This window comes from Streptomyces sp. NPDC092952 (assembly GCF_044754785.1).
Classification (GTDB): Bacteria; Actinomycetota; Actinomycetes; order Streptomycetales; family Streptomycetaceae; genus Streptomyces.
In genome coordinates this window covers 339726-396466 of sequence record NZ_JBIVPT010000006.1, presented here as the reverse complement: position 1 = coordinate 396466, position 56741 = coordinate 339726, and the positions used below count along the sequence as shown (strand labels likewise).

The window sequence follows — 56741 nt, the reverse complement described above, 5'->3', positions numbered from 1 at the left end:
GCCTTCCTCGTATCGGCAGACACGTACGACGGTGCGCGGGGCGCGGTGGACCCGTACGCCCGAACGAACTTACCGGAGGGTAACGACTGGGGTGCGCTCCGCTCAACCGTTCGGAGGAAAGTGCCCGCGGCGGGTGGGGAGGCGCTCGCGGGGACTGTCAGTGGGCCTTGCTACGTTCGGTGACGGAAGACGGTCAGGGGACGTACGACGGGGAGGGTCCGTGGAAGCGGAGTTCGAGGGCGAGTTCGAGACGCATCTGACGGTGCGCCCCGAACCCGTCGCCGATGGCGGGGCGGGGTCCGGTCGGGGGCTCGACCGGCTGGAGCGCTGGGCGCGGGAGCGCGGTCTCGGGCTCACGCACATCGTGCTGGACGGCGGCGCCACCCCCGACCAGCCGATGCTGACCGAGCGTGGCCGGGGTTCGCTCTCCGGGAGACGGGCCGCCGCCACTCGGTGGGCGGCCGAGCTGGGCGCGGCGGGTTTCCCGGTCGTGCGGGTGAAGATAGAGGCCGCTCCGTGGAACGCGGACGTACCGGGCAGCTCCGCCGAGGCCGCCGCGCTCCCGCCCGGTCTCCACTTCGAGCATCACGTCAAGCTGCTGCTCTCCGGTGAGCCGGAGGTGGCCGTCGCCCGGGAGGTGGCCGAGCGGCACGGTGCGCGTCTGTCGCGCAACGCCCGCCGCCTCACCGGCCCCCGCTGCCACGAGCGGTTCGTCACGCAGCGCTGCCACGGAGTGGGCCGCCCCCGGGCCCGGGCCGAACTCGACGCCCTGCTCGGCGCGTTGCGCGGGGCCGGGCTCGATGTGCTGGAGGTGGAGGAGGAGTTCGTCGTGCACGACGACCGCCCCTCGGTGGACGCGGGCTGGCTGGACGCACCGGTCGGGGCCGCGCGGTGAGCGGCTGGGACCGGCCGGTTCCCGGCGAGCCGGAGTTCTCGGACGCGGCGCTCGCCCCGCGCTGGCGGGCCGCCCGGCGCGCGGTCCTGGACCATCTGCTCCAGGTGGTCGCGGGCTCGCCCCTGGGCGAGGGCCTGGTCCTGCGGGGCAGTGTGCCGCTCCGGGCGTGGGTGGGCGCCGCGGCCCGGGAGCCGGGCGATCTGGACTGGATCGTGCCGCGGCCGGGGGCGGATCTTCCCGATCCGCTCGATCCGTATCCGTACGTGGCGGGCATCGAGGCGGTGCAGCAGTGGCCGGAGGCGGCGCACGGGGCGGCCGCCCCGGAGCTGCTGACGGACGGCGAGTGCCATGCCACGGGCGGCGCCCGGCCGGTCCTCGCGCCGGAGGGGCTGCGCCGGGCGGGCCCCGACGACCTGGGTGTGTCGCCCGACCTCGACGAGGAGGTGGCCGCCGCGCTGCGGGCCGGTCCGCCGCTGCCGGAGGGGATACGCGTCGATCCGCTCCGGGTGTCCCTGGACGAGGAGTGGCTGTACCGGGAGTACGAGACGCCCGGGATACGGGTCGTGGTGCCCTGGGAGGCCGACGGGCTGCCGCCGGGCGAGGTGCGGATGGACTTCGCCCGGGACGAGCGGCTGCCCGAGGCCCCGGTGTGGACGGCCTGCCCCCGGGGTGACGGCGGGCCGCCGACGCCGGTCCGCACCGCGGGTCCGGGGCTCTCGCTCGCCTGGAAGCTGCTGTGGCTCGCCGAGGACCAGGAGGCGGAGGGCAGATCCGGCGCCAAGGACCTGTACGACGCGGTGCTGCTCGCCGAGTACGGGCGGACGGTGCTGCCGCCCCGGCTGCTGCGCACGGTGCTGGGGGCGCACGCGCGGGGGTTCACGCCCGCGCCGGTGCGGGACTGGCTGGTGGACTGGTCCGTCTTCCACGCCGCGCACCCGTGGGTGGCGGGCGGTCCGGACGGACTGCGGGAGCGGCTGGCCGTCGCGCTGCCGCCGCTGCTGGAGCGGAGCGCGCGGCGGGCCTGAGGCGGCCCGTGCCGGACGGGACCAGGAGATCCGGTCCGGCAAGGGCCCCTGGGCTGGGCGTCCTACGGCTGGACGCTGATCTCGCCGATTCCGGTGCCGATGTCGGCGCAGTGGGCGGTGGACTGGCCGGACTGGCCGGGGGCGAGGGTCACGTGCTCCCCGTCCACGTCCGGGGCCCAGCCGCAGACCAGGTGCACCCAGAAGGTCTGCGTCGCACCCCCGTCGTTGCTGCACAGCGCGTAGCCGGTGTAGTCGTCGACCGCGTGCTTCCCGGTGTCGCAGGACAGGCCCGGCGGTGTCGCCGCGGCCGTCGTGGCCGTGACGACGGACACCGGCAGCGCGAGCGCGGCGGCCGCTCCCGCCGTGACGGCACCCCGGAGCACGGTCCTGGACAGACTCCCCCTCGACAGCTTCATATGTGCGTGTTCCCCTTCGCTGGTGACGGACTCGGTGCGCCGACGACCTCCCCGGCCCCCAATGGCCCAAAACACGGCAAAACATCACTCTGTGTGCGCACCGTGCCGGGGCGCCCGTCGCGCGTCCGCACCGGCCCGGACGTACGCTCGAACCGTCGGAGGGCACCGGACCGGACCCGACGAGCCTCCGGCAGCGGGCTTCAGGGAGGCGACGTGACCGCTGGACACCACGCCACCCGCCGTACCGCCCGGACCGCGGCCGTCGTGCTGGGTCTCACCGGCGGCCTCCTCGGCGGCAACGGCCTCCTCGGCAGTGGTGCGGCCCGGGCGGACAACGGGATCGACACGCTCTCCGCACGCCGGATCGCGGAGCGTTCCCGCGATGCCCTGCTGAGCGTCGACTCCCTGCGCGTCACCGCCCGCGGCGACCTCGGCGACGGGCGGCCGGCGAAGTCGCTGGACGTCGTCCTGGACCGGTCGGGAAACTGCGTGGGGTCGGTACGGCTCGGCGGCGGCCAGGGCTCGGCACGGATCGTGAAGCACGGCGACGAGGTCTGGGTGAAGCCGGACTCGGACTTCTGGAAGAGCCAGGTCCCCGACGGCGGCGCGGCCTTCGCCGCGATCCTGAACGGGCGCTACCTGAGGGCCCCGGCCTCCGACCCCCGGCTGCGCCCCCTGACCGAGGGCTGCGACCCCGTCGTCTTCGGGCAGCTGGCGGGCGATGTCGCGCACCAGGACCCGGCGGGGCTGCGCAAGGCCCCGCGCACCACGCTGGACGGCGCCCCGGTGATCCCGCTGACCAGCACCCGGGAGGGCAGGACGTGGACGACGTACGTCGCGGCCACGGGGCGGCCGTACCCGGTGCGGATCACGGTCCACGGCGGCGGGGCGGACGCGGTGGTGGACCTCTCCGGCTTCGGGAAGCCGGTGCCCTCGGCCACGCCGCCGCCGGACCGGACGTACGACATCAACGCGCTGCTGGACCGTTCGTCGGTCCCGACGTGACGGCGGACCGGCCGCTGAGCACCACGTACAGCACCAGCGAGGAGACCAGGCCGACCGCCCAGCCGTAGTCGGAGAGCGGTTCGAGGGCCGGGATCAGCCCGTCGGCCGGGAAGGGCCCCTCCCCCGGCGCGGAGTGCGAGCCGCCGACCGCGAGGACACCGCCGACGGCGAAGGCGACGACGGCCCGCCAGTTCCAGCCGTTGACGTACCAGTAGCGGCCGCCGGGGCGGTAGAGGTCCGGGAGGTCGAGCACGGTGCGGCGGACGATCCAGTAGTCGGCGATCAGGATGCCCGCCACCGTCCCGAGCAGTCCGCCGACCAGCCCGAGCCAGGTGAAGATGTACAGCTCGGGGGTCTCGGTGAGCTTCCACGGCATGATGACGACCCCGACGACCCCGGTGATCAGGGCCCCGGTGCGGAAGCTGATGAACCGGGGCGCGAGGTTCGCCAGGTCGTACGCCGGTGACACCACGTTCGCCGCGATGTTCACGGAGACCGTCGCGACCAGCACCGTCACCAGGCCGAAGAGCAGCCCGAAGACGTTGTCGGTGCGTGCCACCAGCTGGACCGGGTCCCAGATGGCCTCCCCGTACACGGCCTGCGATCCGGAGGTGACCAGGACCGAGAGGAGCGCGAAGAACGTCATGGTGGTCGGCAGGCCGAGCGCCTGGCCCCGGATCTGGGCGCGCTGGCCGGCCCCGAATCGGGTGAAGTCGGGGATGTTCAGCGAGAGCGTCGCCCAGAACGCGATCATGCCCATCAGCGAGGGGAAGAAGACCGGCCAGAAGTCCCGCCCCCAGCCGAGCTTCGAGGGCTGGTCGAGCAGCGGGCCGAAGCCGCCCGCCTTGACCGCGACCCAGACCAGGAGCACCACGGCACCGACGATCACGAACGGCGCCGCCCAGTTCTCGAACCGCCGCAGGGCGTCCATCCCCCGGTAGATGATGGCGAGTTCGAGCGCCCAGAAGAGCAGGAAGCAGAGCCAGAGCGTCCACGGCTGGCCGCCGATCACGGACGCCTGCGCCCAGCCGCCGAACATCTTCCCGAGCAGGGTGAAGATGCCGACGCCGCCGATCCAGGTCTGGATGCCGAACCAGGCGCAGGCCACCGCGGCCCGGATCAGCGCGGGCAGGTTGGCGCCGCGCAGTCCGAACGAGGCGCGGGCCAGCACGGGGAACGGGATGCCGTACTTGGGTCCGGCGTGCCCGGTGAGCAGCATCGGCCCGAGCACGATCAGGTTGGCCAGCGCGATGGTGAACACGGCCTGTCTCCAGTCCATGCCGAGCGCCACCAGCCCGGAGGCGAGCAGCCAGGACGGGATGTTGTGGGCCATGCCGACCCAGAGCGCGGCGAAGTTGTACGTGGTCCAGCGGCGCCGTTCCAGGGGGACGGGCAACAGGTCCTCGTTGACGAACCGGTTGTCGGCGGGAACGGCGCCGGGGTCGAGCCCGACACGCCCGGTGGGGCCGGGCGCGCCGGGTATCGGATCCTGCGGCGGGGGCGGGGGAACGGTCGAGGTCATGGCGGCTTGGACCCTTCGCTCGGGAGCGGTGCCGTGCGGGGCGGGGCGCGTACAACCGTGGGGGGTGCGGGGACCTTGGGGACGGGGGTCAGTCGGTGAGGGCGGGGATGATCCGTTCGCCGTAGGCGTCGATGGTCGCCTCGCGCGCGTCGTGCATGTCGTACACGGCGAACTGGTCGACGCCCAGGTCGCGCAGGGCCCGCAGTTTCTCGATGTGCGCCTCGGCGGGGCCCAGCAGGCAGAACCGGTCGACGATCTCGTCCGGGACGAAGGCGGTGTCGGGGTTCCCGGCCCGGCCGTGGTGGCTGTAGTCGTAGCCCTGCCGGTCCTTGATGTACGCGGTGAGTTCGTCCGGGACCATGCCGGAGTGCTCGCCGTACCGGGCGACCAGGTCGGCCACGTGGTTGCCGACCATGCCGCCGAACCAGCGGCACTGGTCGCGGGCGTGGGCCAGGTCGTCCCCGACGTACGCCGGTGCGGCCACGCAGATGGTGACCGCGTCCGGGTCGCGGCCGGCGTCGGCGGCGGCCTGCCGTACCGCCTTGACCATCCATTCGGTGAGGAAGGGGTCGGCGAGCTGGAGGATGAAGCCGTCGGCCTTCTGTCCGGCGAGGGCCAGGGCCTTCGGGCCGTACGCGCCCATCCAGACGGGCAGCCGGCCGTCCTTCACCCAGGGGATGCGGACGGCCTGCCCGTCGACGGTCGCCTCGCGGCCCTCGGCGAGGTCGCGGATGACGTCGATGGCCTCGCCGAGCCGGGCCAGGGTGTTGGGGGCGCGTCCGGCGACGCGCATCGCGGAGTCGCCGCGCCCGATGCCGCAGACGGTGCGGTTGCCGTACATGTCGTTGAGGGTGGCGAAGGTGGAGGCGGTCACCTCCCAGGTGCGGGTGCCGGGGTTGGTGACCATGGGGCCGACGACGAGCCGTTCGGTGTGTTCGAGGATGCGGCTGTAGATGACGAAGGGTTCCTGCCAGAGCACCGCCGAGTCGAAGGTCCAGCCGTAGCGGAAGCCGTTCTGTTCGGCGCGGCGCATCAGCTCGACGACGGCGGAGGCGGGCGGGTCGGTCTGGAGGACGATTCCGAAGTCCATGCGGTGCTCCTAGTCGAGGTACTGACAGGTGGCGCGCGGGGTGTAGATGCCGTGTCCGGCCCGGCCGGTGAACGTCCGTCCGGCGATGACGGGTTCGCCGCGCGACAGGACGGTCTCGACCCGGCCGGTGATCCGCTTTCCCTCGTACGCCGAGTAGTCGACGTTCATGTGGTGGGTCTTCGCGGAGATGGTCTGTTCGGCCGCCGGGTCGTAGATGACGATGTCGGCGTCGGCGCCCGGGGCGATGGTGCCCTTCTTCGGGTAGAGGCCGAACATCCGGGCCGGGGAGGCGCAGGCGATCTCGATCCAGCGGCGGCGCGAGATGTGTCCGTCCACCACCGCCTGGTGCAGGAGGTCCATCCGGTTCTCCACCCCGGGCATGCCGTTGGGGATCTTGGAGAAGTCGCCGCGGCCCATCTCCTTCTGCCCGGAGAAGCAGAAGGGGCAGTGGTCGGTGGAGACGACCTGGAGTTCGTTGTTCCTGAGCCCCCGCCAGAGCGCCTCCTGGTGCTCCCGGGGCCGCAGCGGGGTGGAGCAGACGTACTTGGCGCCCTCGAAGTCGGGCTCGGCGAGGTTGTCGGTGGACAGGAACAGGTACTGCGGGCAGGTCTCACCGAAGACCGGCAGCCCCTTGTGGCGGGCGGCGGCGACCTCGGCGACGGCCTCGTCGGCGGAGACGTGCACGACGTAGAGCGGGGAGCCGGCGACCCGGGCGAGCTGGATGGCGCGGTGGGTGGCCTCGGCCTCCAGCGCGACCTTGCGGACGTCGCCGTGGTAACGCGGGTCGGTGCGGCCCTCGGCGAGGGCCTGTTCGACGAGTACGTCGATGGCGATGCCGTTCTCCGCGTGCATCATGATCAGGCCGCCGTTGTGGGAGGCCCGTTGCATGGCGCGCAGGATCTGGCCGTCGTCGCTGTAGAAGACGCCCGGGTAGGCCATGAACAGCTTGAAGGAGGTGACGCCCTCCGAGACCAGCAGGTCCATCTCCTTGAGCGAGGACTCGTTCACGTCGGAGAGGATCATGTGGAAGGCGTAGTCGACGGCGCACTTGCCGTCGGCCTTCTCGTACCAGGCGTCGAGCCCTTCGCGGACCGGGCGGCCCACGGACTGGATGGCGAAGTCGACGATGGTGGTGGTGCCGCCCCAGGCGGCGGCGCGGGTGCCGGTCTCGAAGGTGTCGGCGGCGTAGGTGCCGCCGAACGGCATCTCCATGTGGGTGTGCGCGTCGACACCGCCCGGGATCACGTACTTGCCGGTGGCGTCGATCCTCCGGTCGGCGCTCCAGCCGTCGGCCGCGTCGCTGCCGTGCTCCGCGAGCGCCGCGACGCGGCCGCCCTCGATGAGTACGTCGGCGTGGATTTCGTCGGACGCGGTGATGACGAGACCGCCGTGGATGACGGTGCGGCTCATGTACCCCTCCTCACTGTGGCGGAATGGGTCTACGCACGTAGAAGTGGTGCGTGTGAAGAACGTAGAAGTGGGTTACCCACTGTGGCAATACCGCTGCCGACAACCGCTGAAGACGTTTCTGTTTCCCGCGCCGGGCACTCCACCGGCCCACAGCGGCGCACGCGGCCCGCACCATGAGTGGATAACAGAATGATTACGGGTCTGGTCCAAATGTTGAGTACGGTTCACACGCCCGTACCTTCCCGGGAGTGGTCCGCTCACCGCCGGGGACGAACCTCGTCCCCATCACCGGGCTCCCCCGTTGCCCGGTGCCACCGACCCGATCCCCGGAGGATCCCGTGTCACTGCCGCGCTCCGCGCGTACGCTGCTGGCCGCCGCCACCGTCGCCGCCGTCGCCCTTCCGCTCGTCGCCACCACCGCCCGGGCCCAGGACCCGAAGGCCCCGGCCGCCGCGCCGTACGCCGGTCTGCCCTCCGGCACCAAGCAGGCGAAGACCCTGGTCATCGGCATCGACGGCGCCGCCTTCGACGCCTTCTCGCGCGCCGACGTCCCGCGCCTCCAGCGGCTGATGGCCCAGGGGCTGACCGCCCGGAGCAACCTCTACGCCGACCCGATGGCCCCGACCGTCTCCGGCGCCGGCTGGTCCTCGATCGCCACCGGCGTCTGGCCCGACAAGCACAACGTGAAGGACAACAACTTCACCAACCCGAACTACGACCGCTACCCGGACTACGCGACCCGGCTGGAGACCGCCGACCCGGCCACGTCCACCCTGGTCGTCGGCACCTGGAGCCCCATCCCCCAGATCGTCTTCGGCGCGAAGACCGATCTGCGCATCGCGGGCGGCAACGACGCGGGTACCACCGCGAAGGCCGTCGACTACCTGGCCAACGGCAACCCCGACTCCACCTTCGTCCACCTCGACGAGGTCGACGGCGCCGGCCACAGCAGCGGCTCGTCCAGCGCCGCCTACCTCAAGGCCCTCAACACCGCCGACATCCAGGTCGGCCGGCTGCTCGACGCCGTCGCCTCGCGGCCCACGTACGCGCAGGAGGACTGGCTGATCGTCGTCACCGCCGACCACGGCCACACCCCCACCGGCGGCCACGGCGGCAACACCCCGCTGGAGCGCGGCACGTTCGTGATCGCCCAGGGCAAGGGCATCGCCCCCGGCTCGGTACGCCACGACGTCAAGATCACCGACGTCGCGCCCACCGTGCTGCGCCACGAGGGCGTCGCCACCGACCCGGCCTGGGACCTGGACGGCACCTCGCTCGCCGAGCCGAGGACGGACGACTTCGACACCCTGCGCCCCGCGCTGCGCGGACCCGTCGACGAGACCAGGCTCCCGGCCGACGCGAAGGGCTGGACGAGCACCGCCCCCGAGGGCTGGTCCATCGACAACGCGAAGATGCCGTCCGGCGGGGTCACCGAGTGGCGCGGCTGGGCCTTCGCCACGGACGAGTTCTGGACGAACGCCGAGCGCGGCCAGGGCCGGGAGACCAACGTCCGGGCCCGCGACGTGTTCGCGGTCGCCGACTCCGACGAGTGGGACGACAAGGCGCACGGCGCCGGGCAGTTCGACTCCACCCTGATCAGCCCGGCCTACCGGCTCAACGGGGCGGCGACGGCCACGGTCTCGTACGCGACGAACTACCGGATCGACGGCCCGCAGACCGGCGACGTGTACGTCTCGTACGACGGCGGCACCCCGCAGCTCGTGAAGTCGTACCGGACCGACGTCAACACGGTCGAGCGCCTGGAGCTGGCCGTTCCGGCGGGCGCGCGGACGGCCCGGCTGAGCTTCCGCTACACCGGGACGAACAGCGCCTTCTGGACCGTCGACCAGGTCGCCCTCGGCCAGCCCACCCCGCCCTCGCAGCTCGCCGTCGCCTCGCTGGACGCCGGGACCGTGCTCCTGGGCCGCCCCGGCTCCGACTCGCCCTGGAAGGTCACCGCGAACGGCGTGGTGCGCACCGCGCAGGGCGTGCCGGTGAAGGGCGCCGCGGTCACCGCCGAGCTCACGGCCGGCGGCCGGGTCGAGCGGCTGACCGGCAGCACGAAGAAGGACGGCTCGGTCCGCTTCAGGACCACGGTGCCGCGGGGCGTCGCCAAGGCCTCGCTGAGGATCACCGAGGTCCGCTACCAGGACCTCGCGTACCACGGCGAGCTGGACCCGGTCCGCGCCCTGGACCTCACCCGCCCCACCGGCAACCGCGGCTGACCGCCCGGCCGGGCCCCGGAGCCGTCGCCCGGGGCCCGGCCCGCCGTCTCAGTCGGCGGCCCGCAGCGCCTCCCCCAGGATCTCCGCGCCCTCCTCCGCCTCGGCGATGGTGAGCGAGAGCGGTGGCGCGATCCGCAGCACACTGGTGTTGTGGCCGCCGCCCTTGCCGATGAGCAGGCCGCCCTCGCGGGCCGCTTCGAGCACCGCCGAGGCGGCTGCCGGGTCGGCCTCGTCGGTGCCGGGCCGCACCAGCTCGATGCCGATCATCAGCCCCCGGCCGCGCACCTCGCGCACCCGCTCGCACCCGGCGCCGACCGCCCGCAGCCGCTCGATCAGCAGACCGCCGACGCGCCGGGCGTTGCCCTGGAGGTCGTGCTCCAGGAGGTACGAGAGGTTGGCCAGCCCCGCCGCCATCGTGACCGGTGAACCGCCGAAGGTGGAGATGGAGTTGGCGTCCAGGCAGTTCATGACCTCGGCGCGGGCCACGACACCGCCGACCGACATCCCGTTGCCGATGCCCTTGGCGAAGGTGAGGATGTCCGGCGGCCCGTTCTCGCCGTGCGCCTGCCAGCCCCAGAAGTGGTCTCCGGTGCGGCCCCAGCCGGTCTGCACCTCGTCGGAGATCCACAGCACCCCGTGCCGGTCCAGGACCCGCCGGAACGCCGCGTACAGGCCGTCCGGCGGCGAGGTGAACCCGCCGACGCCCTGGACCGGTTCGGCGATCAGCGCCGCCGGGGGCCGGGTGTGCCCGAGCAGGTCCTCCAGGTCGGCGACGCACGCCTCGGTGAACTCGGCGTCGCTCAGATGCGCGTAGGGGCCCCGGGTGCGGACGCCGCCGTGCACGTAGAGCGTCTGGAGCGGCGACAGGCCGGTCGGCGACCAGGCGTTGTTGCCGGTGATGGAGACCGCGGAGAAGGACCTGCCGTGGTAGCTGTTGCGCATCGCGAGGATCTGGTTCGACCCGCGGTACGCGGTGGCGAGCAGCAGCGCCGTGTCGTTGGCCTCGGTGCCGGAGGTGGTGAAGAAGACCCGGGCGTCCGGGATGCCGGAGAGCGCGGCGACCCGCTCGGCCAGTTCGACCATCGGCCGGTTGAGGTAGAGCGTGGAGCTGTGGATGATCCGGCCGGCCTGCTCGGCGACCGCTTTGGTGACCTCGGGCAGGGCGTGGGCGGTCATGGTGGTGAGGATGCCGCCGAAGAAGTCGAGGTAGCGCCTGCCGTCGGCGTCCCAGACGTGGCGGCCCTCGCCGTGGGTGATCTCCAGGGGCCGTTTGTAGTAGAGGGCCAGCCAGTCGGGGCTGACCGCGAGGTGGCGGTGGTGGAGGCTGCTCACGGCTCCACCAGTCCCTCGTAGGCGTCGGGGCGGCGGTCCCGGTAGAAGGCCCACTGCTGCCTGACCTCGTCGATGAGCCCGAAGTCGAGGTCCCGTACGACGAGTTCGTCCTCCTTGTCACCGGCGGTCTCGCCGACGAACTGCCCCCGGGGGTCGACGAAGTAGCTGGTCCCGTAGAAGTCGTTGTCGCCGTACTCCTCCTGGCCGACGCGGTTGATCGCGGCGACGAAGTACTCGTTGGCGACGGCCGCGGCGGGCTGTTCCAGCTGCCAGAGGTAGGCGGAGAGGCCGCGCGAGGTGGCGGACGGGTTGTATACCAACTGGGCGCCGTTGAGGCCGAGTTGGCGCCACCCTTCGGGGAAGTGCCGGTCGTAGCAGATGTAGACGCCGACCCTGCCGACGGCGGTGTCGAAGACCGGCCAGCCGACGTTTCCGGGCTTGAAGTAGTACTTCTCCCAGAAGCCCTTCACCTGCGGGATGTGGTGCTTGCGGTACTTGCCGAGATAGGAGCCGTCGGCGTCGATCACCGCGGCGGTGTTGTAGTAGAAACCGGACTGCTCGACCTCGAAGACCGGGACGACGATCACCATGCCGGTCTCGCGGGCCAGGTCCCGCATCCGGCTGACGGTGGGCCCGTCCGGGACGGCCTCGGCCCAGCGGTAGTGCTCGGCCTCCTGCACCTGGCAGAAATAGGGGGCGTTGAACACCTCCTGGAAGCCGATGATCTTCGCGCCCTGCCGGGCGGCCTCGCGGGCATGTTCCTCATGCTTGGCGATCATGGATTCGGTGTCGCCGGTCCAGGTCGCCTGGACGAGGGCGGCGCGAACGACTGGGGACATGAGCTGCTCCTTCGACGCGGCGTCAGAGAGCCTCAACGCGTTTCTACGCCCGTAGACACGTGCGTAGAGGAGAACGTAAGCCCCGCCACACAGCGGGGCAAGACCATCGCCGCGAACCGGCGGAGTCGATCATGTTTCACACCCGTGCGGTCCACACGCCCGCCCGTCCCGCTCCCGGTCCGCGACCGCCGGGCACCGATTTGTATTCTCGGCCGCAGCCCCGTTTCGAACGGGATCTGCGAGAGGATCCACCATGACCAGCGAGCCGACCCCCGACAGCCTGCCCGGCCTCCTCGACCGGGCCCGCCAGGACCACCGCGAGCTGGTGGCGCTCGGGCTCTCGCTCGATCTGACCCGGGGCAAGCCCGCCCCCGCCCAGCTGGACCTCTCCGAGGAGCTGCTGGCGCTGCCCGGCGTCGGCCGGCACACCGCCCCCGACGGCACGGACGTACGCAACTACGGCGGGCTCCAGGGGCTGCCCGAGCTGCGGGAGATCTTCGCCGGGGTGCTCCAGGTTCCGGCCGGCCAGCTGCTCGCGGCCGGGAACTCCAGCCTGGAGCTGATGCACGACTGCCTGGTGCACGCGCTGCTGAGCGTGCTGCCCGGCGCGGAGTCGCGGTGGGTGGACCAGGAGCGGATCGCGTTCCTGTGCCCGGTGCCCGGCTACGACCGGCACTTCGCGCTCTGCGAGCGGTTCGGGATCGACATGATCCAGGTCCCGATGACCGCCGAGGGCCCGGACATGGACGTCGTCGAACGACTCGTCGCCGAGGACCCCGCCGTCAAGGGCATCTGGTGCGTGCCGAAGTACAGCAACCCGGACGGCGTCTGCTACAGCGACGCGACCGTGGCCCGGCTCGCCGCGATGGAGACCGCCGCCCCCGACTTCCGGATCTTCTGGGACAACGCCTACGCCGCCCACCACCTCACCGACGAGCCGGTCGCGATCGCCGACCTGCTCGCCGCCTGCGCCGGGGCCGGCAACCCGGACCGGGTCTTCGTCTTCGGCTCCACCTCGAAGATCACTACGGCCGGCTCGGGCGTCGCGTTCTTCGGCTCGTCCCCGGCGAACCTGGAGTGGCTGCTCGGCAACAACGCCAAGCGGTCGATCGGCCCCGACAAGGTGAACCAGCTGCGGCACCTGATGTTCCTGCGCGACGCCGACGGGGTGCGCTACCACATGGAGCGCCAGCGCGCCCTGCTCCAGCCCAAGTTCGAGGCGGTGGCCCGGATCCTGGAGTCGGAGCTGGGCGGCACCGGACTGGCGTCCTGGACCTCGCCCAAGGGCGGCTACTTCGTCACCCTGGAGGTGCCCGACGGCTGCGCCCGGGAGGTCGTGCGCCGGGCCGCCGAGGCGGGCATCGTGCTGACCCCGGCCGGCGCCACCCACCCGTACGGGGACGACCCGCGCGACGCCGTCATCCGGATCGCGCCCAGCTACCCCGGGCTCGCGGAGCTGGAGCGGGCGATCGAGGGGCTGACCGTCTGTGTGCGCCTGGTGGGGTACGAGCAGCGGGCCCGCTGAGGGCTCCGGGGCACGGATCGCCCCACCCCCTTCCCGTCAACTCGCTCCGCTTTTCTACCCGTTCGGGTGGTGTGCGGTGCGCGACGGAGTTTCCGGACCGCTCTGGGCAGTTTCCAGAAGGACCGGAACCGGAAGAAGAAGGGGAAGTGGTGGGACTGTCACGCGATCTCGGGAGCGCCATCAGCGAGGGGCCGACACCGGCCGACGCTGCGGGCGCTCCCGCCCTGCCGTATCCGAGCGGCTGGGCGGCACTGGCGTTCTCCGACGAGCTGCGGCCGGGCACCGTGCTCACCCGGCCGCTGGCCGGCGAGGACGTGGTGCTGTACCGGCTCGGCTCGGGCGCGGTGCGGGCCATCCGGCCGTACTGCCCGCATCTGGGCGCCCACCTGGGCCTGGCGAAGGTCGAGGGGGACGACCTGGTCTGCCCCTTCCACTTCTTCGCCTTCGGCCCGGACGGCGCCTGTGTGCGCACGGGGTACGACACCGCCCCGCCGAGATCGCCGCTGTCGCGGCTGCCGGTGATGGAGGTCAACGGCGCGGTCTTCGTCTGGCGGCACCACGACGGCCGGGAGCCGGACTGGTCGATTCCCGAATGGCACGTGATCGGCCACCGGCCCTCGCGCAGCGCCGCCTGGGAACTGGCCGGAAACGTCCAGGAGGTCATCGAGAACTCGGTGGACCTCGGACACTTCGCCACCCTGCACGGCTGGAAGAGAGCCGAGATCGGCGGCCCGGTGGAGTACGAGGACGCGAAGTTCCACGTCTCCATGCGCGCCCATGAATCGGCGCCGATGCTGGGCGACTTCGTCGTCCATGTGGAGGTGGACGGCTACGGGCTGGGCTGCCTGCACGCCGATGTGCACACGCCCCGGCTGGGGCTGCGGATGTGCACGATGGTGCTGCCGACGGCGATCGCGCCGAACCGGATGCAGTTCCGGCAGCTCAACCGGATCGCCTTCGACGAGCCGTCCCGGCTGCCCGGCCCGCTGGCGCGCACGGTGAGCCGGACCGCGGCCCGGCTGCTGGACCGTGCCGTCTTCCGGTCCAGCTGCGAGTTCACCGCCGCCGACTTCCCGATCTGGCACCACAAGCAGTACCGGCAGCCGCCCCGGCTGGCCGCCGGTGACGGCCCGATCGGCCCGTTCCGCCGCTGGGCCCGCCGTTTCTACCCGGAATCGACGGACGGCGGGCGGACGACGCTGATCGAGCTGATCGAGCAGCCGAACGGGGTCGAGGTGTCCTGAGACCGGCCCGGTGGGCCCCGGTTCCCGACGTACGGGGAGCCGGGGCCCACCGCTATCCGGCCAGGGGGACCGCGTCCGGTTCCGTGGCGCAGCGGGCGAGGATCTCGTCCATCGAGAGCCCGAGCGCGCCGGCCAGGGCCGCGACCGTGAAGAAGGCCGGGGTGGGGGCGCGGCCCGTCTCGATCTTGCGCAGTGTCTCGGCGGAGATTCCGGCGTTCGCCGCGATCTCGACCATGCTGCGGCCGTCGCGCGCCTCGCGCAGCAGCTCGCCGAGACGTTCGCCGCGGCGGCGCTCTTCCGGGGTCAGGGGGGTGCGGACCATGCCGTCATTCTAATACCGCTTCGACCGGTATAGTAATTGGCATGGTGCAACTCAAGACGGACACATCCATCGATGCCATGCGCGAGACCGGCCGGGTCGTGGCGCGGCTCCTGACCTCCGTACGGGAGGCGGCGGTGGTCGGCGTGTCGCTGCGGGAGCTGGACGAGGTGGCGCGCGGGGTGCTGCGGGAGGCGGGCGCGGGCTCGCCGTTCCTGAACTACCGGCCGCACTTCGCCCCCACCCCCTTCCCCGCCGTGATCTGCGCGTCGGTCAACGACGCCATCGTCCACGGCATCCCGACCGACCAGCGGCTGCGCGACGGCGACCTGGTGAGCATCGACGCGGGCGCGAAGCTGGACGGCTGGGCGGGCGACTCGGCGATCAGCTTCACCGTCGGCCGGGCACGGCCCGCCGACACCCGGCTGGTCGCCACGGCCTTCGAGGCGCTGGAGGCGGGCATCGCGGCGGCGGTCGTCGGCAACCGCATCGGCGACATCGCCCACGCCATCGGCACGGTCTGCCGCGGCGCCGGGTACGGCATCCCCGAGGGGTTCGGCGGCCACGGGATCGGCCGGGAGATGCACGAGGACCCGGCCGTCCCCAACGAGGGACGGCCGGGCCGGGGCATGCGGCTGCGCCACGGGATGGTGCTGGCGATCGAGCCGATGCTGATCGCCGGCGGAAAGGACGAGTACTACCCGGACCGGGACGGCTGGACGCTGCGCACCACCGACGGCAGCCGCGCCGCGCACGCCGAGCACACGGTGGCGATCACCGACGACGGCCCGCGCGTCCTCACCGCCCTGTGACCGTCCCCGCCCTCAGTTGTTCTGGAGGAACTGCTTGGCGAGGGCGTCCCCGGCGGTGACGGCGGCGCTGTGGCTCTCGATCGGCGACACCTGGGAGTTCTTGAACAGGATGTACGTGACGCCGGAGTCGACCCCGCCGGTCGCCGGGTCAGGGTCGATGCCGAGGGCCTGGGCGGTGGCGTAGGACGCCTCACCGATGATCTGGCTGGGGCCGGTGTCGCCGACGACCGCGTACTCGACCTTGTTGTTGTAGATCACGGCGACGACACCGCCGCCCTTGATCCCCGAGTCGCCGTACTTCCAGATGCTGCTGGCGCTGGGGACGACGACGTACGGCAGTTTCTCGGCGTTCAGCGGCTTTCCGGCGGAGGTCTCGAACGCCGTCCCGTTCTGGAACCACGGGTCGGTGTTCTCGTTGCAGGCGGCGGTGATCTCGCCGTCGCAGTCGATGTCCATGTCGGCCTTCCAGAACACGGCGCCGTTCTTGCCGCAGACCGGGATGGTCGCCGATGTCTCCTCGTCCGTGCGGTACTTGCCGTTGGAGATCTGTGAGCAGGAGGTCACCTTGGCCAGCAGGTCGGCCGCGCTGACGGTGCCTTCCTTGACGCCCGGACCGGCGTGGGCCGCGGGGGCCATGGCGGCGGCGCCGAGCAGGACGGCGGCGGAGGTGGCGGCGAGGGCGAGCGTTCGAGTACGCACAGTGGGGGGCCCTTTCAATAGGAAAGTTTCCTTACCGACCGGCCCAACATGGCCCCGCCCGACCGCCACCGTCAAGACCGCGGGGCCGGATCCGCGCGTGTCAACGCCCGGAACCGGCCCCGCACACAGGATCTTGACGTCTCGTCAGGAATGTCCGGCCGGCGTCACGACCATCGCCGATCCGCCGCCCCGGCGGACCTTCTCCGCGGCCGCCAGCCACCGCCCGTCCGGCAGTCGCTGGACGCCCGTGGCCGCCCCGATCTCCGGGTTGAGCTTGAAGGCGTGGCCCAGCGACTCCAGTCGCGCCCGGAGCGGGCTGTTCCACAGGTCCGGTTCCAGCTCCGTCGTCGGCGCGTTGCGCTGGCTGGCGCGCGGCGCGGCGATGGCGTCGACCAGCGGGAGCCCCCGGTCGACGGTGCCGATCAGCGACTGGAGCACCGTCGTGATGATCGTGGCACCACCGGGCGATCCCAGGGCCAGCACCGGCCTGCCGTGCTTCAGCACGATCGTCGGCGAGATCGACGAGCGCGGCCGCTTGCCCGGACCGGGCAGGTTCGGGTCGTGCACCGCGGGGTCGGCGGGCGCGAACGAGAAGTCCGTCAGCTCGTTGTTGAGCAGGAAGCCGCGCCCGGGCACGGTGATGCCGCTGCCGCCGGTCTGCTCGATCGTCAGCGTGTACGCGACGACGTTGCCCCACTTGTCGGCCACGGTCAGATGGGTGGTGTTCTCCCCCTCGTACGTGGTCGGGGCGGCCTTGCCACCGGTCGCGCAGTCGGCCGGGTGGCGCGGGTCGCCCGGGGCGAGCGGGCTGGTCAGCACCGCGTCGTCCTTGATCAGGCAGGCCCGCGAGTCGGCGAACCGCCGGCTCAGCAGCTCCCGGGTCGGTACGTTCTCGAAGGCCGGGTCGCCCACCCAGCGCCCCCGGTCCGCGAACGCGATCCGGCTGGCCTCGATGTAGCGGTGCAGGTACTGGGCCTCGCTCAGCTTCGAGACGTCGGTGGAGCCCAGGATGTTGAGCGCCTCGCCGATGGTGGTGCCCCCGGACGAGGAGGGGGCCATGCCGTAGACGTCGAGGCCGCGGTAGTCGACCCTGGTCGGCGTCCGGCGCAGCGCCCGGTAGGAGCGCAGGTCCTTCGCGGTGAGGTCACCGGCGCGCACGACCCGGGTGGCCTTCGGGTCGACGGGCGGCTTGCGGACGGTCCGTACGATGTCGTCGGCCAGCCCGCCCCGGTACAGCGCGTCGACGCCCTGGCGCCCCACCTGCTCGTAGGTGCGGGCCAGGTCGGGGTTCTTGAAGCGGGAGCCGACCACCGGTAGGTCGCCGCCGGGCAGGAAGAGCTTCCGGGTCGCGGGGAAGTCGGCGAACCTGGCCCGGTTGCCCTCGGTCTGCGAGCGGAACGTTTCGTCCACGACGAAGCCGTCCCGGGCGAGCCGCTCGGCCGGCTTCAGTACCTGCCGCAGCGGCTTGCTGCCCCAGGTCCGGAGCGCGGTGTCCCAGGTGGCCGGGGTGCCGGGGGTGCCCACGGCGAGTCCGCTGGTCACGGCCTCGTCGAAGGAGAGCGGCTTGCCGTTCTCCAGGAAGAGCGAGGAGTCGGCGCTGCGCGGGGCGGTCTCCCGGCCGTCGATCGTCTCCACGGTGCGCCGGGAGGCGTCGTAGTAGACGAAGTAGCCGCCTCCGCCGAGGCCCGCCGAGTAGGGCTCGGTCACACCGAGCGCGGCGGCGGTCGCCACCGCCGCGTCCACCGCGTTTCCGCCCTTGCGCAGCACCTCGATGCCGGCCGCCGAGGCGTCCGCGTCGACGCTGGCCACCGCACCGCCGTACCCCACCGCGACGGGGGACTTGGGCGGTGCCTCGGGCGCCCGCGCGGACGCGGCCGGGGCGGCGGCGACAACGGCGACGACAGTGGCGAGAACAGCGGTTAAGGACACATTTCGCGCGATGGAACGTCTCATGCGCACCTCCAGTGCGGGATCGTCCGCGCAGGGTATCGCCGGGCCCGCCGACCCGTCAGGTCCACCGTTCCGACGTTTCCCGGCGCCCGCTAACATGCCCGCCCATGAGTGACGACGTACGCAACATCGTGCTGGGCGTGATAGCCGCCGGCGTCAGTGCCGCGCTCGGCTGGCTCGCCCGCACCTATCTCTGGCGCCGCAGACTCCGCCGCAAGCAGGCGTTCTTCGGGCTGCCGGGCAACTCCGAGTGCCTGCTCGTCGTCAACCGCGACGCGGGCGGCGACGGTTCCGTCCACCGTCACGACGTCTTCGCCCTGCTGGAGCTGTCCGCCCTCATCAAGGACTGCTCGGCGCACGCCCAGATCCTCTCCCACGACGTCGCCCAGCAGGGCTTCGGCGAGCGGACCGAGTTCTGTGTCGGCGGGCCCGTCTCCAACCGGCGGATGGCCGCCCATCTGCATTCGCTGCTGCCCGGGGTGAAGGTGAACACCGACCCCGCGCCCGGCCCCGACCGCAATGCCTTCCAGATCGGCTCGGAGCGCTACCGGGTCGAGAAGGGGGTCGCCGAGTACGTGCTGCTGGCCCGGCTGACGGCCGGTCAGGACGCCCGCCCGGTCTTCCTCTTCTGCGGCCAGCAGGCCATCACCAACCAGGCCGCCTCCCGCTACCTCGCCCGCAACTACGAGAAGCTGGCCCGCAAGCACGGCAACAACACCTTCTGCCTGCTGCTGAAGGTGGTCAACTCCCAGGCGTACGGCCCCGACGTGGTCGAGCTGGTCGCCGATGTGACCCGCGCCGCCCAGTCCCCCGCCCCGGCCCCGCGCAACTCCCACCGGGCCCCCTGAGGCCCGCCCGTTCCGGTCCGGCGCACCGCCGGACCGGGGTGCGGGCTCAGGCCCGGCGCAGCCGGGCCCGTCCCGCCTCGATCACGGCACCGACCTCCCGCAGCCGCAGCGGCCGGGCCAGCAGGGCGACCGTGAGCAGCAGGACGGCCGCGCCCGCGCCCAGCGCCGCGAAGTCCCCGGCCCCGGCGCAGGACCGTGCGGCCAGATGGCCGAGCAGCCCGGCGGGGACCGCCGCCGCCACGAGCCGCAGCTGCGCCCCCAGCGCGGCCGAGCGCAGCGGCGGGGCCCCGGCGCCGAGCCTGCGGTGCAGTACGTACCCGGTGACGGCGAAGCCCGCGAACAGCGCCACGGTGTAGCCCCCGGCCATGCCCGTGACGGCCCAGCGGGCCGGCAGCAGCAGATACGCGGCGGCCGCGAGCCCCGCGTTGAGCGCGGCGATCACCAGGTTGAGGAGGAAGGGCGTGCGGGTGTCGCCCATCGCGTAGAAGGCGCGGGAGAGCACGTACTGCCCCGAGTAGGCGACGAGCCCGGGGGCGAACGCCATGATCATGCCCGCCAGCACGGCGATGTCCGCGTCCCCGGTCCGCCCGTACCCGTAGACCGCGCCCATCGCCCAGGGCGCGAGCGCGAGCAGCAGGGCCGTCGCGGGTATCACCAGCGCGGCCGAGGTGCGCAGGGCGTAGGAGACGTCGCGGCGCAGCCCCGGGAGGTCCTGGTCGGCGGCGGCGCGGCTCATCCGGGGCATCAGCGCGGTCATCAGGGAGACGGTCACGATGCCGTGCGGGACGACCCACAGCTGGAAGGCGTAGCTGTACGCGGTGTATCCGGCGCCGCCCACGAGTCCCTGTTCCTCCGCGCGCAGGCCGACGGTGGTGGAGAGCCGGGTCACCACCCAGTAGGCGATCTGGTTGGTGAGCACCAGCGCGACCAGCCAGCCCGCGGCGCGCAGCGGCCGGGTGAGACCGCTGCCGCGCCAGTCGAACCGGGGCCGCCAGCGGAACCCCGCGGCGCGCAGCGCGGGCAGCAGGGCGAGGGTCTGGACGGCGATCCCGGCGGTCGTGCCCCAGCCGAGCAGTCGGGCCCGTTCCGGGGTGAGCGCTCCGTCCGAGCCCGCCACGACGGCCAGGTAGAGGCCGAACACCCCGATGACGACGAGGTTGTTGAGGACGGGGGTCCACATCATCGCGCCGAACCGGTCGCGGGCGTTGAGGACCTGGCCGAGGAGGGTGAACAGCCCGTAGAAGAGGATCTGCGGCAGGCAGTACCGGGCCAGGGCGATGGTCATGTCGGCCTGGGCTCCGTCGTAGCCGGGGGCGTACACCTCGACGATCCAGGGGGCGGCGAGGACCGTGAGGCCGGTGAGGGCGAGGAGGCCGACGGTGCACAGGGTGAGGAGCCGGTCGGTGTATGCGGCCCCGCCGTCGGCGTGCCGCTTGGCCGCGCGGACCAGTTCGGGCACGAAGACGGCGTTGAGGGCGCCGCCGATGAGCAGGGTGTAGAGGATGTTGGGCACGGTGTTGGCGACGTTGTACCCGTCGGCCCGGAGCCCGGTGCCGAGCGCGGCGACGACGACCGCCGAGCGGAGGAAGCCGGTCGCCCGGGAGACGAGGGATCCGGCCGCCATGACGGCGCCGTCCCGCACCGCCGAGCGGGGTTTCCGGGTCATCGTCTCCGTGCCGCTCGCCGTTCCACCCACCGTTGTGTCCCCCGCCCCGTGGCCGTCCGGTCAGGCGTGGAGGGTATCCCGCGTGTGACGTGCACATGAGCGGCGGGGCGGTCGGGGCGGGCTCCGGACGGGCAGAGTTCGTGCCGGACTCCGTGGCGTACGACACATTTCACGGTTTTCGGCCGAATTGCGGAACCCGGGCGCCTGACCTGGGGGTCTTCCTCGGCGAGAAGCAATGCCTTGGAGGTATTTCCGTTGTTCGCTGTACGCCGTACCGCCCCGCTCGGCCGCCCGGTCCGGCTCTCCCTGGTCGCCGGTTCCGCGGTGCTCGGGTCCCTGCTCACCGCCTGTTCCGGGGCGGCCGCGTCGGACTCGGCGAAGGACGGCGATCCGGCCCCCCGAAAGGCGCGGATCTCGGTGAACCTGAGCGGTGACCGGGCCGTCCCGGGCAAGCCGGTGAAGGTGACGCTCGACAGCGGGAAGCTGACGGCGGTCACGGTGAGCGCGGACGGCGGCGCGGCGCTGACCGGCCGGATATCCGCCGACGGCCGGACCTGGACGTCCGAGCGCCCGGCCGCCCCCGGCACCACGTACGGGATCGAGGCGAGGACCGCGCAGGGCGGCAGCGCGAAGGCCGGGTTCACCACCACCGCCGCGCAGAAGGTCAACAAGCTGACGCTGGCCCCCGGCAAGGACACCACGGTCGGGATCGCCCAGCCGCTGTCGATCGTCTTCGACAACCCGGTCAAGGACCGGGCGGCCGTCGAGAAGGCCCTGAAGGTCTCCACCTCGAACAACACCGAGGGTTCCTGGGGCTGGCTCCAGGACTACTCCGGCAAGGACCGCGTCGACTGGCGGCCCAAGGAGTACTGGAAGTCCGGTACGAAGGTCACGCTCGACGCCGACCTCAACGGCGTCGACTCCGGACCGTCCGGCGGCTGGTTCGTCCGCGACTACCGGACCACCTTCACGATCGGCGCCGCGCAGGTCGTGAAGGTGGACCTCGACCGGCACCGACTGGCGCTGCAGCGGGACGGCAGGACCGTGCTGGACGTGCCCATGTCGGCCGGTACCCCCGGCGGCGAGAAGGCGTCCTGGCGCGGCACGGCCGTGCTGATGTCCAAGGAGGGCACGATCAACATGCGCTCCGAGACGGTCGGCCTCGGTGACGCCTACGACAAGATGGTCGACTACTCGATGCGGCTGACCTGGTCGGGGATGTACGCGCACGCCGCGCCGTGGAACGCGTCCTACTTCGGTGTGGCCAACCGGAGTTCGGGCTGCGTCGGGATGAGCGACGCGAACGCCGGTGCGCTGTACGGGCAGGTGCGGGCCGGCGACCCGTTCGAGATCACCGGCGCGGACGCCAAGGGCACCGTGGCCGAGGGCAACGGCTACGGGGCGTGGAACGTGTCGTGGGCCGACTGGCAGGCGAAGAGCGCCCTGTAGTGGTGTGGAGGCCGGTGCCCAGGACGGCGGTGCGAGGGGTGAACCGCTGCCTTCCCCACCGGCGCACCGGCGCTCCGGCGGGAAGGCAGCTGGTCGAGCACCGCCCGGCCGGCGCAGCTGACCTTCTTCTCGCCCGGGAAGGCCCGGTGCACGGGCCCGTCGTCCCGTACGAGAAGTGATCACCGGCTGCTGCCGGGCGGGCACCGCTCTGCTGGGACCGCCTCGCGGCGGCCCCGGCTACTGCACTCCCGGCAGCAGCGTTCCCGGTTCGGCCGGTGCGATCTCCACGGCCTTCATCTTCGGATTGCGCCGTTCCCGCTTGGCCACCCAGGTCGCGAACCAGGAGAGCAGCATGCACATCCCGATGTAGATCGGTGAGATCACCATCACCACCGGGATGAAGGGAAGATCGTAGTCGAGGTTGGACGCGATGAGCTTGCCCGCGTGCAGAAATTCCTCGTACGTGATCAGGTAGCCGAGCGAGGTGTCCTTCAGCGCGACGACCAACTGGCTGATGATGGTGGGCAGCATGGCGCGCACCGCCTGCGGGGCCAGCACGAACGTGGTGACCTGCGTCTTGCGCATGCCGAGGGCGTACGCGGCCTCGCCCTGGCCTCGCTCGACCGAGTTGATCCCGGCGCGGAAGACCTCGGCGAGCACCGAGCCGTTGTACAGGGTCAGCCCGGTGACCAGGGCGGGCAGCGGCTGCACCTTCAGCGCCACGAAGATGAAGAAGATCATCACCAGTACGGGCATGGCACGGAAGAACTCGACGAGCACCGTCGCGATCCAGCGCACCGCCCGGTGCACGGAGAGCCGGCCGACCGCGAGGACGGCGCCGAGCAGCAGCGAGAGCACCGCCGCGTACGCGAACGCCTTGAGGGTGTTGCCCAGCCCCCGCAGCAGCAGTTCCTGGATGCCCTTGTACGCGAAGGGGGTCCATTTGGCGGCGGTGAACTGCCCGGTGTCGAAGAGCAGGTAGACCACCCAGCCGATCAGGGCGAGGATCAGGACCGTCGTGGCGATCCCGTAGGCCCGGTGGCGCTTGCGGGTGGCCGGGCCCGGGATGTCGTAGAGGGCGGTGGCCGCGGGTGCGGTGCGGGTGGTCATCGGGCGACTCCCCAGCGCTTCTCCAGCACGTTGAAGAGCGCGCTGATGGACAGGGTGATGATCAGGTAGCCGACGGCGATCCAGACGAACGACCAGATGATGCTGTAACCCAGTTCGTTGAGGGTCTTGTAGGTGCCGAGCAGTTCGGTGACGCTGAACGCCCCCGCGATCGCCGAGTTCTTGGCGAGGGCGATGAGGGTGGAGCCGACCGGCGGGATCACCGTCCGGAACGCCTGCGGCAGGACCACGGTGCTCAGCGTCTGGCCGAACGTCATGCCCAGGCTGCGCGCGGCCTCCCCCTGCCCCGTCGGCACGGTGTTGATGCCCGAGCGCAGCACCTCGCAGATGAACGCGGAGGTGTAGCAGCCGAGCGCGAGGACCGCGAAGACCTTGAAGGGCAGGACGAGGCCGAAGCGGGGCAGTCCGAGCAGAACCGCGAAGAACAGCAGGGTCAGCGGGGTGTTGCGCAGCACCGTCACCCAGACCGTGCCGATCACCCGCAGCGAGCCGACCGGGGCGACCCGGCAGGAGGCCATCAGGAAGCCGAGGACCAGGGCCAGGGCCGAGGAGTAGACGGTCAGTTCGACCGTGCCCAGGAAGCCCTTGCCGTAGAGCGAGAAGTTGTCGGTGAGTACGTTCATGTTCGTTGCCCGCCCCTCAGGCGGCCGGATAGCGGTCGATGGGCGGCGGCTTCGGCGCGGGCACCCCGGACAGGCCGAGCGTGGCCTCGAACGCCTTCTTCCAGTTGCCGTTCTTCTGGTTGGCCTCCAGCGCGTCGTCGAGCGCGAACCGCAGCGCGTTGTCGCCGCGCGGGACCCCGATGCCGTAGGGCTCCCGGGAGAACGGTTTGCCCACGACCTTCATCTCGTCGGGCGCCTTGGCGGCGAAGCCCAGCAGGATGGCGTCGTCGGTGGTGACGGCGTCGACCTGGTAGGTGAGCAGGTTGTCGACGCAGATCGAGTAGGTGTCGTAGGAGACCAGGATCGCCTTCGGGAAGTCGGCGGCGATGCGCTGGTACGGGGTCGATCCGGCGGCCGAGCAGACGGTCTTCCCGTCCAGGTCCTGCGGCCCGTTGATGCCGTGCTCGTCGGTGCGGACGAGCAGGCCCTGGCCGGCCATGTAGTAGGGGCCGGCGAAACCGACGAGCTTCTTGCGCATGGCGTTGATGGTGTAGGTGCCGACGTAGTAGTCGATCTGCCCGTTCTGCAGCGCCGTCTCGCGGTTGGCGGAGGCGATGGTCCGGAAGCGGATCGTCTTCGGGTCGAAGCCGAGCGAGGCCGACATCATCCTGGCGATCTCGATGTCGAAGCCGGAGTAGACACCGGTCGCCGGGTCCTTCTCGCCCAGGTAGGGCTGGTCCTCCTTGGCGCCGACCCGGAGGTAGCCGCGTTTCCTCGCCTTCGTCCAGGTCGGCGAGGCGGGCAGCCGGAAGGCGGTGTCGACCTGGTACACCGGGAGCTGGTCGGGCCTGGGGCCCTTCACCGGCGGGCTGCCCTCCTTGCCGCAGGCGGCGGCGAGCGCGGCCAGCAGGAGGGCGGCGCAGACGGCCAGGGCTTTTCTCGTACGCAACACGGAACTCCCTGTCAGTGCTTGAGGATCTTGGACAGGAAGTCCTTGGCGCGCTCGCTCTCCGGAGCGGTGAAGAACGCCTCGGGGGTGCGGTCCTCGACGATGCGCCCGTCGGCCATGAAGACCACGCGGTTGGCGGCGGACCGGGCGAAGCCCATCTCGTGCGTGACGACGACCATGGTCATCCCGTCCCGGGCGAGCTGCTGCATCACCTCCAGGACCTCGTTGATCATCTCCGGGTCGAGCGCCGAGGTGGGCTCGTCGAAGAGCAGCGCCTTGGGGTCCATGGCGAGGGCGCGGGCGATGGCGACGCGCTGCTGCTGGCCGCCGGAGAGCTGGGCGGGGAACTTGTCGGCGTGCGCGGCGAGTCCGACCCGTTCCAGCAGTTCACGGGAGCGCCGGTCGGCCTCGTCCTTCTTCCGCTTGCGGACCTTGAGCTGGGCGAGCGAGACATTGGCGAGCACGGTGCGGTGCGCGAACAGGTTGAACGACTGGAAGACCATGCCCACTTCGGCCCGGAGCTCGGCCAGGCCCCTGCCCTCCTCGGGAAGAGGTCTGCCGTCGATCGCGATCCGGCCGGACTCGATCGTCTCCAGCCGGTTGATGGTCCGGCAGAGCGTCGACTTGCCGGAGCCCGAGGGGCCGATGACCACCACCACCTCCCCGCGGCCCACGGTGAGATTGATGTCCCGCAGTACGTGCAACTGCCCGTAGTACTTGTTGACGTCCCGCAGTTCGATCAACGGATCGACGGCCATACGCTGCCCTACCCACTTTTCTCTGTACCGAGGTCAGCGCAAACTATCCAGCCCGAAAAGGGACTTCGCCCCCGACACGCATAAACAGGCCATAAGGCGTGTTATGTGCTTGTCGTCGCACGCCCGCCCGGGATGACGGGACGACCCTCAGCCTTCGGCGGATTCCGAGTACACCTGCGAGAGCTCGGGGCTGCCCGCCATCGCCCACTCCAGCCCGGCCCCGACCACGTCGATCTCCCGCCCCGAGGCGAGCCGCACCACGGGCTGCCCACCGGGCCGGATCCCCCAGACCGCGCCGGGGACGGTCCGCACCAGGACCGTTCCGAGGTACAGCCCGGCGTCGTTGCCCAGCCAGGGCAGCTCCTCCGGGTCGTCGCGCCAGCGCGGCGGCAGCTGGTCGAGCGCCGCCAACGACGCCGGGCTGTCGTCCAGCCGGAGCCCGCGCTCCTCCACCCGGACCCGGAGCAGCTCGCACTCGGCGAGGAGTTCCGCCACCCCGTCGGGGTCGTCCGCGAACGCAGCGGCGAGCCCCGCCTCCCGCACCTCGCCGTGCCGCTTACGCCAGTTGTCCAAGAAAGGGATGTTCATACCACTCAGGGTCGCACTCCGGGCGCGCCGGACACCACAGGGCGCGCGGCCCTTCGGCCGCGTACCGGGGTACGGGACCGGGCGGGCCCCAAAGGTGGAGGCGGAACGTTCCGGGCTGGTACCTTCGTGCGCATGTCCAGCCCCGAGTCCGACAGAGGCTAGCCACCGGTCCTCCGGTGGCCGATCCGCTGTCGCCAGGCCATCGCCGCAGGACCACCTCCGTGTGGGCCCGCGTTCCTCCCGTGCGCATCCGCCGGGTCACGTCCGTGAACACTCCGGGCGTTCTTCCGCGTTGCCGTCCCGTTCCCTCGGGGCGGGTGCGGGCCCACACCCCTGCTCGGTCCCTCTGCCGGTCTTCCATGGGGTTTCTTCATGCCATTCGCCGTATACGCGCTCGGGCTCGCCGTCTTCGCCCAGGGCACCTCCGAGTTCATGCTGTCCGGTCTGCTCTCGGACATCGCCACCGACCTGCACGTGTCCATCCCTGCCGCAGGGCTGCTGACCTCGGCCTTCGCGGTCGGGATGATCGTCGGGGCGCCCTTGACGGCGCTCTTCAGCCGGAACTGGCCGCGCCGCCGCGCCCTGGTGTTCTTCCTCTGCGTCTTCTGCGCCGTCCATGTGGTCGGCGCGCTCACCCCCGGGTACGGGCTGCTGCTGGCGACCCGGGTCGTCGGGGCGCTGGCCAACGCCGGGTTCTGGTCGGTGGCCCTGGTCACTGCGGTCTCCCTGGCCGGTCCCGGGGCCCGGGCCCGGGCCACCTCGGTGGTGGTCGGTGGCGTGACCCTCGCCTGTGTGGCCGGGGTGCCCGCCGGTGCGCTGCTGGGCGGGCACTGGGGGTGGCGGGCGGCGTTCTGGGCCGTGGCCCTGGTCTCCGTACCGGCCGTTCTCGTGATCGCGAGGAGCGTGCCCGCGGGGCGGCCGGAGTCGGAGCCGGAGCTGGTGCCCGTCCGTGCCGAGCTGCGGGCCCTGGCCGCCCCGCGCCCGCTGCTGACCCTGCTGACGATGGCGCTGGTGCAGGGCGCGACGTTCTGCGCGTTCTCCTACGTCGAACCGCTGGCCACCCGGGTCACCGGGCTGGACCCGGCCTGGGTGCCCGGGCTGCTGGCGCTCTTCGGGGCGGGCTCGTTCCTCGGCGTCACGGCGGCCGGCCGGTTCGCCGACAGCCGGCCGGTCGCCTTCACCCTCGGCGGGCTGGTGGCGCTGGTGGCGGGCTGGGCCGCGTTCGCCCCGGCCTCGGGGAACACGTACGCGACGGTGGCGTCCGTGCTCGTCATGGGGATGCTCGCGTTCGGTACCGGTACGGCGCTGATCTCGTGGGTGTTCCGGCTGGCTCCGGGGGCGCCGACGCTCGCCGGATCGTTCGCCACCGCCGCGTTCAACGTGGGTGCCGCGCTCGGCCCCTGGCTGGGCGGGCTGGCCATCGACGCGGGGCTCGGCTTCCGGGCGCCGCTGTGGGTGAGCGCCCTGCTGACGGCCCTGGCCCTCGGGCCCGCCCTGCGGGTCATGGCAAGGGCACGGGCAGGGGCGGGAGCCGGGGCGAACGCCGGGGCTCCCGCCGCCTGAACCGCGGGATCGTGTGCCCCGCCCGGCGCTGAACGGGCGGGGCCGTCCTCGGTCGCAGCAAGCAGCCAGCAAGCGTGATCAGGGACGGGAACCACGCTAGCCCCGGGCACTGACAACGGCCCGGACAGCGGGCCCGCGCAGTGGGCTCAGACGCCGAGGTCCACGACCACCGGGGCGTGGTCGGAGGCTCCCTTGCCCTTGCGCTCCTCGCGGTCGACGTAGCTGTCCTCGACGGCGGCGACGAACGGGGCGTTGCCGTAGACCAGGTCGATCCGCATGCCCTTGTTCTTCGGGAAGCGCAGCTCGCGGTAGTCCCAGAAGGTGTACGGGCGGTCGTACTTGAGCGGGCGCGGCATCACGTCGGACAGCCCCTCCTCGCGCAGCGCGGCGAGGGCGGCGCGCTCGGCGGGGGTGACGTGCGTGGCGCCCTCGAACAGTGCCGGGTCCCAGACGTCCTCGTCGGTCGGGGCCACGTTGAAGTCGCCGAGCACGGCGAACGGCCGCGCGCCCCCGGCGTCCTCGGCGACCGCCTTGCGCAGGGCCTCGAACCAGCGCAGCTTGTACGCGTAGTGCGGGTGGTCGACCTCGCGGCCGTTGGGCACGTAGACCGACCAGACGCGGACCGGGCCGCAGGTCGCGGAGATCGCCCGCGGCTCCTGCGCCCCGTCGTACTCCGGGCCGCCCGGCAGCCCCTCGACGACATCGGCCAGGCCGACCCGGGAGACCAGCGCCACCCCGTTCCACCGGCCGGTGGCGTGGACCGCGGACTCGTAGCCGATCTCGCGGAGCGCGTCCGCCGGGAACTGCTCGGCGGCGCACTTGGTCTCCTGGATGCACAGCACGTCCGTGCCGGTGCTCTCCAGCCATGCCAGCAGCCTCGGGAGCCGGGCGGTGATCGAATTGACGTTCCAGGTGGCGATGCGCATGTACGTAAACCTAGCGGGTGGCACCGACAGCCGCCGGACCGGCGGCGGTCACAGGCCGGTCGATTCACCGGGGGCGAGCCGGCCGTGGTCGGCGGGGGCCAGCGCACCGATCTGGGTGTCGTAGATCGGCCGGGCGAGATCGGTGAGCAGGGCGTCGTGGATGTCGATGGCGCGGCGCGGGGCAACCTCGCGCACGTAGTCGATGACCTCGGAGATCTTGTTCCAGGGGGCCATCACCGGGACCATCAGCGTGTCGACCGGCCGGTCCGGGACGGTGAGCGCGTCGCCCGGGTGGAAGAGCGCGCCGTCCGGGCCGTCGACGAGGAAGCCGATGTTGGTGATCCTCGGGATGTCCGGGTGGATCACCGCGTGCAGTTCGCCGTGGACCTGCACGTCGAAGCCCGCCGCCGAGAAGGTGTCGCCGTGGCCGACGGTGTGGACGCGGCCGGGGAAGGCCGCGGCCAGCCGGTCGGCGACGCTGCGCAGGGTCCAGAGCTCGGCGGCCGGGTCGGCCTCCAGCGCCGCGCGCAGCCGGCCCTCGTCGAAGTGGTCCGGGTGCTCGTGCGTCACCAGCAGTGCGTCGGCCCCGGCGGTGGCGTCCGGTTCGGAGAAGGCGCCCGGGTCGATGACGAGCGTGCGCCCGTCCTTCTCCAGCCGGATGCAGGAGTGGATCTTCTTGGTCAGCGTCGGCTGCGCGGGGTTCACGGCGTCCATGGGCCCATCCTGCTACGGCCGGGGCCTGGTTTCCTCCTGGATCACGGTCTGGGCGACGGAGAAGGCGGCACCGGCGGCGGGCACGCCGCAGTAGACGGCGGTCTGCATCAGCACCTCCTTGATCTCGGTCGGGGTGAGGCCGTTGCGCAGCGCGGCCCGGACGTGCGCGGCCAGGCTCTCCAGGTGGCCGGAGGCGACCAGGGCGGTGAGGGTGACGCAGCTTCGGGTGCGCCGGTCCAGTCCTTCCCGGCTCCACACCTCGCCCCAGGCGTAGCGGGTGACGAGTTCCTGGAAGTCCTCGGTGAAGTCGTCGGCGGCGGCCAGGGCCCCGTCCACATGGGCGTTGCCCAGCACCTCGCGGCGGAGCTTCAGCCCGGGTTCGTACGGGTCGGGCCGTCCGGCGCCGTCCGGGGGCTGCGGCGTGGCGGCGGTGATCTCCGCGACGGGCAGCACGGGGGCGGAGAGCTGCGGGATCGGTGCCGGTACGGGGATGGCGGCGAGGGTGTCCTGCCAGGCCGTGGAGAAATGGGTGAGCAGCAGGTCCGTGACGGCTGCGGGCTGCTCGACCGGGGCGAGGTGGGAGGCGCCGGGGACCAGGGCGAGGCGGGCGTCGGGGATGCCCGCGACCAGGGTGCGGGCGTCCCCGGGTCCGGTGACCCGGTCCTCGGAGCCGACCAGGACGAGCGTGGGGGCGGTGATCCGGCCGAGCTCGCCGCGGATGTCGAAGGAGGCGAGGGCCTCGCAGGCGGCGATGTAGCAGCCGGGGTCGGTGGTGCGGACCATCTGGACGGCCCAGTCGACGATGGCCGACTGGGCGGCGGCGAAGCCGGGGGTGAACCAGCGCTCGGGCGCGGTGCGGGCCATCGGCTCCAGGCCGTTGGTGCGGACGACGACGCCGCGCTGGCGGAACTCGTCGGCGCTGCCGAACCGGGGGGAGGTGCCGATCAGGGCCAGGGAGGCGACGCGGTGCGGGTGGCGGAGCGCGAGGTCGGCGCCGATCGCGCCGCCGATGGAGCAGCCCGCGTAGCCGAAGCGCTGGACGCCGAGGCCGTCGAGGGTGGCGAGGAGGCGGTCGGCGAGGTCGCCGACGGCACCGGCGGGGCGGGCCGGCGCGCCGCCGTGGCCGGGCAGGTCGTAGCGGAGAACTCTCCAGTGCGGGGTGAGCTCGGGTATCTGCCGGTCCCACATGTGCCAGGACGTCCCGAGCGAGGGGCCGAGGACCAGGATCGGCGCGTCCTCGGGCCCGTCGAATCGGTACTGGAGGGTTTCAGTCGTCGTCTCACTCACCCTTCCACGCTCCCATATCGCGCCCCCGGTCCTCCCCCCAGGGCCGGAAGGCCCTGCGGGACGGGCATGGACATGAGGGGATTTGCGGTGGCCGGGCGGGGCGGCCCGGAGCGGCGCTGCCCCCTCCCCCGAGGGGGGCAGCGCTGCGCGTCGGTCAGTCCGCGAGCAGGCCGGAGTTGGTGGCCGCCCCGCTGAAGTTCAGGTAGTACTCGGCGCCCGGTGTCGAGTTGGAGAAGATCACCGTCCACCGGCCCGCGGGCGCCGTGATCCAGCCGTGGCACTTGTTGTGCGTGCAGACCTGGACGTCGCGGGTGGCGCCGGGCTTGATGTTGATGTCGCCGCAGTTGCCCCGGACCCAGGTCCACTGTCCGTAGTTGGGGTAGTGCGCCGGGTGGGTGGTGTCGCCCGCCTGGGCCGTGTACGAGCGCGCACTGCCGTAGCAGCTCTTCACCTGCGCCCCGACGCCCGCGGTGTGGGCGGCCTGGGCGGGGACGGTGAGGGCGGTGCACAGGGCGGCCGCTCCTGCCAGTACCGCCGCGACGCGCTTGCTCCTTGCCGGCATGGTGATCTCCTGTCCGTGATGCTCGGCGCCCACCGGACGTGGGCGCCGCATCAAGACAACTACCGTTCGGAGCAAGCCTGTTAATGATTCGATCTGCTTCGAATGGAGTGCGTGCGCCTACGCTCCGCAGACGTGATATCCGTGTTTCCCGACGCCGGGACGCTGAGCAGGGTCCGGCTCGCGCTGTCCCCGGCGCACGATGTGGTGTCGTTGCTGCGGTACGCGATGGCGGGGCGCCGTCATCCGCTCCTGGGCGATCCGGGCCCCGCGGCGCGGTGGGCGCTGCGCAGGCCGGACGTCGCCCTGATCGCGTGGTGCCAGCCCGACGAGCGGAGCGGGCTCACCTACATGCCCGACCTGCTGACTCCGCTGCCGTCCCGCGGCCCCTCGGGGCACGTCTTCGACGAACAGCTGGCCGCGATGGACGCGACGCCCGAGGAGGACGCCGCCCACCAGGTCGCGACGGTGCGGTTCGGTGGCGGTCCGTTGCCCGCGGCGCTGCGGTCGGCGCTGGACTCGGGCGAGTTCGGGCAACGGGTCGCCAACGGCATGCGGCAGTTCTGGACGGATGCGGTCGCGGACGACTGGACCGGACTGCGCACCGCCCTGGAAGCGGACGTCGCCATGCGCTCGCGGGAAATGGCCGGGCACGGGATCGGGCACCTCCTCGACACCCTGCATCCGAAGATCGGCTGGTCGGGCGGGCGGATCGACGTGCACCGGGGCGTGTACGAGGAGGAGATCCGTCTGGCCGACCGGGAGGTGGTGCTGGTGCCGACGATCCACCCGGACGTCGGCGTGCAACTGGAGGCGTCCGGCGACTTCGCCCTCTTCTACCCGGCGGCGGGCCTCGGTGCCGTGGCGGACCGCCCCCGCACCCCGGCGGTGGGGAAGCTCCTCGGCCGGAGCCGGGCCGCGCTCCTGGGCGACCTGGACGTGGCTCGGTCCACCGGCGAGCTGGCGGAACGGCTCCGGCTGGCCCCGGCCACGGTCTCGTACCACCTGGGGGTGCTGCACCGCTCCGGTCTGGTCCTGCGGGAACGGGACCGGCGCGTCGTGCGCTACCGGCGCAGCCCGGAGGGGGACGCACTGGTGGGACGGCCGAGGGGCACGTCCGGCGACACGCGGTCCGCCGCGCGTGCCGGGGCGGCGCGCTCCCGGTAGCGTCGGGCGGGGGCTGTCCCCGACGGAGAGAAGGCGTCGCAGTGTCCCGGAACCGCCGCTTGATCCTGAGCCCGCCATCCACCGTGTGGGACCTGCTGGCCGACGGCAGCCGGTACGGGGAGTGGGTCTCGGGAACACAGGAGATCACCGCCGTCGACCCGCACTGGCCCGAGGTCGGCGCCCGGCTGCGGTTCCGGGTGGGCCTCGGCCCCGTCACCCTGGACGACACCTGCACCGTCCGCATCTGCGAACCCGGGCGCCGTCTGGAGCTGGAGGCGAAGGCGTCCCCCTTCGGCGCGGCCCGTATCGCCATGAACCTGATCCCGTGGGGCGGGAACACCCTCTTCCTCCTCGAATGGCATCCGCTTCGGGGCCCCGGTACCCGCATGCACGGACTCCCCGTCGACTACCTCGCCTCCATCCGCAACGGCATGATGCTGACGAAGCTCGCCCGGATCGCCGTCCGGGAGGGCGACCGCGCCGCGGTGCCCCGGCCCTGACCGGCCGCCGGTCATCGGCTCCCGTACCGCCCCGGGCGGTGCCCCGAGGACGCGGGAACCCCCGCCGGGACCGTCCGGCGGGGGTTCCACGGCTGTCGCCTGCCGTGCGTGTCTCGCGGTTCGTCTATACGTCCTCCCTGCTCCCGGTGGCCCGTACCGGGAAGAGCGTGGACCAGCGGGCCTCCTCCTCGCGCTGTTCCCGGGCCCGCAGCAGCCGGGACCGGACGGCCAGGCAGATCACCGCGGTGACACCGGTCACCGCGGGCAGGACGGCCAGGCCCGGGGCCACGGACAGGAGCAGCAGGAGCGGGGTGAGGGGCACCGTGCCCCAGCCGGTCAGTACGGCCGCCGCCGCGGGACGGCGTGAGCGCGGCCGGTCCGGACCGGCCCGGAGGTCGAGGTAGGCGGGCAGGTACCAGACGTTTCCGGCTGCGAGGAGTACGAGGACTCCTCCCGCCAGCACTCCGTGGGACATCGGTGGCACTCCTCGGGAAGCGGTGCGGGGCGGATCAGTGCGAGGCGGATTCGAGTGCGGTGATCTCAGGGTGGTGCAGGTCGAAGGCCGGGGATTCGCTGCGGATGCGGGGCAGGGCGGTGAAGTTGTGCCGGGGCGGCGGGCAGGAGGTGGCCCATTCCAGGGAGCGGCCGTAGCCCCAGGGGTCGTCGACGGTGACCTTCTCGCCGTACTGGCTGGTCTTCCAGACGTTGTAGAAGAAGGGCAGGAACGACAGCCCGAGCAGGAACGACCCGATGGTGGAGAGGGTGTTGAGCGCGGTGAATCCGTCGGCGGCGAGATAGTCGGCGTACCGGCGCGGCATTCCCTGGGCACCGAGCCAGTGCTGGACCAGGAAGGTGAGGTGGAATCCGGCCGTCAGCGTCCAGAACGTTATTTTACCGAGCCGCTCGTCGAGCATTTTCCCGGTGAACTTCGGCCACCAGAAATGGAATCCGGCGAACATCGCGTACACGACCGTTCCGAAGAGCGTGTAGTGGAAGTGCGCGACGACGAAGTACGAGTCGGACACATGGAAGTCGAGCGGCGGTGAGGCCAGGATGACGCCGGTCAGTCCGCCGAACACGAAGGTGATGAGGAATCCGGTGGTCCAGAGCATCGGGGTCTCGAAGGAGAGCGATCCCTTCCACATCGTGCCGATCCAGTTGAAGAACTTCACCCCGGTCGGTACGGCGATCAGGAAGGTCATGAACGAGAAGAAGGGGAGCAGCACGCCGCCGGTCACGTACATGTGGTGGGCCCAGACGGTGACGGAGAGGCCGGCGATCGCGATCGTCGCGGCGACCAGGCCGATGTAGCCGAACATGGGCTTGCGGGAGAAGACCGGGACGATCTCGGAGACGATCCCGAAGAACGGCAGCGCCAGGACGTAGACCTCGGGATGGCCGAAGAACCAGAAGAGGTGCTGCCAGAGCAGGGCACCGCCGTTGGCCGGGTCGAAGATGTGCGAACCGAATTTCCGGTCCATTTCCAGGGCGAAGAGCGCAGCCGCCAGGACCGGGAAGACCAGAAGGATGAGCACAGCTGTCAGCAGTACGTTCCAGGTGAAGATCGACATCCGGAACATGGTCATTCCGGGGGCGCGCATGCAGATGATGGTGGTGATGAAATTGACCGCGCCGAGAATGGATCCGAATCCGGAGAGCGCCACGCCCATGATCCACATGTCGGCGCCGATGCTCGGGGAATGCGTGGCGTCGGAGAGCGGGGCGTACGCGAACCAGCCGAAGTCGGCGGCTCCCTGCGGGGTGAGGAATCCCGCGGCGGCGATCAGCGAGCCGAAGAGGAACAGCCAGTAGGCCAGCATGTTCAGCCTCGGGAACGCCACGTCGGGGGCGCCGATCTGGAGCGGCATCAGCCAGTTGGCGAATCCGGTGAACAGCGGCATCGCGAAGAGCAGCAGCATCACCGAGCCGTGCATGGTGAACGCCTGGTTGAACTGCTCGTTGGAGATGATCTGCGTCCCGGGCCGGGCGAGCTCGGCGCGCATCACGAGCGCCATCACACCGCCGACGAGGAAGAACAGGAACGCGGTGACGAGGTACAGCGTGCCGATCTGCTTGTGGTCGGTCGTGGTGAGCCACGAGACGACGATCCGGCCGCGGGAGCGGCGGCCGGGCCGGTCGGGGCCGGGGGGCAGGGGCCCTTGTACGGGGGCTGCCGGGCTGCCCTGCTTTTCCATTGCGTCCACCGGACCGTGTCCTCCAGCTCTTGCGTTCCACGAGCGCTCCCCCGCCGTGCGGGGCGCGGGGAGCGGTCGGGAAGGTCCGGTGGATCACGGGGGGGACGGGCCGGACCTTCCCGGCCGCACCATGCTGGCCGCGGCGCCGAAGGGCCTCCAGGGACCGACGGGTACCGTTCACCGGGACGACCGGCCCTACGCGCGGGGCCCCAGGCGGCCGACCGGCCCCACCCCCGGCCCCCGGGTTACGCGGGTGCGGCCCGGGGCCGGCCGGGCGGCTGCCGTAGGCTGACCGTCCGTGGACCGGTTCCAGCCCCGCGGTGATCCGGTGAGCGATTCCCCGGCACACGGACCCTGAGAGCGGCACCCCGAATGACAGAGACAGCACCCACGGCGCCCGGCTCCCCCGGTGAAGTCCCCTCCCCCGCGCCCCCGCGCGGCTCCCGCTGCCCGGTATCCGCCGCGTCGGCCGTGTCCGCCGCCCCGGCCGCCTGGCCGCAGCCGAGCCGGCCGGACCGGATGCGCGGTCTGCTGGACGCGGTGATGAGCCTGGGGCGGGGTCTGGAGCTGCCCGAGGTGCTGCGCGGCATCGTGGAGGCCGCGGTGACGCTGACCGACGCGGAGTACGGGGCGCTCGGCATCGTCGGGGACGGGCAGAAACTGCTGGAGTTCCTGACGGTCGGCATATCGGAGCCGACGGCCGCCGAGATCGGCCAGACACCGTGCGGGCGGGGCATCCTCGGTGAGCTGATCCACCGTCCGGAGCCGCTGCGGCTCACCGATCTGAGCAGCCATCCGCGCAGCTTCGGCTTCCCGCCGCACCATCCGCCGATGCGTACCTTCCTCGGGGTGCCGATCCGGGTCCGGGACGAGGTCTTCGGCAACCTGTACCTGACCGAGAAGCGGGGCGGGGCGGACTTCGACGCCGACGACGAGTCGCTGCTGACCACGTTGTCGATCGCGGCCGGGGTCGCCATCGACAACGCCCGGATGTACGACGAGAGCCGCCGCCGGGAACGGCGGCTGGAGGCGCTCGGCGAGATCACCCGCAGCCTGCTGTCGGGGACGGACGCCGACGAGGTGCTCCATCTGATCGCCGAGCGGGCGATGGAGGTGGCGGGGGCCGACCGGGCCGCGATCCTGCTGCCGACGCCGTCCGCCGCCGCGCCCGGGGCCGGGGAGGGCGCCGACGCCCGGCTGACCGTCGCGGTCGCCCACGGCCGGGACGCCGGGCGGGTCATGGGGCGGTCCGTCCCGGCGCGGGGGTCGCTGGCCGGGCTCGCGGCCCGTACGGGTACGCCGGTGCACTGCGCGGACGTGACGGCCGATCCGCGGGCCCATCCGTTCGGCGACGGGGCCGAGGAAGGGCTCGGGCCGGTGGTGGCGGTCCCGTTGCGGGTAGACGCGGGGGCGAGCGGGGCGCTGCGGCTGGGGCGGCCGGCAAACCGACCGCCGTTCGACGAGACGGAGATCGCGCTGGTCTCGGGCTTCGCCGACCAGGCGGCCATCGCCCTGGAGCTGGCCCGCGGACGGGCCGAGTCCGAGGAGCTGGCCGTGATGCACGACCGGGACCGGATCGCCCGTGATCTGCACGACCTGGCGATCCAGCGGCTCTTCGCGACCGGGATGACCCTGCAGAGCACCACCCGGGCCATCGCGGACCGGCCGGGCGCGGCGGAGCGGGTCAGCCGGGCGGTGGACGACCTGGACACCACGATCCGGATCATCCGGTCCACCATCTTCGATCTGCGGACGGCGGAACGGGCGGGGCGCGGCGGGCTGCGGCACCGGATGGCGGAGACCGCCCGCACCGCGGCGGCCGCCCTGGGGTTCCAGCCCTCGCTGCGGATCGACGGGCCGGTCGACACCACGGTCCCGGACGAACTGGCCGAGCATCTGGTGGCGGTGGCCGCCGAGGCGGTCTCCAACGCCTCCCGGCACGCCCGCGCCACCCGGATCGGCATCGAGCTCGTCGCCGACGAGGCGGTGGCCCTGACCGTCACCGACAACGGCGCCGGGATCCCGGACGGGGTACTGGCCGCCGCCGGTTCGGGACCGGTTGCCGGGCGCTCCGGCGGGCTGGCCAACATGCGGACCCGGGCGGAGCTGTGCGGCGGCTCGCTCCGTGTGGAGCGGCCCGGGGACGGCGGCACCCGGATCGTCTGGCGCGCGCCCCTGCACGACTGAGGGCCGTCCGTCGTCCCTGACGGATCGGCGGGCGGCGCCGGATGCGGCGCGGCGCGAGGGCGGAGGTGCGCCCGCACACTGGATGCGTGCGGGCGTTCCGACAACGCGGCGAGGTGCCGTAGCGGCCGTCGCCCGCCCGTCGGGAGCACGGGACGGCCCTTGGACCCCGCCCGGGGCGCGGTCCCGTCAGCCCCGGTGTTCCTTGACCCGGCCGACGAGCATCGCGGCCTGGATGCGGCGGCCCACGCCCAGCTTGGCGAGGATCGAGGAGATGCGGTTCTTGACGGTCTTCTCGGCCAGGAACAGCCGCTCGGCGATCTCCCGGTTGGTGAGCCCCTCGCCGATGAGGTCGAGGATCTGCCGCTCCCGGGGGGTGAGTCCGTCCAGCTGGGCCGCCTCGGACGGCTCGGCGGGCGGCTGCTGCTCGGCGCCGCGCAGCCGCTCCATGACCCGGGCGGTGGTGCGCGGGTCGAGCATCGAACTGCCGGAGGCGACCCGGCGTACGGCGGTGATCAGGTCGGCGCCGTTGATCTGCTTGAGCACATAGCCCGCCGCCCCCGCCATGATGGCGTCGAACAGCGCCTCGTCGTCGTCGAAGGACGTCAGCATCAGGCAGGCCAGCTCGGGCATCAGGGCGCGCAGCTCCCGGCACACCTCGATCCCCGCGTGGTCCCCGCCCTGGTCGTCGCCGAGGCGTACGTCCAGGACGGCGACCTGCGGCCGGGTGGCCGGTACCCGGGCCAGCGCCTCCCGGGCGGTGGACGCCTCGCCGACCACCTCGATGTCGTCCTCGGCCTCCAGCAGATCGCGCACACCGCGCCGAACGACCTCGTGGTCGTCGAGGATGAAGACGCGTACGGGGGCCGTGGACGGTGCGGGGGCCGGGGGCCGGGTGGTCATGCTCGGTGCGGGATTCGCGAACTCACTCACATCAGGCTCGATCGGTTCGGGGAGAGGGCCGGGACCAGTATGTGCCCGGCTCCGGGGACGGTTCGAAGGGGGTGCGAAGGCACGGTGAACGGTGTCTGAACAGGGCCGAAAGGCCCTGTGGCCAGGGGCCGGTCAGCGGGTGGGCCCCGGTGCCATACTGACGCCGCCAAGATCGTCCGGGCGCTCGCGGACGTCTCTCTTCCGGCCACCCCCACTGCGCTGCACCAAGGAGCAACCGGCCCATGAACACCTCCGGCGAGGACTACCACGCACTGCTCGCCCGGCACGACGCGATGCGGCTGCGACGACGCATCCTGGCCCCGGCCGACAGCCGTACGGACCGCTGGACCGCCGAGGCCCCCCGGGCCTACGACGGCACCGCCGACCAGCTGCTGATCAGCGACGCGCTGCCGCTGGTGGGCCCGGTGGAGGAGCTGATCGCGGCCCTGTACCGGGTCCTGTTCGAGCGGCATCCGTATCTGCGGGCGCTGTTCCCGGAGTCGATGGCTTTCCAGCGGGACCACCTCGCGTCGATCTTCCACTACCTGATCGGCAATCTGCACCGCACCGACGAACTGATACGCGTCTTCGGCCAGTTGGGCCGCGACCACCGCAAGCTCGGGGTACGCCCCGCGCAGTTCGCGGCGTTCGAGGAGGCGCTGATCGAGGCGCTGCGGCTGCGGGCCGGGATCCGGTGGACCGGTGCGCTGGAGGACGCCTGGCTGCGGATGCTGCGTCTGGCGGTCTCGGCGATGGTCCGGGGAGCCGACGAGGCCATCGCAGAACCGCCCAGCTGGGAGGCGACGGTGGTCGCGCACGAGCTGCGCGGCCCCGGCCTCGCGGTGCTGCGGGTCCGTCCGCACCAGCCGTACGCCTTCGAGGCCGGGCAGTACGCGTCCCTGGAGTCGCCGCTGCTGGAGCAGGCCTGGCGCCCCTACTACCTGGCCCGCGCCCCGCACCCGGACGGCGAGCTGGAGTTCCACGTACGGGCCCGGGGCGCCGGCGGGGTGAGCGACGCGCTGGTGCACGGGACGCGGGCGGGCGGCACCGTCCGGATCGGGGCGCCGCGCGGTGCGTTGGTCCTGCCGGACCATCTGCTCTCGGCCGAGCTGCTGCTGCTCGCCTCCGGCACGGGCTGGGCCCCGATGAAGGCCCTGCTCCAGCGGATCGACGCGGACCGGGCGGGGGTGCACCGGGTGCGGCTGCTGCTGGTCCACGGCGGTCCGGGGAGTGCGGGGGCGGGCGAGGAGATGTACGACGCTGCGGCCCTGGCGGCGTTCCGGCGCGACCGGCCCTGGCTGACCGTCGTCGCTCCGGACGCTCCGGGGGCCCTTCTCGGGGAGTCCGGGGCGCGGTCCGCGGCCCGGCAGCACGCCTTCGTGGCGCTCTCCCCCGAGGCCGCCCCGGCCGGCGCCGGGCAGGAGGCCGCCGCCCGGCTGGCCGCCGCCGGGATTCCGTCGGCGCACCTTCATCTCGACACCACCGGCAGGGGCGCGGTCACAGGAGGCTCCGCCAGTACGGCCAGAACCGGACTGCTATCAGCATGACGACGGCCAGGCACCAGGTCACCGGCACCACCAGCGGGAACTCCAGCACCGCCGCCACCAGGGCGCGCGGTGCCCGGAGCACCCCGTGGCGCAGGTTGTGCACCGTGGTGTGCCAGAACACGAAGATCGTGACCGCCCAGACGAGCATGCACCACAGGCACAGGGCACCGATCTCGAACAGCGCCTGGGTCATCAGCCACATGCAGAAGCCGACACCGAGCAGGGCTCCGAGGTTCAGTCCCAGCCAGTACCAGCGCCGGTAGCGGGCCCCGGCGAGCAGCCCGGCGCCGGTGGCCAGCACCACCGCGAAGCCGATCAGCCCGATGAGCGGGTTGGGGAAGCCGAAGACCGATGCCTGGTCGCTGGTCATCACGCTGGTGCAGGACACCACGGGGCTGAGCGAGCAGGCCGGTACGAAGCCGGGGTCGACGAGGAGTTCGAACTTGTCGACCGTGATGACGAACGAGGAGAGCAGCCCGAGCGCGGCGGTGACGATCAGCAGCCAGCCGAATCCGCGCCGCGCTCCGGCGCACTCCTCGTCGTGGCCCGTGTCCCCGGGCCCGTCCGGGCACGCCGTGGTGTCCGCCCGGCCCGCCGGTACGTCGTCCTGCGGCCGGTTCACCGTCGCCCCCGTGCCGAACCGGCCGGCCAGACGACCTCCACCGCGATGCCGCGCGCCCGCGCGAAAGCGACCAGGTGCGCGGTGGCGTCCTCACCGTCCGAGGGCGATCCGTCCCACACCGCGAGGACCGTCCGGCAGGCCGCCACCAGCCGTTCGTCCGCGCCGACGCAGGCGTCCCGGTCGGCCGGGTCGAAGGCCAGCAGCCGCACCTGCTCGGCCAGGACCAGGAGTTCACCCGCGGCCGAGCGGTCCGGTTCCGGCAGCGGGGCGGGCACCGCGCCCTGGGACGGCAGCAGCACCGTCAGCTTCCGTCCCGCCTCCCGGGCGGCCCGCCCGAACACCACCGGCAGCCCGGCCCCGGCCCGCACCAGGGCGGCGGCGCCCTCCGCCAACCGGCCCAGCCGTGCTCCGAGTTCGGCCTCCACCAGCTCCAGGGTCCGACTGCCGAGGTCCCTGTGCCCGACGACTGCGATCACGATGCTTCCCTCCCGCGCGCACCCGCGGCGTGCGACGCAACGCAGTGAACGCGGCGCGGGGCCGCCGCGACTAGGGCCGATCGGCCCCTGAGCAGCGACTTCTCGGCCCTGCTCCGGGGGCACCCGGGTGCCGTCGCACCTTGCCGCCCGCCACGGGTCGGGGGGAGGCGGGTCCCCCCGGCCGGTGCCGGATGCCCCCACGGCCCCGATTCCCGCCAAAGTGAGGCCGCTGCCACGGCCTCTCCGTCACAGAGCCGCGGGGCAGTAGACCACGAGCGCTTCGTTCAGTTTGTCGATCGTCAGCTCCGTTCCCGTGCGGGCGACTTCGCCGTCGTACGCGTACGGGGTTCCCGGTGCCAGGCCGGTGATCCGTACCCGGTGCCGGCGCACCGCCGCATGGACGGGGGAGCGGGTCAGCGGACCGGCCACCGCCGCTGCCAGCAGGCGCAGCCCCGGAGTCCGGCCGCCGTGGATCGCCCTGACGTCCAGCAGGCCGTCCGACAGGTTGTGCCGCCGTCCGGGAGCGGGCCCCACCCGCTGGAAGAGCCCGTTGCCCACGAACAGGAGCCACAACGGCCGCCGCTCTCCCCGCAGCTCGGCCGTGAGCGGGCTTCGGCCACGCAGCACTTCGAAGGCCGCGAGGATCCCCGCGGGCCAGCCGCCGATACGGGGCGCCCAGCGCTCCCGGATCCGCACGAGCTCCGGATAGACGCCCAGGCTGAACGCATTGAGGAAGTAGCCGTCCGCCCCGCCCGCCCCTTCAGGACCGGGCCGGAACCTGCCCAGGTCCACCTTGACCGCGTCCCCCGAGGCGAGGGCGGCCGCCGTGTCGTCCACCGTCTCGATGCCCAGGTCGTACGCAAAGTGATTGAGTGTTCCGCCGGGAAACACGGCGAGCGGAATCCCGCGCGCCGCCGCGACGGACGCCGCCAGGTTCACCGTGCCGTCGCCCCCGCAGACCCCCAGCACCCGGCCCCGGCCCGCCGCCTCGGCCAGCGCCTTGGGCAGGTCGCCGGGCGCGCACTCCACGACCTCGGCCAGCGGCAGCGCCTCGGACACCTTCGAAGCGGTCGCGGTGGCGGTGCCGGACTCGCGGTTCACCACGACGACCAGGTCCTCACCGGCGGGCAACGACGGAACCGTCGCCGGCGGACGGCCCGGCGCGGGAAGTTGCCCCCGCGTCGGAACGACCCCGCGCAGGGCGAACGCCGCCCCGACGCCGAGCACCGCACCGGCCAGCACATCACCCGGATAGTGCACACCCGTATAGACGCGGGAGGCGGCCACGGCCACCGCGACCGGGGCGACGACCGCGCCCCAGCCCTTCGACTCAAGGGCGACACCGGTGGCGAAGGCGGCCGCGGACGCCGCGTGCCCGGACGGGAACGACGTGGTGAACGGCTGCCGCTTGAGCTGCCGCACCACCGGAACCAGATCCAGCATCGGCCGCTCCCGGCGCACCGCCCGCTTACCGACGGTATTGATCGCGGCCGAGGCCACGGCCAGTGACGCGACTCCGCGCAACGCCGCCCGGCGGGCCCGAGCGCTGCCGCCCAGTGCCGCCATACCGGCCGCGGCGCCGAACCAGAGAAGCCCGTGGTCGGCACTGCGGCTCAACCGGGGCAGCACCTGATCGGCGCCCGGCCAGCGCCGATCGGCGACACGTCGGAACAGGGCGAGGTCACGGCCGCGCATCAGATCACGCAATCGGGCGGGGACGGCAGGGCCGAGGGTGCTGCTCGAAGTAGACATGAATCAGCGCATACCCGGCCCGGACCCGATGAAGCACCGGCACACCGGAACGCGAACGGTGACGGTGACGGGGACACCGACGACGACGCCGGGTCCTGGATCTCGTGCACGGCGCCGCTTCCGCCGCGGCGTTCCGGCCCGGCCGGCCGGGTACCGCGGCTCCCTTAAGGTGTCGCAGAGACCGGACGGCCGGACAGGGGGAGCAGCGCGGTGCGGGTGGAGCGTCATCAGGTGGACGGGGCCGTCGCCCCGGCGGCGCTCGGGGACTTCCCGGGCCGGATCGCGGGCCGGGTGCGGTCCCTGTCGAGGGCCGAGGGGATGACCGGCGTGGAGTGGCGGCTGGTCGCCGACGAGTTCCTGGACCATCTCGGGGCCCTCTCCGCCGGGACGCCCGACCTCGCCACTCCGGAGGCCAGGGCCCTCCTGGTGGACGCCGCCGCGGCCGCGGCGGGCGCCGTCTCGTACGCCGCCTTCCATCCGCACGGCTACTTCGAGGTGTTCCTGAAGTACGTGAACTTCGGCGTGGACCACGAGCCGGGTGCGGGCGGCCCCGTGCGGAGCGTGACGCCCGGGGAGTGGACCGACGCGCTCTGCCTGGCGGTCCTCGCGGACCTGTGCGACGAGCACGTCGACGCGTTCCTGCTCGCCCGGAACGCATTCGCGGGGCACACGCGGGGGACGCCGGCCGGGGAACTGACCGCCGGGCTGGCGGCCGTGGTGCTGGACGATCCCGGCCCCGAGGGCACGTATCCGCCTGACCCGGAGGCGAAGCTCGCCTCCGTCGACGCGGCCCTGGACCGGCTCCGGGCCCGTACGGAGGAGAGCGGCGAGCCGCTGCTGGACCGGCCGGACGGGGCGGCGCTGTGCGCGCTGCGCGCCCTGGCCGCCGGGGACCGGGGCGCCTTCGATGCCGCGCTGGCCGGTCTCCTGGCCGGGGAGAGCGCCCTGCACGGCCCGTCGGCCGCCCCGCGCACGCTCCTCCCCCGGGTCCCCCTGGCCCTCGCGGCGTTCGCGTACCGGACGCGGGGCTGGGCTCCGGCCGTCTCCTCCGACTACCTCCCGCACGCGCTGGTCACCGGCTTCGAGACGCCGGGGCCGCGCGTCGCGGGGTTCGGCCGGAACCGGCGGCCGGACGCGGTCGCCGCGCTCGCCGCAGGTCCGCTGGTGGTGGAACGGCCGGTCCGGGAGCGGGCGGTGACACCGGAGGCGCAGGCCCGGTCCGAGAGGCGCCGCGACGAGGCGTTCGCCGCCGGGGACGGGGAGCCCCTCTCCGCCTGGTGGCTCGGTGCCGTACTCGACGACCAGGAACGGCTGTTCAAGATGCGTACGGAGGAGTCCGGCCGGGTGGGCCGGGCCCAGCTCGCGCACCTCCGGCTGGCCTCCGGGGCGGCGGCCGCCCTCTTCCGCCTCGCCCTCGCGGAGCCGGGCACCGCGGCCGAGGTGACCGTCGACGGCCGCACCCTGCGCTACCGGGCCGAGCGCGGCGACCGCACCGCCGGGCCCCACTGGCGGAAGGCCGTCGCCCTCGCACTCGTCGCCGGCTCGTCCGAGGACCTCGCCCCGCCGCTCCTGGCCGGTCCTGCCCTCGCCCGCCAGGACGACTCGGCGTTCACCGCCTACCACGAGGCCCTGCACGCCCTGCTGACCGGCACCGACCCCGAACCGGCCGCCCGGCGGGCGGTGGACCGGGCCGACCGGCTCAGGGACTCGGGCTTCCCGATGCCCCCGGCCGTGCTGCTGTCCCAGCTCGTGGCGGGCGACGAGGAGAGCTTCGGCCTGGCACTCGCCGACGCGCTGGAGGCCCACCGGGACCAGTACCTGATCGCCGACCGGGCCGACGACCCGGATGGAGCCGTCGACCTGGACGTCCTCGCGCTGGCCTGCCTCGCGGTCCGTCGCGGCTGGTCCGTACGGGTCGAGTCCGCCTACCTTCCGCGGGACCTCCTCCGCGCCGCCGAGCCCTCCTGACGTTCTCCTGACGAGGAAGCAGCCAACCCCCACCCAAGGAAACTTAGGTGAGGCTAAGCTAATTTCATGGATACGGTGCGGGGCGGCGCGGTCGTCGTCAAGTTCGGCGGCAACGCCATGGTGGACGCGGAGCTGAAGCGGGCCTTCGCCCGGGACGTCGTGGAGCTGTGGCACGCCGGGCTGCGCCCGGTCGTGGTGCACGGGGGCGGGCCGCAGATCAGCGCGATGCTCGAACGGCTCGGCCTGGAGTCCCGGTTCGAGGCGGGACTGCGGGTGACGACCCCCGAGGCCATGGACGTGGTGCGGATGGTGCTGAGCGGCCGGGTCCAGCGGGAACTGGTCGGCCACATCAACGACCACGGCCCCTACGCCGTGGGAATGACCGGCGAGGACGCGCACACCCTGACGGCGGTGCGGCGGCCGGCCCTGGTGGACGGCCGGGCGGTGGACATCGGCCTGGTCGGCGACGTCGTGGACGTCAACCCCGGCATGGTGCGCGCCCTGTTGGACCGGGGCCACATACCGGTGGTCTCCCCCGTGGCACGCGGTACGGACGGGGAGGTCTACAACGTCAACGCGGACCTCGCCGCCTCGGCGCTGGCCGTGGCCCTGGACGCGGAACGGCTGGTGGTGCTCACCGATGTGGCCGGGCTGTACGCCGACTGGCCGCACAGCACCGAGGTGATCGGGCGGCTGACGGCCGACGCCCTGGCCGCCCTGCTCCCGGGGCTTGCGAGCGGAATGCTCCCGAAGATGGAGGGATGCCTGCGCGCGGTGCGCGGCGGGGTGCGCGCGGCGCAGGTGCTGGACGGCCGGGTGCCGCACGCGGTGCTGCGCGGGGTCCTCGACGGGGGCGGCTCCGGCACCACGGTGGTCCCGGGCGCCTGACCGGCGCACGGCACACGGGGGCCGGGCGCCGGTGCGCTCAGAGCGTCCGGGCGAGGACCCGCGCGCCGCGGCGGGGGTCGAGCGAACGCGTCCAGGCGGGCGGCGCCAGGTGCGCGGCCACGGGCGCGAAGCCGTGCCGGAGGAACAGTTCCCCGCTACCGGTGGTCGCCGTGAACAGGGCGCCGAGCGACTGGGCGCGCGCCCGGTCGAGCACGGCGCGCAGCAGCCCGGCGCCCACTCCGGCCCCCTGGCGGTGCCCGGCCACGCAGAAGTTGTAGACGACGCCCACCGGCCCCGCCTGCGCCGGGTGCACCCGCACCGCGACGGCACCCTCGACCGGGCCCCCGGGGGGCCGCACCACCAGGAAGTCGGCGGCGCGGACGGCGTAGAGCGGGACGGAACGCTCCCGCAGCGCCCCCGCACGGACGAACGGCCGGGAGAGCGCGGCCAGTTCGGCGGCCTCCTCCCGGCGCGCCGGGCGCACGGCATACGCCGCCCCGGGCGGAGCGGCCGGTGGGGCGGAGCGGGATCCGGCGGTGGCGGCGGTGGGCATGGTGGTCCGCACCGCGCTCAGTCGCCGGTGGTCGTGAGCGAACGGGGGCGCAGGTCCGTCCAGTTGGCTTCGATGTACTCCAGGCAGGCCGCCCGGTCGTGTTCGGCGAGTGCCACCGTCCACCCTCCGGGCACCTCGGCGAAGGACGGCCAGAGCGAGTGCTGGCCCTCGTCGTTGACCAGGACCAGGAAGCGGCCTTCGGGGTCGTCGAACGGGTTGGTGCTCATGATGTCGGTGCCTCCTCGGCCCCAACGGCCGCCTGGAGGGCGTCCGTTGGGCATGTGTCGGGCGGGGTGCGGGGATGGAAGATTCACACCTTGTTAGGTTAGGCTCACCTAATGCACGATGAGCCTAGCTCCTCCCCCGCCCCCTCACAAGCGGCCGTTCCCGCACCCGGCGGGCGCGCCCCCTTCGCCCCGTTCGGGCTGTCCGGCGAGGCCGGCACCGACGCGTTCTGGGCGGCGGCGCGCTCCCCGGTGTCCGTCCCGGACGGCGACGGCGGCTGGCGGACCCTGTTCCTGTGGCGCGGCTCCGAGGCCGTCGTCGACTTCGAGAGCTGGTCGCCGCCGCTCCCGCTGCGCCGTCTGGCCGGTACGGACTGCTGGTACGCCGAGGTCCGCATGCCCGCGCGGCTGCGGGTCACCTACCGCGTCCTGGCCGGCGGGGCCTCCCACGCGGACCCGCTCAACCCGGCCGGTGCCGGGGCGGACCGGTCCCTCGCCGCGACCCCGGACGCCCCGGCCCAGCCGCACTGGCCCGTGGTCGGCGCCGACGACGTACCGCCCCTGCCCCGCACCCGGCTCCGCTGGACCGGCGGGCGGCCGGGCGGGCGGAGCACCGCGCGGGTGCACCCGGTGGGCGGCGGCGGGCCGGTGGTGCTGCTGCTCGACGGGGACGACTGGCTCTATCTGCACCCCGCGACGACCGCGTTCGAATCGGCCGTCGCGGCGGGCGACATGGAGCCCGTCACCCTGGTGTTCCTGCCCGCCAAGGACCGCGGGACCGAGTACGCCTGCCGCCCCGGGCTCTGGGAGGCGGTCGGCGGTGAACTGCTGCCGCTGCTCGCGGAGTCCGGCGTGCCGGCCGAGCCGGACCGGCTCGTCGTGGCCGGGCAGAGCCTGGGCGGGCTGAGCGCGCTGTACGCGGCGCTGGAGTTCCCCGGGCTGGTCCGGCGGATCGCCGTCCAGTCGGCCTCGGTGTGGTGGGCCCCCGGCGCGGCGGAGTCGGCGGACCCGCTGGGCGGGCCGCTCGGCGGCGCCCTCGCCGAACGGCTGCGCGGGGGGCCGGACCTGTCCGGGCTGCGGTGCGCCTTCGACGTCGGGGAGCACGAGCCCCGGATGCTTCCGCACTGCGAGCTGGTGGAGGAGCTGACCGCGCGGGCCGGGGCGACGGTCCGGGTCTCCCGGTCCGCCGCCGGCCACGACCGGGCGGGCTGGCGCCATGCCCTGCTCAGGGACGTGGCCTGGGCCCTCGGCTGACGCCGCCCGGGCCGGTCGCGTCCGGCGACCGGCCCGGTCCGCTCACCGCGCCACGGCCAGGCAGTACCCCTCGTCCCCGGCCAGCAGGTTGCGGTGGGTGTCCTCGGCGGTGATCACCCCGTCGTCCAGGACGAGCACCCGGTCGGCGGCGTCCAGCAGGGCCGGGCTGCTGGTGATCACCACCGTGGTACGGCCCCGGCGCAGCTCGGCGACCCGGCGCGCGACGAGCTGTTCGGTGACCGCGTCGACGGCCGTCGTCGGGTTGTGCAGCACCAGCACCTCGCTGTCGGCGGCCAGCGCGCGGGCCAGCGAGAGCCGTTGGCGCTGCCCGCCGGAGAGGTTCGCCCCCCGGTCCCGGACCGGGTGGTCGAGCCCCTCGCGGTGCAGGGCGACGACATCGGTCAGCAGCGACGCCTCGACCGCCTCGGCGACCGTCCGGCTGGTGCCCGACGGGTCGATGTTGGACCGGAGGGTGCCCGCGAAGATCTCCCCGTCGTACGGGTTCACCAGCATGTACGCGCGCACCGCCTCGGCCGACAGCTCCGCCAGTCCCCGGCCGCCCACCGTGACCGATCCCGGGTACGTGCCCGGCGGGGCCTTCAGCGCGAGGACCTCCGCCAGGTCGGCCGCCTGGCGCGGCCGGTACGCGGCGATCGCCACGAACTCCCCGGCGGCCACCTCGAATCCGACGCCGCGCAGCGTCCCGTGGTGGACGGAGTCGAGGACGAGGACCCGCTCCGCGTCCCCGGCCGGGCTCCCCTCCCCCGGGGCCGTGACCGGCGGCGCGGCCAGCACCAGTGCCATCCGCTCGGCCGAGGCGCGCGCCGTCATCACGTACTTGGGCATCTCCGAGAACATCTTGAGCGGCTCGATGATGAACTGGGCCAGGCCCACCGCCATGACCAGCTCCCCGATGGTGATCCGGCCGTCGAACGCCAGCCAGCCGGCCGTCAGCGAGACGGCGGCGGCCAGCACCGCGTTCAGGGCCAGTGCGGCGCCCGCGTAGGCGCCGTTGGCCCGGGCGACGGCGACCGCCTGGTGCCGGGCGTCCGCGCTGACCCGCCGGTAGGCGCCGAACGCGGCGTGGTTGCCGCCGAATCCGTGCAGCGGGCGCAGACCGATGATCAGATCGGCGACCTTGGCCCCGGCCCGCGCCACCCGGGCCTGCTGCTCCCGCGTCCGGGACCCGATCCGCTTGGACAGCACCGCCAGGACCGAGAGGATCGCGACGGTGCCCACGATCACCAGCAGCCCCAGCCGCAGGTCGGCGAGGCCCAGCGCCACCGCCGCGACCACCACCGCGACCAGCGAGCTGACCAGCAGCGGCACCACCTCGACGATGTCGGCGGTCTGGTCGGCGTCCTCGGTCGCGATGGTCAGCACCTCGCCGGACTTCAGGTCGACGTCCCGGGCCACCGGCTGGAGCCCGCAGGCCGCGACCTGGACCCGCCAGCGGTGCGCCTCGGTGGTGTTGGCCTTCTGCAGGACTCGCATCCCGAACCGCCACGACAGCGAGACCGTCGTGATGATCACGGCCAGTGCCCCGATCGACACCGCGAGCGCGGCCGGGCTCCGGTCCTGGAGGGTGTGCTCGACGATCAGGCCGAGCGCGATGGGGAAGGCGGTCTCCCCTGCCTGGTAGAGGCCCATGAGGACGGTGCCCCGGGCCATGGCGCCGGTGTTGCGGCGCAGTGCGGTGCGCAGGATGTCCGCGCCGGTGCGGGGCGGCGCCTCGGGGGTGAGGGTGCGGGGCGGCATGTCAGGAGCTCTCGTCGAGGTGGCGGGCGATGGCTTCCGGGGTTCGCAGGGTCAGCAGGTCGCGGATGGTGACGACGGGGCCGTACTCGCGGCGGAGCATCCCGGTCAGCCGTACCGCCAGCATGGAGTGGCCGCCCAGGGCCACGAAGTCGCTCACCGCGCTCACCTCGTCGTCGTCCAGGTCCAGTGCCTCGGCGAAGAGTTCGCAGACCGTGGTCTCGGTCTCCGTCTCCGGGCCGCGTTCGGACGCGGTGGTCAGGGCGCCGAGCGGCCGTGCCTCCGGCAGGGCCCTGGTGTCGGCCTTCCCGTTGACGGTCAGCGGGATGGCGTCGACGCGGGCGTAGTGGGTCGGGCGCAGGAAGTCCGGCAGCCGGGCGCCCACGTCGGCGGCGACCCGGGCCAGGTCGGCGCCGTCGAGCACCAGGTGGGCGGCGAGCCGGTACCCGCCGTCGATGCCGGGATCGGGCTCGGCGACGACGGCGGCGAACCGCACCGCCGGATGCGCGGCGAACGCGGCCTCCACCTCGGCCGGTTCGACCCGGTGGCCGCGGATCTTGACCTGCTGGTCGGTCCGGCCCAGGTAGGCGAGGTTGCCGTCGGGGCGACGGACCACCAGGTCGCCGGTGCGGTACATCCGCTCACCGGGCCGGCCGAACGGGCAGGCCACGAAGTGGCCGGCGGTCAGGGCGCTCTGCCCGAGGTAGCCCCGGGCGATCCCGGTGCCGGAGACGTACAGCTCGCCGGGGACCCCGTCCGGCAGCGGGCGCAGCCACGGGTCGAGCACGTACACCTCGGTGTTGTCGATGGCCACGCCGACCACCGGGTCCTGGCAGTCGAAGGTGCCGACGCCGAGGGTGTTGATGGTGTATTCGGTGGGTCCGTACAGGTTGTAGCCGACGGTTCCCTCGGTGTCGATGAGCCGCTGCCACAGCTTCGGGGTGACGGCCTCGCCGCCGAGCAGCACCAGCGCGGGCCGCCGCTCGGGGTCGTCGAGCAGCCCCTCGGCCACCAGTTGCTGCGCGTACGTCGGGGTCACGTTGACGACGTCGATGCCGTGGTCGCGGCAGTACTCGACGAGCCGGGGGGCGTCGCGGCGCAGCTCCTCGTCGCAGATGTGCACCTCGTGGCCGTCGGCGAGCCAGAGCAGCTCCTCCCACGACATGTCGAACGCGAACGACACGGTGTGCGCGACCTTGAAGACCCGGTGGCCGTGTTCGGCCAGGACGGGTTCGAAGATCCGCCGCTGATGGTTGACCAGCATGTTGGTGAGTCCGGCGTACTCGGTCACCACGCCCTTGGGCTTCCCGGTCGAGCCGGAGGTGTAGATGGTGTACGCGGGGTGGCGCAGCCGGTCCGGGTCCCCGGGGGCGAAGGTGGTGTACGGCTCGGCGTCGGGCAGCGGGCGGTCCAGGACGATGTGCTCGCCGCCGATCCGGTGGGCCACCGCCTCGACGGTGAGGACGGCGTCGGGGCGGGCGTCCGCGACGATGGCGGCGATCCGCTCGTCCGGGTGGTCCAGCTCCAGCGGTACGTAGGCGGCGCCGACGCGCAGTACGGCGAAGAGGGCCACGAGGGAGTCGAGCGAGCGCGGCACGGCCAGGCCCACGGTCCGCTCCGGCCCGATGCCGCGTGCGGCGAGTACGCCCGCCAGCCGACGGCTGCGGTCGCGGAGTTCGGCGAAGGTGAGGCTCGCTCCGTCGGCGACGAGCGCGGTCCGGGACGGGGTGCGGCCGGCCGCCCGGTCGAAGCGGTCGACGACGGTGTCCGTGCCGATGCCGGTGCGCGGGGCGGGTTCGGGGGCCGGGGCGGCCCCGGGGAGCGCGCCCACCGGTCCGGTGGAGCGGGCGAGGTCCGCGAGGACGCGCAGGTAGTCGTCGAGGAGGCGGCGGGCGCCGGCCGGGTCGTCGTCGCGGTGCTCCAGCTTGACGGTGAGCCGGTCGCCGGGGGTGACGACCCAGGTGAACGGGTAGTGGGTGGAGTCGTCGGCCCGTACCGCGGTGATGCCGTGGCGGGCGTTCATCGCGGCGAACGCCTCCTGGTCCAGGAAGTTCTGGAGCACGAAGAGGTTGTCGAACAGGGTGTCGTGCCCGGCGGCCCGCTGGATCTCGCCGAGCCCCAGGTGCTCGTGGTCCATCGCCTCGACCCGGGCCGTCTGCACGGCCGACAGGTAGGCGCCGACCGTGTCGCGGGGCCGGGCCCGGGTCCACATCGGCACGGTGTTGAGGAGGACGCCGACGATGTCGGAGTGGCCCTCGCCCTCGCGGCCGGAGACGGTCACCCCGAACACCGCGTCCTCCCGGCCGGTGCGGGCGCCCAGGAGCAGTCCGAGGCCGCCGGTCAGCACCGTGTTCAGGGTGACGCCGTGGGCGGCGGCCGCGTCCCTCAGCAGTTGGGAGAGTTCGGCGGACATGGTGTGCGTCAGGGCGCGCGGCAGGGTCTCGGGGAGGTCCGGGGCGGCTGCGGCGAGCAGGGTCGGTCCGGACAGTTCCGCCAGGTGACCGGCCCAGAAGCGGTGTGCGGCGGCCGGGTCCCTGGCGGCCAGGGTACGGGCGTACTCCTCGAAGCCGGGCACGGCGGGGGCGGCGGCGAGCGGCTCGCCCGCCAGGACGGCCTCGTACGCGGCGAACAGGTCGCGCAGCACGATCTCGCGGGACCAGCCGTCCCAGAGCAGCAGGTGGTAGCTGAGCAGCAGCCGGTCCCCGCCGTCCGGCGGCCGGACCACGGTCAGCCGGATCAGCGGCGGCTCGCCCGGGTCGAAGCCGGTCTCCCGGTCGCGGGCGCGCAGTTCCTCGGCCGCCGCCGCGTCCGCCACCTCGACCGTGCGGACGGCGATTTCGCGCCCGGCGCCGAGGAGCTGGACGGGGTTGCCGTCGTCGTCGGTGGTGAATCCGGCGCCGACGACCGGGTGCCGGGCGATCACGTACGCCATCGCCCCGGCGAGCGCGTCGGGGTCCAGGCGCCGGTCGAAGGTGAACCAGCTCTGGGCGACGTAGTGTCCGGCCGTCCCCGCCAGTTGGGCCTGGAAGTACAGGCCGCGCTGGAGGGGGGTGACGGGGGCGGTGCGCTCGGCGGTGGCGGCGGCGTCGGCGATCCGCTCCAGGGCCCGCAGCCAGTGCCCGGTGACGGTGTCGGGGACGCCCTCGGCGAGGGTGAACTCGGCGTGCAGGCCGCCGGTCGCCGCGTCGGTCCAGGCGTTGACCTCGACGGCGTACGGGGTGGGCTGCTCGGCGCCGGTGATCCGGGGGACGTCCGACTCGCCGCCCCGGCCCAGGTAGTTGAGGAGCACCTGGGGGCGGACGGTCAGCAGCGGGGCGGTCTGCGGGTCGAGGTGGCGCAGCCGTCCGTAGGCGAGGTGTCCGCGCTCGTCCGGGCGGCGTTCGGCCACCTCGCGGGCGGCGGCGACCGGGTCGGTGTGCGGGGTGAGCCGGACGGGGGCGATGGAGGTGAACCAGCCGACGGTGCGGCTGTAGTCGTGGTGCTCCAGGACCGGGGTGCGGCCGTGCAGCTCCAGTTCGACGGCGAGGTCGGTGGGTGTGGCCTGGACAGCGGTGAGCGCGGTGCGCAGGGCGCCGCACAGCAGCTCGGTGAGGCCCGTCCCGAGGGTGGTGGGGGCGGTGCGGGTCAGCCGGTCCGCCGTCTCCGGCGGGAGTACGGCGGTGAGCGTGCGCGGGCGGTGGACCTCGGGCAGCAGGGGTGGTGCGGCCAGGGTCTCGATCCAGTGGCCGAGGCTGCCGGTCTCCTGGGCGGTGTGGACCGTCAGCGCCTCGGCGTACTCGGCGTAGGAGGTGGTGGGCGGGGCCGGGGTGGTGCCCGCGAGGTGGGCGGCCAGGTCGTCGAGGACGATCAGCCAGGAGACCGCGTCGACGGCGAGGTGGTGGGCGGTGACCACCAGGGTGCGGCTCGGGGCCAGCCAGGAGAACACGACGAGCCGCCCGGTGGCGGGGTCGAGCCGGTCGGCGGCCTCGTTCGCCGCCGCCGTCGCGTCGGGGGCGGCGCTGGTCGCCACGTCGGCCTCGGGGGCGGGTCCGGTGCGCAGGGTCCACACCCCGTGCTCGGTGGTGAGCCGCAGCCGCAGCGCCGGGTGCGCCGCGAGGAGGGCGGTCGCGGCCCGCCGCAGGTCGGCGGGACCGATGCCCTCGGCCACCTCCAGGGTCCGGGCCTGGGCGAACCGGTCGAGCGAGCCGCCCAGTTCGCGCTGGCGCAGGATGACCGGGGTGGCGGGCAGCGGGCCGTCCTCCCGGCGGGCCGGTACGGGGGCGGCGGGCTGCGGGGCGCGGGCGGCCAGGTGGGCGGCGAGGGCGCGCGGGGTCTTCCGCAGGAAGACGTCGCGCGGGGCGATCGGCAGGCCGAGCGCGCGGGCCCGGTTGATGACGGTGATGGCGACGATGCTGTCGCCCCCGGCGGCGAAGAAGTCGGTGTCGGCGTCCACGGCCGCGCCGGGCAGCGCGTGGGCGAAGATCCCGACCAGCGCGGCGAGCGCGTCCCCGGCCACGGCGTCCGCGGAGGACGGGGCTGTGGGGGCGTCGTCGTGCGCGGCGCGGGCGGCCAGGGCCGTACGGTCCAGCTTGCCGTTGACGGTCAGCGGCAGGGCGTCCACGGTCAGCACCCGGCCGGGCACCATGTGCGCGGGCAGCGCGGCGGAGAGCCGGGCGGTGAGGTCGGCGGGGGCCCGGCCGACCACATGGGCGACGAGGTGGTCGCCGCTCCCCGCCACCGTGACGGCGGCGTCCACCACCCCGTCGAGCGCCCGGAGCGCCGCCTCCACCTCGCCGGGCTCGATCCGGAACCCCTTGAGCTGCACCTGGTCGTCGGCGCGGCCGGCGAACTCCAGCTCGCCGTCGAGGGTGCGGCGGGCCAGGTCGCCGGTGTGGTACATGCGGGAGCCGTCGGCGGCGAACGGGTCCGCCACGAACCGGCCCGCGGTGAGCCCCGGCCGCCCGAGGTAGCCGAGCGAGACCTGGTCGCCGGAGACGTAGATGGCACCCGTCCGGCCCGGCGGGACCGGGCGGAGCCGGTCGTCCAGGAGGTGGACGGTGAGCCCGGGGACCGGGCCGCCGATCGGGCTGGCGTCGGTGCCGGGCGCGAGGTCGGCCCCGGTCAGCACCCGGTGGGTGACATGGACGGTGGTCTCGGTGATCCCGTACATGTTGACCAGTTCGGGGGTGCCGGTGCCGTACCGCTCGGCCCAGCCGCGCAGCCGTGCCGGGTCCAGCGCCTCGCCGCCGAAGACGATCCGGCGCAGCGCGGTGAGCGGTGCGGCGGCGAGCCGGTCGGCCTCGATGAACTGGTAGAACGCGGACGGGGTCTGGTTGAGGACGGTCACCGCGCGGTCCCGGACCAGCCGGTGGAAGTCGGCCGGGGAGCGGGTCAGCGCGTAGTCGGGGACGAGCAGTTCCCCGCCGTGGACCAGTGCGCCCCACAGCTCCCAGACCGCGAAGTCGAAGGAGAAGGAGTGGAACTGCACCCAGACGTCGTCGGGGCCGAAGCCCATGGCGGGCCGGGTGTTGGCGAGGAGGGCGACCACGCTCGCGTGCGGGACGGCGACGCCCTTGGGGCGGCCCGTGGAGCCGGAGGTGTAGATGATGTACGCGGGGTCCCGCGGGCGCGGGCGGGTGGCGGGTACGGGGGCGGCGGGGGCGGCTTCCTCGCCCTGGACGAGGATCCGGGCCGGTACGCCGGTACGTTCCAGGAGGCGGGCGAAGCGGTCCCGGTGCTCCCGGTCCACGAGCACGGCCTGCGGGGCGCAGTCGGTGAGGACGTACCCCAGCCGCTCGTCCGGGTACGCCAGGTCCAGCGGTACGTAGGCGCCGCCCGCGGCGACGACGGCGGTCAGGGCGACGACCTGCTCCAGGGAGCGGGGCACGGCGACGGCGACCCGGCTCCCGGGGCCGACCCCGGCCGCCCGCAGGACGTCGGCCAACTCGTCCTTGGCTGCCATCAGTTGGCCGTAGGTGAGGGATCTGGTGGCGCCGTCGAGGGCGCACTGGATGACGGCGGTGGCCTCGGGGTCGCGGCGCGCCGCGGCATCGAGGAGGGCGTCGAGCGTTCCCGTGGTCCGCTCCGGGAGCGCGGCGGGGGCGGTGGCCGCGGCGCGGACCGGGGCGTCCGGGCGGGTGAGCAGGGCGGTGAGGGTGCGGGTGAAGGTGCGCAGGATGCCTTCGGCGCTCGCGGGGCGCAGCAGGGCGCCGTCGTGGATGAGCCGGAAGAGGGGGCGGTTGTCGGGGGTGCGTTCCACCACCAGGGTCAAGGGGTAGTGCGGGGCGCCCTCGTTGGTGATGCGGGTGATGGCGAGGTGGTGGCCGGGGGCGCGCAGGGTGTCCGGGTCGGTGGCCACGTCGAAGACGACGAGGGTGTCGAAGAGCGGTCCGGTGCCGGCCCGGCGGGCGATCCGGGCCAGGGAGACGTGCTGGTGGTCGCGGACCGCGTCCTGGTGGGTCCGTACGGTGGCGAGGAGTTCGGCCGCCGTGGTGGTGGCGGTCCAGCGGGCGCGGACCGGGACGGTGTTGATGAACAGGCCCACCATGTCGGCGATGCCGGGGAGTTCGGCATCGCGTCCGGAGACGGTGGAGCCGAAGACGACGTCCGTGGTGTGCAGGAGGCCGCCCAGGGTGAGGGCCCAGGCGCTGTGCACGGCGGCGCTCAGGGGGACGCCGGCCGCGCGGGCGGCGGTGTCGAGGTCGGTCCCGGCCGGGGCGGTGGTGTCGGCGAAGTGCTCGGAGGGGGTGTGCCCCTCGGCGACGAGGGAGGGTCCGGGCAGTCCGGCGAGTTCGCCGTGCCAGATCCGTTCGCTCTCCTCGTGGTCGCGGGCGGCGAGCCAGCGGGCGTGGGCGCGGTGGTCGCCGAGCGGGTGGGTGGTGCCCGGGGCGTGGTACTCGGCGAGCAGAGCGCGGAGCATCGGGGGGACGGACCAGCCGTCGGCGACGATGTGGTGCACGGTCTGCACCAGGACGTCGCGCCCTGCGCTCGCGCGGATCAGGGTGTAGCGCATGAGCGGGCCGGCGGCCAGGTCGAAGCCGGAGCGGCGGTCCTGTTCGACGAGGGCGCGGATCTCCTCGTCGGTGATGCCGGGGCGGTCCAGGACGGTGAACGGTGCCTCGGCGCCGCTCTCCAGGACGGCGACGACGCGGCCGTCGGCGAGGGCGGTGAACCGGGCGGCCAGGTTGGGGTGGAGGTCGAGCAGCCGGGTGGCGGCCGCCGCGAGCCGGTCCGGGTCGGCCTCGCCCTCCAGGGTGAGGAGCTGCTGCTCGACGTAGCTGCCGGTCGCCTCGTCGTCGAAGACGGAGTGGAAGTACAGGCCCTCCTGGAGCGGGGTCAGCGGGAGGACGTCGAGCAGGGCAGGCCCGTCGAGTTCGTCGACGTCGGCCTGGGTGAGGGG

At 73.2% G+C, this 56741-nt stretch carries 46 protein-coding genes (1 of these 46 only partly in view); 17 read left to right on the top strand and 29 right to left on the bottom strand.

Annotated features, from left to right (window positions below; genetic code table 11):
* The first annotated feature begins 220 nt into the window (after nt 1-220).
* Both ACIQGQ_RS18380 and ACIQGQ_RS18375 read left to right on the top strand, forming a co-directional pair.
* Nucleotides 221-895: a hypothetical protein gene (locus tag ACIQGQ_RS18380; protein ID WP_402396844.1), complete on the top strand. Its 675-nt coding sequence runs from the start codon at nt 221-223 to the stop codon at nt 893-895.
* The gene (locus ACIQGQ_RS18375; RefSeq protein ID WP_402396842.1) at nt 892-1920 is read left to right on the top strand and encodes a nucleotidyl transferase AbiEii/AbiGii toxin family protein; all 1029 of its coding nucleotides are present in this window, start codon (nt 892-894) and stop codon (nt 1918-1920) included. The genes ACIQGQ_RS18380 and ACIQGQ_RS18375 overlap by 4 nt, the downstream gene beginning before the upstream one ends.
* Nucleotides 1921-1982: 62 nt before the next feature.
* Here ACIQGQ_RS18375 and ACIQGQ_RS18370 read toward each other — a convergent pair whose 3' ends face one another.
* Nucleotides 1983-2336: a hypothetical protein gene (locus tag ACIQGQ_RS18370; RefSeq protein ID WP_402396839.1), complete on the bottom strand. Its 354-nt coding sequence runs from the start codon at nt 2334-2336 to the stop codon at nt 1983-1985.
* A gap of 213 nt (nt 2337-2549) precedes the next feature.
* Between ACIQGQ_RS18370 and ACIQGQ_RS18365 the strand changes: the two genes are divergently transcribed.
* Nucleotides 2550-3341: a hypothetical protein gene (locus ACIQGQ_RS18365; RefSeq protein WP_402396836.1), complete on the top strand. Its 792-nt coding sequence runs from the start codon at nt 2550-2552 to the stop codon at nt 3339-3341.
* Here the strand turns inward: ACIQGQ_RS18365 and ACIQGQ_RS18360 are convergent.
* From ACIQGQ_RS18360 to hydA, 3 genes are all read right to left on the bottom strand, one after another.
* Nucleotides 3304-4863 carry an NCS1 family nucleobase:cation symporter-1 gene (locus ACIQGQ_RS18360; RefSeq protein WP_402396833.1) on the bottom strand — a complete coding sequence of 520 codons (1560 nt, stop codon included), beginning with the start codon at nt 4861-4863 and terminating at the stop codon, nt 3304-3306. The genes ACIQGQ_RS18365 and ACIQGQ_RS18360 overlap by 38 nt on opposite strands.
* Before the next feature lie 88 nt (nt 4864-4951).
* Nucleotides 4952-5953: a TIGR03842 family LLM class F420-dependent oxidoreductase gene (locus ACIQGQ_RS18355; RefSeq protein ID WP_402396830.1), complete on the bottom strand. Its 1002-nt coding sequence runs from the start codon at nt 5951-5953 to the stop codon at nt 4952-4954.
* A 9-nt stretch (nt 5954-5962) separates the two neighbouring features.
* Entirely contained in the window at nt 5963-7363 is a 1401-nt protein-coding gene (hydA, locus tag ACIQGQ_RS18350) for a dihydropyrimidinase (protein ID WP_402396827.1), read from the bottom strand.
* A 338-nt stretch (nt 7364-7701) separates the two neighbouring features.
* Between hydA and ACIQGQ_RS18345 the strand changes: the two genes are divergently transcribed.
* Entirely contained in the window at nt 7702-9588 is a 1887-nt protein-coding gene (locus tag ACIQGQ_RS18345) for an alkaline phosphatase family protein (protein ID WP_402396824.1), read from the top strand.
* 48 nt (nt 9589-9636) lie between these two features.
* On the opposite strand, the gene ACIQGQ_RS18340 is transcribed toward ACIQGQ_RS18345, so the two are convergent.
* Nucleotides 9637-10920 (bottom strand): aspartate aminotransferase family protein, encoded by a 1284-nt coding sequence (locus ACIQGQ_RS18340; RefSeq protein ID WP_402396821.1) that lies wholly within the window; start codon nt 10918-10920, stop codon nt 9637-9639.
* Nucleotides 10917-11759: a nitrilase-related carbon-nitrogen hydrolase gene (locus tag ACIQGQ_RS18335; RefSeq protein WP_402396819.1), complete on the bottom strand. Its 843-nt coding sequence runs from the start codon at nt 11757-11759 to the stop codon at nt 10917-10919. The genes ACIQGQ_RS18340 and ACIQGQ_RS18335 overlap by 4 nt, the downstream gene beginning before the upstream one ends.
* 253 nt (nt 11760-12012) lie before the next feature.
* On the opposite strand from ACIQGQ_RS18335, the gene ACIQGQ_RS18330 reads away from it, so the two are divergent.
* Both ACIQGQ_RS18330 and ACIQGQ_RS18325 read left to right on the top strand, forming a co-directional pair.
* Nucleotides 12013-13284, top strand: a complete 1272-nt coding sequence (locus ACIQGQ_RS18330) for an aminotransferase class I/II-fold pyridoxal phosphate-dependent enzyme (protein WP_402396816.1) — start codon at nt 12013-12015, stop codon at nt 13282-13284.
* Between the two features lie 149 nt (nt 13285-13433).
* Nucleotides 13434-14528 carry a Rieske 2Fe-2S domain-containing protein gene (locus ACIQGQ_RS18325; protein ID WP_402396935.1) on the top strand — a complete coding sequence of 365 codons (1095 nt, stop codon included), beginning with the start codon at nt 13434-13436 and terminating at the stop codon, nt 14526-14528.
* Nucleotides 14529-14580: 52 nt separating this feature from the next.
* Here ACIQGQ_RS18325 and ACIQGQ_RS18320 read toward each other — a convergent pair whose 3' ends face one another.
* A complete protein-coding gene (locus tag ACIQGQ_RS18320; RefSeq protein WP_366297794.1) occupies nt 14581-14850 on the bottom strand; it encodes a helix-turn-helix transcriptional regulator in 270 nt (89 codons plus the stop codon).
* A 41-nt stretch (nt 14851-14891) separates the two neighbouring features.
* On the opposite strand from ACIQGQ_RS18320, the gene map reads away from it, so the two are divergent.
* The gene (map, locus tag ACIQGQ_RS18315; RefSeq protein ID WP_402396813.1) at nt 14892-15659 is read left to right on the top strand and encodes a type I methionyl aminopeptidase; all 768 of its coding nucleotides are present in this window, start codon (nt 14892-14894) and stop codon (nt 15657-15659) included.
* Nucleotides 15660-15671: 12 nt separating this feature from the next.
* Here the strand turns inward: map and ACIQGQ_RS18310 are convergent, their stop codons facing one another.
* Together ACIQGQ_RS18310 and ggt are read right to left on the bottom strand one after the other, a co-directional pair.
* Nucleotides 15672-16358 (bottom strand): glycoside hydrolase family 75 protein, encoded by a 687-nt coding sequence (locus ACIQGQ_RS18310; protein ID WP_402396811.1) that lies wholly within the window; start codon nt 16356-16358, stop codon nt 15672-15674.
* A 144-nt stretch (nt 16359-16502) separates the two neighbouring features.
* Nucleotides 16503-18311: a gamma-glutamyltransferase gene (gene ggt, locus ACIQGQ_RS18305; RefSeq protein WP_402396808.1), complete on the bottom strand. Its 1809-nt coding sequence runs from the start codon at nt 18309-18311 to the stop codon at nt 16503-16505.
* 104 nt (nt 18312-18415) lie between these two features.
* Here ggt and ACIQGQ_RS18300 point away from each other — a divergent pair, with 104 nt between their 5' ends.
* Nucleotides 18416-19156 carry a hypothetical protein gene (locus ACIQGQ_RS18300; protein ID WP_402396805.1) on the top strand — a complete coding sequence of 247 codons (741 nt, stop codon included), beginning with the start codon at nt 18416-18418 and terminating at the stop codon, nt 19154-19156.
* A gap of 46 nt (nt 19157-19202) precedes the next feature.
* Here ACIQGQ_RS18300 and murJ read toward each other — a convergent pair whose 3' ends face one another.
* Nucleotides 19203-20822: a murein biosynthesis integral membrane protein MurJ gene (murJ, locus tag ACIQGQ_RS18295; protein ID WP_402396802.1), complete on the bottom strand. Its 1620-nt coding sequence runs from the start codon at nt 20820-20822 to the stop codon at nt 19203-19205.
* A gap of 255 nt (nt 20823-21077) precedes the next feature.
* Here murJ and ACIQGQ_RS18290 point away from each other — a divergent pair, with 255 nt between their 5' ends.
* Nucleotides 21078-22271, top strand: coding sequence for an Ig-like domain-containing protein (locus ACIQGQ_RS18290; protein WP_402396799.1), 1194 nt, complete (start codon nt 21078-21080; stop codon nt 22269-22271).
* 237 nt (nt 22272-22508) lie between these two features.
* On the opposite strand, the gene ACIQGQ_RS18285 is transcribed toward ACIQGQ_RS18290, so the two are convergent.
* From ACIQGQ_RS18285 to ACIQGQ_RS18265, 5 genes are all read right to left on the bottom strand, one after another.
* Complete coding sequence (locus ACIQGQ_RS18285) at nt 22509-23381, bottom strand: amino acid ABC transporter permease (RefSeq protein WP_402396797.1); 873 nt, start codon at nt 23379-23381, stop codon at nt 22509-22511.
* On the bottom strand, nt 23378-24022 hold the full coding sequence (locus ACIQGQ_RS18280) for an amino acid ABC transporter permease (RefSeq protein WP_402396795.1): 645 nt from the start codon (nt 24020-24022) through the stop codon (nt 23378-23380). The genes ACIQGQ_RS18285 and ACIQGQ_RS18280 overlap by 4 nt, the downstream gene beginning before the upstream one ends.
* 16 nt (nt 24023-24038) lie before the next feature.
* Nucleotides 24039-24950: a glutamate ABC transporter substrate-binding protein gene (locus ACIQGQ_RS18275; protein ID WP_402396793.1), complete on the bottom strand. Its 912-nt coding sequence runs from the start codon at nt 24948-24950 to the stop codon at nt 24039-24041.
* A gap of 14 nt (nt 24951-24964) precedes the next feature.
* Nucleotides 24965-25708: an amino acid ABC transporter ATP-binding protein gene (locus tag ACIQGQ_RS18270; RefSeq protein WP_366297813.1), complete on the bottom strand. Its 744-nt coding sequence runs from the start codon at nt 25706-25708 to the stop codon at nt 24965-24967.
* Nucleotides 25709-25855: 147 nt separating this feature from the next.
* Complete coding sequence (locus ACIQGQ_RS18265; protein ID WP_402396789.1) at nt 25856-26296, bottom strand: DUF6278 family protein; 441 nt, start codon at nt 26294-26296, stop codon at nt 25856-25858.
* A 372-nt stretch (nt 26297-26668) separates the two neighbouring features.
* Here ACIQGQ_RS18265 and ACIQGQ_RS18260 point away from each other — a divergent pair, with 372 nt between their 5' ends.
* A complete protein-coding gene (locus ACIQGQ_RS18260; RefSeq protein ID WP_402396787.1) occupies nt 26669-27859 on the top strand; it encodes a Cmx/CmrA family chloramphenicol efflux MFS transporter in 1191 nt (396 codons plus the stop codon).
* Nucleotides 27860-28005: 146 nt separating this feature from the next.
* On the opposite strand, the gene ACIQGQ_RS18255 is transcribed toward ACIQGQ_RS18260, so the two are convergent.
* The 4 genes from ACIQGQ_RS18255 to ACIQGQ_RS18240 all read right to left on the bottom strand — a co-directional run bounded on the left by ACIQGQ_RS18255 (nt 28006) and on the right by ACIQGQ_RS18240 (nt 31348).
* Nucleotides 28006-28785: an exodeoxyribonuclease III gene (locus ACIQGQ_RS18255; protein WP_366297816.1), complete on the bottom strand. Its 780-nt coding sequence runs from the start codon at nt 28783-28785 to the stop codon at nt 28006-28008.
* Between the two features lie 48 nt (nt 28786-28833).
* A complete protein-coding gene (locus tag ACIQGQ_RS18250; protein WP_402396784.1) occupies nt 28834-29499 on the bottom strand; it encodes an MBL fold metallo-hydrolase in 666 nt (221 codons plus the stop codon).
* Nucleotides 29500-29511: 12 nt separating this feature from the next.
* Nucleotides 29512-30786, bottom strand: a complete 1275-nt coding sequence (locus tag ACIQGQ_RS18245) for an alpha/beta fold hydrolase (RefSeq protein WP_402396781.1) — start codon at nt 30784-30786, stop codon at nt 29512-29514.
* 154 nt (nt 30787-30940) lie between these two features.
* Complete coding sequence (locus tag ACIQGQ_RS18240; protein ID WP_402396778.1) at nt 30941-31348, bottom strand: hypothetical protein; 408 nt, start codon at nt 31346-31348, stop codon at nt 30941-30943.
* Nucleotides 31349-31480: 132 nt separating this feature from the next.
* On the opposite strand from ACIQGQ_RS18240, the gene ACIQGQ_RS18235 reads away from it, so the two are divergent.
* Nucleotides 31481-32512, top strand: coding sequence for a helix-turn-helix domain-containing protein (locus ACIQGQ_RS18235; protein ID WP_402396776.1), 1032 nt, complete (start codon nt 31481-31483; stop codon nt 32510-32512).
* 41 nt (nt 32513-32553) lie between these two features.
* Complete coding sequence (locus tag ACIQGQ_RS18230; protein WP_402396774.1) at nt 32554-33012, top strand: SRPBCC family protein; 459 nt, start codon at nt 32554-32556, stop codon at nt 33010-33012.
* A gap of 124 nt (nt 33013-33136) precedes the next feature.
* On the opposite strand, the gene ACIQGQ_RS18225 is transcribed toward ACIQGQ_RS18230, so the two are convergent.
* Both ACIQGQ_RS18225 and ctaD read right to left on the bottom strand, forming a co-directional pair.
* Nucleotides 33137-33487 (bottom strand): hypothetical protein, encoded by a 351-nt coding sequence (locus tag ACIQGQ_RS18225; RefSeq protein ID WP_402396771.1) that lies wholly within the window; start codon nt 33485-33487, stop codon nt 33137-33139.
* 34 nt (nt 33488-33521) lie between these two features.
* Entirely contained in the window at nt 33522-35207 is a 1686-nt protein-coding gene (ctaD, locus tag ACIQGQ_RS18220) for a cytochrome c oxidase subunit I (protein WP_402396932.1), read from the bottom strand.
* 519 nt (nt 35208-35726) lie between these two features.
* Between ctaD and ACIQGQ_RS18215 the strand changes: the two genes are divergently transcribed.
* Nucleotides 35727-37394 (top strand): GAF domain-containing protein, encoded by a 1668-nt coding sequence (locus ACIQGQ_RS18215; RefSeq protein WP_402396929.1) that lies wholly within the window; start codon nt 35727-35729, stop codon nt 37392-37394.
* 186 nt (nt 37395-37580) lie between these two features.
* On the opposite strand, the gene ACIQGQ_RS18210 is transcribed toward ACIQGQ_RS18215, so the two are convergent.
* Complete coding sequence (locus ACIQGQ_RS18210) at nt 37581-38294, bottom strand: response regulator (RefSeq protein WP_402396769.1); 714 nt, start codon at nt 38292-38294, stop codon at nt 37581-37583.
* 272 nt (nt 38295-38566) lie between these two features.
* Here ACIQGQ_RS18210 and ACIQGQ_RS18205 point away from each other — a divergent pair, with 272 nt between their 5' ends.
* Nucleotides 38567-39871: a globin domain-containing protein gene (locus ACIQGQ_RS18205; RefSeq protein WP_402396766.1), complete on the top strand. Its 1305-nt coding sequence runs from the start codon at nt 38567-38569 to the stop codon at nt 39869-39871.
* On the opposite strand, the gene ACIQGQ_RS18200 is transcribed toward ACIQGQ_RS18205, so the two are convergent.
* The 3 genes from ACIQGQ_RS18200 to ACIQGQ_RS18190 form a co-directional block, all read right to left on the bottom strand.
* Nucleotides 39822-40493, bottom strand: a complete 672-nt coding sequence (locus ACIQGQ_RS18200; protein WP_402396763.1) for a vitamin K epoxide reductase family protein — start codon at nt 40491-40493, stop codon at nt 39822-39824. The genes ACIQGQ_RS18205 and ACIQGQ_RS18200 overlap by 50 nt on opposite strands.
* Nucleotides 40490-40969 (bottom strand): hypothetical protein, encoded by a 480-nt coding sequence (locus tag ACIQGQ_RS18195; RefSeq protein WP_402396760.1) that lies wholly within the window; start codon nt 40967-40969, stop codon nt 40490-40492. Before ACIQGQ_RS18195 ends, ACIQGQ_RS18200 begins: the two co-directional genes overlap by 4 nt.
* A 246-nt stretch (nt 40970-41215) precedes the next feature.
* Entirely contained in the window at nt 41216-42721 is a 1506-nt protein-coding gene (locus ACIQGQ_RS18190; protein ID WP_402396758.1) for a bifunctional phosphatase PAP2/diacylglycerol kinase family protein, read from the bottom strand.
* A 216-nt stretch (nt 42722-42937) separates the two neighbouring features.
* On the opposite strand from ACIQGQ_RS18190, the gene ACIQGQ_RS18185 reads away from it, so the two are divergent.
* Nucleotides 42938-44689 (top strand): Imm49 family immunity protein, encoded by a 1752-nt coding sequence (locus tag ACIQGQ_RS18185; protein ID WP_402396755.1) that lies wholly within the window; start codon nt 42938-42940, stop codon nt 44687-44689.
* A gap of 66 nt (nt 44690-44755) precedes the next feature.
* Nucleotides 44756-45577, top strand: a complete 822-nt coding sequence (gene argB / locus ACIQGQ_RS18180) for an acetylglutamate kinase (RefSeq protein WP_402396753.1) — start codon at nt 44756-44758, stop codon at nt 45575-45577.
* A gap of 37 nt (nt 45578-45614) precedes the next feature.
* Here argB and ACIQGQ_RS18175 read toward each other — a convergent pair whose 3' ends face one another.
* Nucleotides 45615-46130 carry a GNAT family N-acetyltransferase gene (locus tag ACIQGQ_RS18175; protein ID WP_402396926.1) on the bottom strand — a complete coding sequence of 172 codons (516 nt, stop codon included), beginning with the start codon at nt 46128-46130 and terminating at the stop codon, nt 45615-45617.
* A gap of 17 nt (nt 46131-46147) precedes the next feature.
* Nucleotides 46148-46357, bottom strand: coding sequence for an MbtH family protein (locus ACIQGQ_RS18170; protein ID WP_402396751.1), 210 nt, complete (start codon nt 46355-46357; stop codon nt 46148-46150).
* Nucleotides 46358-46468: 111 nt separating this feature from the next.
* Here ACIQGQ_RS18170 and ACIQGQ_RS18165 point away from each other — a divergent pair, with 111 nt between their 5' ends.
* On the top strand, nt 46469-47608 hold the full coding sequence (locus ACIQGQ_RS18165; RefSeq protein WP_402396748.1) for an alpha/beta hydrolase-fold protein: 1140 nt from the start codon (nt 46469-46471) through the stop codon (nt 47606-47608).
* A gap of 42 nt (nt 47609-47650) precedes the next feature.
* Here the strand turns inward: ACIQGQ_RS18165 and ACIQGQ_RS18160 are convergent, their stop codons facing one another.
* Both ACIQGQ_RS18160 and ACIQGQ_RS18155 read right to left on the bottom strand, forming a co-directional pair.
* Entirely contained in the window at nt 47651-49366 is a 1716-nt protein-coding gene (locus ACIQGQ_RS18160) for an ABC transporter transmembrane domain-containing protein (RefSeq protein WP_402396746.1), read from the bottom strand.
* A 1-nt stretch (nt 49367) separates the two neighbouring features.
* Nucleotides 49368-56741 carry the 3' portion of an amino acid adenylation domain-containing protein gene (locus tag ACIQGQ_RS18155; RefSeq protein ID WP_402396743.1) on the bottom strand. The gene runs 3546 nt beyond the window's last position, so 7374 of the gene's 10920 nt are visible here — the last part of the coding sequence; the start codon falls outside the window, past its right edge; its stop codon occupies nt 49368-49370.

What these genes read in the sequence shown, in the direction of transcription:
- ACIQGQ_RS18370 (WP_402396839.1), bottom strand. Translation starts at nt 2,336, where the DNA reads ATGAAGCTGTCGAGGGGGAGTCTGTCCAGGACCGTGCTCCGGGGTGCC.
- ACIQGQ_RS18360 (WP_402396833.1), bottom strand. Translation starts at nt 4,863, where the DNA reads ATGACCTCGACCGTTCCCCCGCCCCCGCCGCAGGATCCGATACCCGGC.
- ACIQGQ_RS18355 (WP_402396830.1), bottom strand. Translation starts at nt 5,953, where the DNA reads ATGGACTTCGGAATCGTCCTCCAGACCGACCCGCCCGCCTCCGCCGTC.
- hydA (WP_402396827.1), bottom strand. Translation starts at nt 7,363, where the DNA reads ATGAGCCGCACCGTCATCCACGGCGGTCTCGTCATCACCGCGTCCGAC.
- ACIQGQ_RS18335 (WP_402396819.1), bottom strand. Translation starts at nt 11,759, where the DNA reads ATGTCCCCAGTCGTTCGCGCCGCCCTCGTCCAGGCGACCTGGACCGGC.
- ACIQGQ_RS18330 (WP_402396816.1), top strand. Translation starts at nt 12,013, where the DNA reads ATGACCAGCGAGCCGACCCCCGACAGCCTGCCCGGCCTCCTCGACCGG.
- ACIQGQ_RS18320 (WP_366297794.1), bottom strand. Translation starts at nt 14,850, where the DNA reads ATGGTCCGCACCCCCCTGACCCCGGAAGAGCGCCGCCGCGGCGAACGT.
- map (WP_402396813.1), top strand. Translation starts at nt 14,892, where the DNA reads ATGGTGCAACTCAAGACGGACACATCCATCGATGCCATGCGCGAGACC.
- ggt (WP_402396808.1), bottom strand. Translation starts at nt 18,311, where the DNA reads ATGAGACGTTCCATCGCGCGAAATGTGTCCTTAACCGCTGTTCTCGCC.
- ACIQGQ_RS18300 (WP_402396805.1), top strand. Translation starts at nt 18,416, where the DNA reads ATGAGTGACGACGTACGCAACATCGTGCTGGGCGTGATAGCCGCCGGC.
- murJ (WP_402396802.1), bottom strand. Translation starts at nt 20,822, where the DNA reads ATGACCCGGAAACCCCGCTCGGCGGTGCGGGACGGCGCCGTCATGGCG.
- ACIQGQ_RS18285 (WP_402396797.1), bottom strand. Translation starts at nt 23,381, where the DNA reads ATGACCACCCGCACCGCACCCGCGGCCACCGCCCTCTACGACATCCCG.
- ACIQGQ_RS18280 (WP_402396795.1), bottom strand. Translation starts at nt 24,022, where the DNA reads ATGAACGTACTCACCGACAACTTCTCGCTCTACGGCAAGGGCTTCCTG.
- ACIQGQ_RS18270 (WP_366297813.1), bottom strand. Translation starts at nt 25,708, where the DNA reads ATGGCCGTCGATCCGTTGATCGAACTGCGGGACGTCAACAAGTACTAC.
- ACIQGQ_RS18265 (WP_402396789.1), bottom strand. Translation starts at nt 26,296, where the DNA reads ATGAACATCCCTTTCTTGGACAACTGGCGTAAGCGGCACGGCGAGGTG.
- ACIQGQ_RS18260 (WP_402396787.1), top strand. Translation starts at nt 26,669, where the DNA reads ATGCCATTCGCCGTATACGCGCTCGGGCTCGCCGTCTTCGCCCAGGGC.
- ACIQGQ_RS18255 (WP_366297816.1), bottom strand. Translation starts at nt 28,785, where the DNA reads ATGCGCATCGCCACCTGGAACGTCAATTCGATCACCGCCCGGCTCCCG.
- ACIQGQ_RS18250 (WP_402396784.1), bottom strand. Translation starts at nt 29,499, where the DNA reads ATGGACGCCGTGAACCCCGCGCAGCCGACGCTGACCAAGAAGATCCAC.
- ACIQGQ_RS18240 (WP_402396778.1), bottom strand. Translation starts at nt 31,348, where the DNA reads ATGCCGGCAAGGAGCAAGCGCGTCGCGGCGGTACTGGCAGGAGCGGCC.
- ACIQGQ_RS18225 (WP_402396771.1), bottom strand. Translation starts at nt 33,487, where the DNA reads ATGTCCCACGGAGTGCTGGCGGGAGGAGTCCTCGTACTCCTCGCAGCC.
- ctaD (WP_402396932.1), bottom strand. Translation starts at nt 35,207, where the DNA reads ATGGAAAAGCAGGGCAGCCCGGCAGCCCCCGTACAAGGGCCCCTGCCC.
- ACIQGQ_RS18215 (WP_402396929.1), top strand. Translation starts at nt 35,727, where the DNA reads ATGCGCGGTCTGCTGGACGCGGTGATGAGCCTGGGGCGGGGTCTGGAG.
- ACIQGQ_RS18210 (WP_402396769.1), bottom strand. Translation starts at nt 38,294, where the DNA reads ATGACCACCCGGCCCCCGGCCCCCGCACCGTCCACGGCCCCCGTACGC.
- ACIQGQ_RS18205 (WP_402396766.1), top strand. Translation starts at nt 38,567, where the DNA reads ATGAACACCTCCGGCGAGGACTACCACGCACTGCTCGCCCGGCACGAC.
- ACIQGQ_RS18190 (WP_402396758.1), bottom strand. Translation starts at nt 42,721, where the DNA reads ATGTCTACTTCGAGCAGCACCCTCGGCCCTGCCGTCCCCGCCCGATTG.
- argB (WP_402396753.1), top strand. Translation starts at nt 44,756, where the DNA reads ATGGATACGGTGCGGGGCGGCGCGGTCGTCGTCAAGTTCGGCGGCAAC.
- ACIQGQ_RS18175 (WP_402396926.1), bottom strand. Translation starts at nt 46,130, where the DNA reads ATGCCCACCGCCGCCACCGCCGGATCCCGCTCCGCCCCACCGGCCGCT.
- ACIQGQ_RS18170 (WP_402396751.1), bottom strand. Translation starts at nt 46,357, where the DNA reads ATGAGCACCAACCCGTTCGACGACCCCGAAGGCCGCTTCCTGGTCCTG.
- ACIQGQ_RS18165 (WP_402396748.1), top strand. Translation starts at nt 46,469, where the DNA reads ATGCACGATGAGCCTAGCTCCTCCCCCGCCCCCTCACAAGCGGCCGTT.
- ACIQGQ_RS18160 (WP_402396746.1), bottom strand. Translation starts at nt 49,366, where the DNA reads ATGCCGCCCCGCACCCTCACCCCCGAGGCGCCGCCCCGCACCGGCGCG.